This is a genomic window from Dactylosporangium sp. NPDC049742, assembly GCF_040674675.1.
In the GTDB taxonomy this organism is placed as follows: Bacteria; Actinomycetota; Actinomycetes; order Mycobacteriales; family Micromonosporaceae; genus Dactylosporangium; species Dactylosporangium maewongense.
Genome location: NZ_JBFANF010000043.1, coordinates 55,462 through 106,855 on the forward strand (window position 1 = coordinate 55,462; position 51,394 = coordinate 106,855).

Here is a 51,394-nt window from a genome sequence, read left to right on the forward strand (position 1 = left end):
ACGGCGACGTCCACCGCCAGCCTCAGCACAGCCCGAGCCGCCACGCCGGTCACGGCAGCGCCCGACGCCAGCCTCAGCACAGCCCGAGCCGCCACGCCGGTCACGGCAGCGCCCGACGCCAGCCTCAACACAGGCCGAACCATCACGCCGGTCAGGGCAGCGTCCGACGCCAGCCTCAGCACAGGCCGAGCCGGCGCGCCGGTCAGGGCAGCCGTGGGAGCGACGCCCGGCGCCGGTGGGCTGGGCGGTGGTCGTCGCACCGTGCGGAGTGTCGGCGGCGTGGGGATCGGGGGGCGGGGATGAGGTCGATGCTCGTCACCAACATCGGTGAGCTGGTCACGTGCGTGCCGGGGCAGGGTGAGGGGCCGCTCGGGATCAGGCGGCAGGCGGCGCTCGTGGTCGACGATCGCAAGGTGGCGTGGATCGGCCGGGCGGCCGACGCGCCGCCGGCTGACGGGCGGGTGGACGCGGGCGGGGGTGCGGTCGTGCCCGGGTTCGTCGACAGCCACGCGCACCTGGTGTTCGCCGGTGACCGGGCCGGGGAGTTCGCCGCCAGGATGGCGGGTGAGCCGTACACGGGCGGCGGCATCCGCACGACGGTCGGGGCGACCAGGGCGGCCGGTGACGAGCAGCTGCGGACCAACGTGGCGCGGCTGCGGCAGGAGGCGCTGCGGCAGGGCACCACCACGATGGAGATCAAGTCTGGGTACGGGTTGACGGTCGCCGACGAGGCGCGGTCGTTGCGGATCGCGCGGGAGTTCAGCGCCGAGACGACGTTCCTGGGGGCGCACGTGGTGCCGGCCGAGTACGCGGGGCGGACCGACGACTACGTGAGCCTCGTGTGCGGTCCGATGCTGAGCGCCGCCAGGGGCGCCGGGGCGCGGTGGGTCGACGTGTTCTGCGAGCGGGGGGCGTTCGACGCTGATCACTCCCGCGCGATCCTGACCGTCGGCGCCGCCGCGGGGCTCGGCACCAGGATCCACGCCAACCAGCTGACCGCCGGGCCGGGGGTGCGGCTGGCCGTCGAGCTCGGGGCCGCGTCCGCCGACCACTGCACGCACCTCGCGCCCGAGGACATCGACGCGCTCGCCGGGTCCGCGACGGTGGCGACGCTGCTGCCGGGGGCGGAGTTCTCGACCCGGTCGCCGTACCCGCCGGCGCGGGCGCTGCTCGACGCCGGCGCGACGGTCGCGCTCGCCACGGACTGCAACCCGGGCTCGTCGTACACGACGTCGATGCCGTTCTGCGTGGCGCTGGCCGTGCGGGAGATGGCGATGACGCCGGCCGAAGCGCTGTTCGCGGCCACCGCCGGCGGTGCCGCCGCACTGCGCCGCGACGACGTCGGGCAGCTGCGGGTCGGCGCGCGCGGCGACCTCGCGATCCTCGACGCACCGTCGTTCCTGCACCTGGCGTACCGGCCGGGTGTGCCCCTCGTATCCACCGTCATGCTCAATGGGGAGCTGGTTTGATCACCGTCACCGCTTCAGGCATCACCCCCGCCGACCTCATCGCGGTCGCCCGGGGCAACGCGCGGGTGACCCTCGCGCAGGACGCGCTCGACGCGATGCGCACCAGCCGGTCGATCGTCGACGCCATCGAGCGTGACGGCCGGCCGGTGTACGGCGTCTCGACCGGCTTCGGCGCGCTCGCCAACACGTTCATCGCGCCGGAGCGGCGCGCCGAGCTGCAGCACGCCCTGATCCGCTCCCACGCCGCCGGCATCGGCGCGCCCATGCCGCGGGAGGTGGTGCGGGCGATGATGCTGCTGCGCATCAGGTCCCTTGCCATGGGGCGTTCCGGGGTACGGCCGGAAGTCGCGTCCGCCCTGGTCGGCCTGCTGAACGCGGACATCACGCCATGGGTGCCGGAGCACGGCTCGCTGGGCGCGTCCGGGGACCTCGCGCCCCTGGCGCACTGCGCCCTCGTGCTCATCGGCGAGGGTTGGGTGCTCGCCAAGGACGGTGCCAGGATCAGCGCCACCGACGCGGGGGTCAGCCCGATCGCCCTGTCGTCGAAGGAGGGCCTGGCGCTGATCAACGGTACCGACGGCATGCTCGGCATGCTGTTGATGGCGATCGCCGACGCGGCCCACCTGTTCACGATGGCCGACGTCACCGCCGCGCTGTCGATCGAGGCGATGCTGGGGTCGGACCGGCCGTTCATGCCCGAGCTGCACACGATCCGCCCGCACCCCGGGCAGGCCGCCTCCGCCGCCAACCTGCACCGCCTGCTGCAGGACTCGCCGATCATGGACTCGCACCGCGACGACCATGAGCACGCCGTGCAGGACGCGTACTCGATGCGGTGCGCGCCCCAGGTCGCCGGCGCCGCCCGCGACACGCTCGAGTTCGCGACGACGGTCGCCGCCCGCGAACTGCGCTCGATCGTCGACAACCCCGTCGTCCTCACCGACGGCCGGGTCGAGTCGACGGGCAACTTCCACGGGGCGCCGCTCGGGTTCGCCGCCGACTTCCTCGCGATCGCCGCCGCCGAGGTGGGCGCGATCGCCGAACGCCGCGTCGACCGCATGCTCGACGTCTGCCGGTCGCGTGACCTGCCGCCGTTCCTCACGCCCGACGCGGGGGTCAACTCGGGGCTGATGATCGCGCAGTACACGGCGGCGGGCATCGTCGCGGAGAACCGGCGCCTCGCGTCCCCGGCCAGCGTCGACTCCCTGCCCACGTCGGGCATGCAGGAGGACCACGTCTCGATGGGCTGGGCCGCGACCCGCAAGCTCCGCACCGTCCTGGACAACCTGTGCAGCATCCTCGCGGTCGAGCTGCTGTCCGCGGTACGGGGGCTGCAGCTGCGCGCTCCGCTCACCCCGTCGGTGGCGGGCAGGATCGCGATGGCCGCGGTCGAGGAGCACGCCGGCGGGCCGGGCCCTGACGTGTTCCTCGCCCCGGTCCTGGAGGCGGTGCGGGCGACCGTCTCTGGCCCCGCCCTGCGCACCGCCATCGAGCAGGAGGTCGGCACCCTGGCCTGACGTGTGAGCACCTTCCGGCCGTCGCCGGCGCTGTCTGCGGCGCGGTCGGGCACGGGTCGGGGCGGCGCACGATGCGATGTGCCCGCTCCGACCAACGCGCGCGGCAGGACCTTCCGACGCATGAGGGAGGCGTGTGCGGCCGGAGCGGCGAAGGCGTGCGGAACCAGGCCGCGGAACCGCCATGCCGGCGATCAGACGGCGCGCCGACCCGAGAATGGCGGCCAGGCGCAGAACCGCCGTGCCGGCGATCAGACGGCGCACCGACCCGAGAATGGCGGCCAGGCGCAGAACCGCCGTGCCGGCGATCAGACGGCGCACCGACCCAAGGATGGCGGCCGGGCGCAGAACCGCCGTGCCGGCGATCAGTCGGCGCCGACCTGAGTGGTGGCGCAGCCGCCAGGACGTCCGCCGCATGCTGCGAGCAGCCCCTGACCGTCCAGCGCCAGGCACCGGCGCGCGACAGACCCGCCTCGGGCGGAGCGGCAGGAAGCGCCGGGGTGCCGGGGTGCCGGGGTGCCGGAGCATCCGGGGGTTCCTGCCGCTCACGCGGGTGAGGACGGGTGGGTCAGAGGGTGGCGGCCAGGGCGCGGAAGGCCTTGCCGCGGTGGCTGATGGCGTCCTTCTCGGCGGGGGGAAGCTCGGCGGTGGTCAGCTCGTAGCCGGCGGCGACGAAGATCGGGTCGTAGCCGAAGCCGCCGTCGCCGCGGGGGGACCTGATCAGGTGGCCGGGCATCTCGCCGCGGAAGACCTGCTCGCGGCCGTCGGGCCAGACGAGGGCGGCGGCGCAGACGAAGGCGCCGCCCAGGTGCTCGTCGGGGACGTCGGCGACCTGGGCCAGGACGAGGCGGAGGTTGGCGCCGTCGCGGTCGGGCGTGCCGCTGGGCAGGCCGGACCAGCGGGCGCTGAAGACGCCGGGCATGCCGTTGAGGGCGTCGACCGCCAGGCCGGAGTCGTCGCCGACGCTGGGCAGGCCGGTGATGGTGGCCGCCTCGCGGGCCTTGAGCAGGGCGTTCTCCTCGAAGGTGAGGCCGGTCTCCGGGGACTCCGGATACGGGGGCACGTCGTCGAGGCCGACCAGCGAGACGTGCGGCGCGGCCTCGGCGAGGACGCGGCGCAGCTCGACGAGCTTCTTCTGGTTGCGGGTCGCGAGCAGCAGCTTCATCCGGCGATCGCCTTCTGCTGGAGGGTGGTGAGCTCGGCGCAGCCGAGGGCGCCCAGGTCGACGAGGAGGTCGAGCTCGGCGCGCGAGAACACGGCCTGCTCGCCGGTGCCCTGGACCTCGACGAAGTCGCCGGCGCCGGTGCAGACGACGTTCATGTCGACGTCGGCGATGACGTCCTCTTCATAGCAGAGGTCGAGGCGCGGCTCGCCGGCGATGATGCCGACGCTGACGGCGGCCACGGAGCGGTGCAGGACCTGCGCGGGCTTACCGGCGAGCTTCTTGTTGGCGGCCAGGTAGGCGACGGCGTCGGCGAGGGCGACGTAGGCCCCGGTGATGGCGGCGGTGCGGGTGCCGCCGTCGGCCTGCAGGACGTCGCAGTCGAGGACGATCGAGTTCTCGCCGAGGGCCTTGAGGTCGATGCAGGCGCGGAGGCTGCGGCCGATGAGGCGGGAGATCTCGTGGGTACGGCCGCCGATCTTGCCCTTGACGCTCTCGCGGTCGTTGCGGGTCGTGGTGGCGCGGGGCAGCATCGCGTACTCGGCGGTGAGCCAGCCCAGTCCGGAACCCTTCCGCCAGCGGGGCACCCCTTCGGTGACGCTGGCCGTGCACAGCACCCGGGTGTTGCCGAACTCGATGAGCACCGACCCTTCCGGGTGCATGCTCCACTGGCGGGTGATCGATACGGGCCGAAGTTGATCTGCTGCGCGAGCATCCGGACGAGCCATGCGTCCAGCCTAGTCAAACCACCCGGTCGGGCAGCGACAGCCCCGGGGGGAGCTCGGGCGCGAGGTCGGCGGACAGGTTGCCGGCGTCGCGGCGCAACAGCTCCGTGACGGCCAGGCCGAACAGGCCCGGCAGCAGGTCCGTCGAGCGGCGGATCATCCAGCGGGTGCCCTGAGTCGCCATCCACCACGCCTGCGCGGTGCGGGTCGGTGGCGGGCTGCTCGGCGCCGGGTCGGGGCGGGTGCCGATGCCGCCGCCGAGGCGGGCCGCGAGCAGGTCGTAGAACGAGCAGGCGAGGAAGCGGTGCCCCCGCTCGCTCGGATGGAGGCGGTCGACGCTCCACATGCGGCGGTCGTACGAGTCGGCGTTGCTCGCGGCGTCGAAGTGTACGGTGGCGTGCCGGGCGGCGACGAGGTCCGCGGCGGCGTTCAGGTCGCGCATCCGCCGGGCGAGCGGGCGGGCCAGGGGGCCGGGCAGCCCGAACATGCGGCCCGGGTCCGGCAGCCGGATGGTGAGGACCTCGGCGCCAGTCGCGCGGAGGGCGGCGACGGTGCGCTCCAGGTTGCGGGCGACCCGGGCGGCGTCGAACGGGCTGCGCAGCGTGTCGTTGGTGCCGACGAGGACGGCGGCGACGTCGGGGCGCAGGTCGAGGGCGCGGGGCAGCTGTTCGGTGACGACGTCGGCGCTCTGGGCGCCGCTGCGGGCGATGTTGTGCAGCCGGGCGCCGAGCGCGGCGGCGAGGATCGGTGCCCAGCCGCGCCAGGAGCCGTCGGGCATCCGGTCCCCGAAGCCGACGGTGGTGGAGTCGCCGAGCGCGACGAAGACGCTCACGGCACACTCGCCGAGACGGGGACGTCGTGCACGGCGAGGAATCCGGCGACGGCCGCCGGCCAGGAGTACCGCTCGGCGCGGTCCCGGGCGGCCCGCCGGCGCTCGTCCGCGGGTCGGGCCAGCACCTCCAGTACACCGGCCGAAAAATCCGACAGGACGGCCGCTCCGGCGCCGCCGATGACTTCGGGCAGGGCCGATGCCGAGGACACGACGACGGGTGTCCCGCAGGCGAGGGCTTCCAGCGCGGCGAGGCCGAACGTCTCGATCGGGCCGGGGGCGAGGACCACGTCGGCGGTGGCGAGGAGCGAGGCGACGGCGGTGCGGTCGGCGACGAACTGCATGAAGTGCACCGCGTGTCCCTGGGCCAGCTCCTGCAGCCGGGGACGCAGCGGCCCGTCGCCGGCGACGACCAGGACCGCGTCGACGCCCTGGGCGCGCAGGGCGATGAGGGCTTCGACGGAGCGTTCGGGGCGCTTCTCGGTCGAGAGCCGGCCGCAGTGCACCAGCAGCACCTGGCCGGGGGCCGCGAACTGTGCGCGCAGCGCCGGCGACGCCCGCGAGGGGTGGAACAGGCCGAGGTCGACGCCGAGCGGGACGCGGACGAGGTTGCCGGCGCCGATCCGGTCGAACTCGGCCGCGGCCCAGGCGGTGGTGCACAGGATCTGGTCGTAGGCGCGGTGGCTGCGGGCGTTGAGCAGGTCCGCGCAGGCCGCCCCGACCGGCCCGGCGAAGCTGAGCAGCCCGGCGAGGCTCTCGTGCGACACCATGACGGCGGGGATGCCCCGGTCGCGGGCCCAGCGGCCGGTCCAGCGCAGCGTGAACCGGTCGGAGACCTCCAGCCGGTCGGGCTGGAGACGGTCGAGGAGCTTGGCGAGGCGGCGCCGGTGGATGAGCACCCGGTAGCCGCCGGTGCCGGGCACGACCGGGCCGGGCAGCGTGATCACCCGGCCCTGCGCGTCGGACACGTCGGAGTGCTCCTCGCCGGGCACGATCAAAATCGACTCGTGACCCGCGGCGACGTAGCCCTCGCCGAGGGCGCGCAGGGCGGTGCGGAGACCGCCGGACCGGGGCATGACGAAGTTCGCCAGGCGGACGATCCTCACGCGGACACCGCCGGCACGGTCACCGGGACGACGGAGGTGTAGTGCCGGATCAGCTCGTCGCCGACCGCCGACCAGCTGCGGGCCGCGACCGCGACGCGGGCGGCGAGGCCCATCGCCTGCCGGCGCTCGGGGTCGGCGACCAGGTCGGTGACCGCGTCGCGCAGCGCCAGCGCGTCGCAGGGCGGCACGAGCAGCCCGGTGCGGCCGTCGTCCACGAGGTCGAGCGGGCCGCCCTGGGCGGGGGCGACCACCGGTACACCCGACGCGAGGGCTTCCTGGACCGTCTGGCCGAACGTCTCGAAGGGCCCGGTGTGGGCGAACACGTCGAGGCTGGCGTAGAGCCGGGCGAGCTGGTCGCCGCGGCGCTCGCCGAGGAAGGCGGCGCCGGGCATGGCGCGCTCCAGGGCGGCGCGGGCCGGGCCGTCGCCGACGACCACGACGCGGACGCCGGGGATGCGGCTCAGCGGCGCGAGCAGGTCGACGCGCTTCTCCACGGCGAGCCGGCCGACGTAGCCGACGAGCACGGACCGATCGTTGCCCAGCAGCGCCCGGCGGAGGGCGGCGCTGCGGCGGCCGGGGTCGAAGCGGGCGGCGTCGACGCCGCGGCGCCACAGCCAGACCCGCTCGATGCCGTGGCTGTGCAGGGCCGTGGCGGCGGCGGTGGACGGCGCGAGGGTCCGGTCGGCGGCGTTGTGGATGCGGCGCAGCCACCGCCACGCGGCCTGCTCGCCGAGGCCGGAGTGGTAGTACAGGCGGGCGTAGGCGGGGACGTCCGTCTGGTACACGGCGACGGTCGGCAGGCCGAGCGACGCGGCGACCGTCATGCCGCGGGCGCCGAGCACGAACGGGCTGGCCAGGTGGACCAGGTCGGTGCGGTGGGCCCGCAGGGCGGCGGCGAGCCGCCGGCTGGGCAGGCCGAGCCGGAAGGTCCCGTAGCCGGGGGTGGCGACCGAGGGGACCCGGATGATCTCGTACGGGAAGGCGCCGGTGACCGACCGCGCCCCGGAGGAGGGCTGAGGGGCGATCACGAGGGGCTCGTGGCCTCGCGCGACGAGGTGTTCGGCGACCCGTACGACGGAGTGGGCGACGCCGTTCACATCGGGCGGGAACGATTCGGTGACGATCGCGATCCGCATGCCGTCACCATGAGGTCGGCGACCGTGCATGCGGCCACCATCGACTGACCAAACGGCGAACGCTGCCTAAATGTCGTACCTCGCGCCAGGCCGGACGATGTCGATCGGCCCGTCGAACGCGGCCTTCGCCGCCTCCAGGGTCAGCGCCTCGCTCCCCCACGCCGGCACCAGGTGCGTCAGCAGCAGCCGGCCGACCTCGGCCTTGGTGGCGTGCTCGGCCGCCTCGCGCCCGGTGAGGTGCAGGTCCGGCGGGTTGTCGGCGCCGTCGAGGTAGCTCGCCTCGCACAGGAACAGGTCCGCGCCCTGGGCGAGGCGGATCAGCTGGTCGCAGGCGGCGGTGTCGGCGGAGTACGTGATGACCCGGCCTCCGTGCTCGATGCGCACGCCGTAGGTCTCTATCGGGTGGTTGACCCGGTCGACGGTGACGTGGAGCGGGCCGATCGGGAAGCTGCCCGGCTGCAGCGAGTAGAACGTGTAGACGTCGCTGATCGCCATGGGCTCGTTCTCCCCGCCGTACGCGGCGGAGATGCGCTCGGGCGCGGCGACCGGCGCGTAGACGGGCAGCGGCGGCAGCGGGCCGGACGGTGCGTAGCGCCTGGCCACTATGTAGGAGCACGCGTCGAGCATGTGGTCGCAGTGCAGGTGCGTGAGCAGGATGGCGTCGACGTTGTAGAGGCCGGAGAACCGTTGCAGCGTCGACATCGACCCGGGGCCGAAGTCCACCAGCAGCCGGAACCCGTCCGCCTCGACGAGATACGCCGAGCAGGGCGCCTCGGGTCCCGGGAAGCTGCCGGCGCAGCCGAGAACGGTGAGCCTCATGCTTCCCCTAAGAACAACGCGGGCGCGCCACTGTGGATCACGCCGGTCAGGTGAGGATAGTTCGTCAACCCGGGGTGCCGGATGACGGCACCGGCACAGCAACCGGGCGCGGACGGACTGCACCGGCGGGGGTTGCCCGGCCGGTTGCTGCCGATGGGCAAGTCCGTCACGTGGCGCAGCCTACGCCGGACTGGCAGGCAAGGCTGAACGATCGGACGGCAGATGTCGCCAACGTGACAGGGTCGCGTGACGCCGGACGCCCGGGCTCGTTGGGATTCGTAAGCCACCAAACGACCCCGGGCAACAGGAGTGGACGTGACCGTCGAGGTGTCCAGGACCAAGCGGCTGCGGCAGCAGCTTCCCGACGCCTTCCGGCTGCCGACGGACCGCGACCCCGCGCCGGAGCCGCGCCACCTCGCCGCCGTCTGCGGCTGGGCGGCGCTGCTCGGCCTCGGCGGCATGGCGGTGGCGCTGCGGGCGTTCGTGGGACTCGTCAGCGCGTCCCGCGGCTGGTACGCGCCGACGGTCATCGTCATCGGGCTGGTCGGCCTGGCGTGCACGATCGCCGCGTTCGCCAGCGTGCACAAACGGCGCCTGCCGTTCGCCCTGCTCGGCGCCGCTTCGGTGAGCCTGCTGCTCGGGTGGATCGTGACGGGCCTCTAGGGCGCTCTAAGCCCACAGCTGGCCGTCGAGGGCCGACTCGGCGTCGGCGAGGGTGCCGCCATACGCGCCGGTCGACAGGTACTTCCAGCCGCCGTCGGCGACCAGGAACACCACGTCGGCCCGCTTGCCGGCCTTGAGCGCCTGGTGGGCGACCGCGAGGGCGGCGTGCAGCACCGCGCCGGCGGAGAAGCCCACGAACATGCCCTCGACCTCGACGAGCTGGCGGGTCCGCAGCACCGAGTCGCGGGTGCCGACGGAGAAGCGCCTGGTGAGGACGGTCGCGTCGTACAGCTCCGGGACGTAGCCCTCGTCGAGGTTGCGCAGCCCGTAGACCAGCTCGCCGTAGCGGGGCTCGGCGGCGATGATCTCGATGTCCTCGACCTTCTCGCGAAGGTAGCGCCCGATGCCCATCAGCGTGCCCGTGGTGCCGAGACCGGCCACGAAGTGCGTGATGGTCGGCATGTCCCGGAGGATCTCCGGACCGGTCGACTCGTAGTGCGCCCGGGCGTTGGCCTCGTTGCCGTACTGGTAGAGCATCACCCAGTCGGGATGCTCCGCGGCGATCTCCTTCGCGACCGCGACGGCCCGGTTGGACCCGCCGGCGGCCTCGGAGAAGATGATCTCCGCGCCGTACATCCGCAGCAGCGCGGTGCGCTCCGACGAGACGTTCTCGGGCATGACGCAGACCAGGCGGTAGCCGCGCAGCTTCGCCACCATCGCCAGGGCGATGCCGGTGTTGCCGCTGGTCGGCTCGATGATCGTGTCACCGGGGCGGAGGCGGCCCGCTTCCTCGGCCGCCTTCACCATCCACAACGCGACCCGATCCTTCACGCTGCCCGTCGGGTTGCGGTCCTCGAGCTTGGCCCAGAGGCGGACCTCCGGGCTCGGCGACAGCCTGGGCAACCCGATGAGCGGCGTGTTTCCGCACGCCTCGAGCACCGACTCGTAGCGCGCCACGGAGATCAGCCCCGCAGGGCGTGGGCGGCCGCGAACGCGAACGCGCCACCCGCCACGGCGGGCAGGATCGTCACCGAGTCGCCGTCGTTGAGCTTCGCGTCGAGCGCGCCCAGGAAGCGGACGTCCTCGTCGTTGACGTAGACGTTGACGAAGCGGTGCAGGCCGCCCTCCGGGGTCAGCAGGCGGGCCTTGATGCCCGAGTGCCGGCTGTCCAGGTCGGCGAGCAGGTCGGCGATGGTGTCACCGGCGCCCTCGACGGTCTTGGCACCGCCGGTGTAGCTGCGCAGGATGGTCGGGATGCGAACCTCGATAGCCATGATCATTTCCTCTTGTGTACGAGCGGTGAACTGGACGACTGGACATGGTGCGACGACAGGCGGCGATCAGCTGCCTGCGCGACACTCGTAGTCGACGGTCGTCGGGCTCTGCCCGAAGAGATATGACTGGACGGCGTGTGAGTCCACGACTGCATTAACTACCTGAACCGGCTCTTCGGTGACGGCTCCGTCCACGATGCGGAACGACCTGATCTCGGTCTGCTCCGGGTCGCGGGTCGAAACCAGCAGATAATGCGCATTCGGCTCACCCGCGAACGACACGTCCGTCCGCGACGGGTAGGCCTCGGTGGCGGTGTGCGAGTGGTAGACGACCACCGGCTCCTCGTCCGCGTCGTCCATCTCGCGCCACAGCCGCAGCTGCTCCTTCGAGTCGAACTCGTAGAACGTCATGGAACGGGCGGCATTCTCCATCGGCACGTGCCGGACCGGAGTGTCCGAGCCGGCCGGACCCGCGACGATCCCGCACGCCTCGTCGGGGTGGTCCCGGCGGGCGTGCGCAACGATCGCGTCGAGGATCGCGGCGTCGATGGTCAGCACGCCCCACAGCCTACCGAAACCTGAAGGCAACTCGCTCGTGACCGCGCTCACGCCGCCTGCGCCGCGCTCCGCCGGGGCCGCTACGCCATCAGCGCGCCGACGAGGCTCTCCTGCAGGTAGGTCAGGTACTGGTACACCGACAGCTGCCCGACCCTCGTGGAGGTGGGATCCTTCAGGATCGCCTCGTCGAGCTCCGCCTCGATGTCGACGTCGTCGTCGTCGATCCCGAGCCGGGAGCCCAGCGTCAGGCGGACGTCGGTCAGCGCGCGCAGCCACGCCTCGGCCTGCTCCTCGTCGAGTGCGACCTCGCCGCCCTCCACCGGCAGCACGTCCAGCAGCAGCGCCGCCTGCTCCAGCTTCGCCGAGCGGAGGTCGTCCTCCAGGTAACGGCGCAGCTCCTCCGAGGCGGCGGCGTCGTCGCGGTACATGTCGGGGAAGAGCCGCGCGATCACCGGGTCGCCGCGGTCGAACCCCTCCGACAGCAGCGTGATGACCTCGAGCATGACCTCGTTGAGCACCGCCGCCTCGGCAGGGCCGAACCGGGCGATGCACACGGTCCCGTTGCGAACGAACATCGTCATGCCGCCACCTCCGCTGCGCTCCGGCGGCGGCCTGACCGGACGCTGTGCCCCCGGTGCCCGGCTCCAGCGCTGTGCTCCGGACCCGTCACGACTTGTCCACCGTCGCCCACAGCCCGTAGGCCTGCAGCCTGGAAGCGTCGTACTCCATCTTCTCGCGTGGCCCGCTGGACACGATCGCCTTGCCCTTTTGGTGCACGTCGAGCATCAGGCGCTCGGCCTTCTCCCGGCTGAACCCGAACAGTTTCTGCAGGACCCATGTCACGTAGCTCATGAGGTTGACCGGATCGTTCCAGACCACGGTCACCCACGGACGGTCGGTCTCGGGCACCTCATCAGCCTCGAGACGGGTCTCTTCGATCGGTACGACCTGCGGCGCCGCCATACCAACATGGTGCCATCAAGCGAGCAGCACGCCATGGTCGACCGCATCCCCACCGATGACGGCCAGTGCCTGACGCAGTGCCGTGTAGCGCTCGCCCAGCTCGTGACCCACCTCGACCTCGATCTCCCGCAGCGCGTGCTGCAGCCAGCGCCGGCAATCCTTCTTGTCCGCGTGCTTCGGCGGCCCGCCCGGCGCGCTCTTCGGCTGCCACAGCGCGTAGCAGCTGGCGTTAAGCGCGACGCCCAGCGACGGCAGCACCTGGCCGGCCGGCTCGCCGCCGCCGACGGCGCAGAGGTTGTCCACCGCGGCCGCGCCGGCCATCGAGGCCACCGCCGAGGTGGCGGTGAGCAGCAGCGCGTGGTCGCGGTCGCGTCCGTCGTCCCGCAGGGAGTCGACCGCCCGGCGGGCCGCGGCGGCGATCCTGGCCAGGACGACCTCGTCGGGCGCGGTGTCCAGCAGCTCGGTGAAGACCGCGGCGATCACCTCGCGCGTGTCGTCGCGCAGCTTGCGGGTGGTGCGCACGGACAGCGCGTGCAGCTCACGGTCGAGCACGTACGGCAGCTCCGGGCAGCCCTTGCCGGAGCCGAGCTCCTGCACGCACCGCACGTGGATGGTCGCCAGGTCGATGGAGACGCGCTGCACGGCGGCGACCCGCCGGTTGGCGATCTCGCGGTCGAGCAGCTCCTGCCACTCGTCGCCGGCACGGGAGACCGTCGCGGCGGCGACCCCGACCGGCGCGGGCCGCACCTCGCCCCAGGTCTCCAGCTCGTGGCGCAGCTCGGCGACGCCGAAGACGGCCTCCGGGTCCAGCGACACCGGGAACCAGGGCGCGGACGCCAGGCGCTGGCCGCGGGAGGCGAGCAGCGCCCGGTCGGCGACCAGCATCTCGGGCCAGGCGTCGTGCTGGTCGATGCGGGTGAGCACGAACGCGATCCGGGCGGCCCGGTCCGCGGCGGCGGCGAGCAGGTCCAGGTCGGCGCGGGCGAGCGGGGCCGCGGCGTCGACGACGAACAGCAGCCCGAGGCCCCGCTCGGCGGCGTCGAGCACGATCTCGGCGTTCGCGGCGTCCAGGCCCCCGCTGCCGGGCGTGTCGACCAGCGCGACGCGCTTGAGCAGGCTCGAGGAGTGGTTGATCTCGATGCGGCGGGCGGGCCGCGTCGGGCCGGGCCGCGGGTCCCGCTGGCCGGGGACCAGGGCGGCCCGCGCCTCGCGGTGACCCGGGACGAACGCGCGGGTCTCGGCCTTGTCGCCGTGCCGGAAGACCAGCCAGGTGTCGCCCGCCGGAGCCGGCTCGACGCGCCGGATCAAGGCATTGAGCAGGGCGGTCTTGCCGCTGCGGGGCGAGCCGGCGATCACTGCGAAGCTGCCGGTGCCCGCCGCCTGACGGGGCTCGGACTGCCGATGACTTCTGCTGCCGCGGACCGGCATGGTGGACACCGGCCCCCCGGGCGTCGTGACTGTCAGATCGATCAGCGGCGCCTGCATGATCCCAGACCCCATGTGCGACCTCCTCGTGCACGGCCGGTAAGCACCGGAACGCTACGTGAACAGCCACTTACGGAGGCAGTACTCGAGCTACTCAACTGAGACCAAACGCACTACTCAAGTTCGAACATCGGCGGGTACGCGCAGTAATCGACCTATCGATATGCTGCGACGGTGCCCCCCTGGAGCTTTGTCGGTCGAAACGCTGAACTGGTCCGCCTCGCCGAGGCAGCCACCGGCTCAACCGGTCGCGGATTAATTCTGGGCGGCCCTCCAGGCATCGGCAAGAGCCGATTGCTTCGCGAGGGTGTCAACGCCCTCGACCAGGACAGACTCGCCGTCTGGACGGCGACCGCCAACGCGGCGACGGCGGGCCTACCGCTGGGCGGCCTGGCCCAGGTGCTGCCGCCGGACCAGCCCTCGGGCGGCTCGCCGGCCGGCCTGCTCCGCTGGGCCGTCGACGCGCTGCACCGGCAGGCGGCCGGCCGGCCGATCGTCGTCGCCATCGACGACGCCCACCTGCTCGACCCGTTGTCGGCCGCGCTCGTGTACTACGTCGCCAGGTCCGAGAACGCGACCGTGATCGGCACCGTGCGCACCGGCGAACCCGTGCACGACCCGATCAGCGCCCTGTGGAAGGACGACCTGGTCGAGCGGATCGAACTCACCCCGCTGACCCTGCAGGAGACCTCCGACCTGCTCCAGCAGGTGCTCGGCGGCCCGGTCGACTCGGCCTCCGTCGACCGGCTCCAGCAGCTGTCGCAGGGCAACGCGCTGCTGCTGCGCGAGCTGGTCATCGCCGCGCACGCCAGCGGCGAGATCATCGAGAGCTACGGGATGCAGCGCTGGACGGGCAAGGTCGACCTCGCCCCCACGCTGACCGAGGTGGTGGACGCCCGCATCGGCAAGCTCACCCCGCAGGAGCGGGCCGTGCTGGAGCTGGTCGCGTTCGGCGAGCCGATCGGGCTGCCGCTGCTGGTCAACGCCACCGACCTGAACACCGTGGAGACCGCCGAGGAGCGGCAGCTGATCCGCGTCGTCGTCGAGGACCGCCGCACCACGGTCCGCCTCGCGCATCCCCTGTACGGCGAGGTCGTGCGCCGCCGCTGCCCCGTGACCCGGGTCCGCCGGCTGCTCGCCGACCTGGCCGGCCTGGTGGAGGGCAGTGGCGCCCGGCGCCGCGACGACCTGCTCCGCGTCGCCGTCTGGCGGCTGGACAGCGACACCGCCCGCGACCCGCAGCAACTGCTCATGGCGTGCCGGCTCGCGTTCGCCACCTATGACATGGCCCTGGCGATGCGGCTGGGCAAGGCCGCCCTCGCGGCCGGCGGCGGGTTCGACGCCGCGGAGACCCTCGCGACGATCCTCATGTTCGTCAACATGCCCGAGGAGGCCGTCGCGATCCTCGACGCCAACCAGGACCAGACCGTCGAGGAGTCCCAGCGCAGCCGGTGGCTCGCCATCCGGCACATCACCGCCCAGTGGGGTCTCGGCGACCCGGACACCGTCGACGACATCGACCGCAAGGCACACGAGCTGAGCGACCTGCGCGAACGCTCCCTGGTGCTGGCCGTGGAGTCGACGATGCGGCTGCACCGGGGCGACAACGCCCAGGCGCTCACCCTCGCCCGCCAGGTCCTCGACAGCGCGGCCAGCGCCCCCGGCCCGCGGGCCCTCGCCCGCAGCAACATGGCCCAGCTGCAGGCCATGCGCGGCACACCGGTGCAGACCGTCAAGGCCCTCGCGGCGGTCGACGCCGAGGCGGCGCAGTGGCGGGTCGAGCTGCCGTACTTCCAGCTCGGCATCGAGCTCTCCCGCGGCACCGCCATGATCCTCGCCGCCGACCTGGAGGCCGTCGACGCGATCGTCGCCGCCGAGTTCGCCGGCATGGCCGACGCCGGCAACTTCAACATGGGCTCCGGCTACCTGCAGATCGTCCGCGCCCAGGCGGCCCGCCTGCGCGGCCGGCTCACCGAGGCGGCCCGGGCCGCGTCGCAGGCCTGCGCGGCCCTGGCCACCGGCAAGGTCTTCGTCGCGCTCGCCCACGCCGAGCGGGCGCACGTCGCCGCCCTCACCGGGGACGCGGCCGGCGCCGCGGAGGCGTTCGCGATCGCCGAGGCGTCGCACTACCGCTCGATGGAGGTGCTGTACCCGTGGCTCGAGGAGGCCAGGGCGTGGGTCGCGGTCGCCTCCGGTGACGTGCCGACCGCCGCCGAGGTCCTCCGGCTGCTCGCGGCCCGCACCCGCGGCGACGGGTTCGCCGCGCACGAGATGTCCGCGCTGTACCACCTGGGCCGGCTCGGCTTCGCCCGCGAGGTCACCGACCGGCTCGACGCGCTGTCGCACACCGTCGAGGGCCGCATCGCCCCCGCGATGGCCTGGCACGTGCGGGCGATGGCCGGCGAGGACGGCGGCAGCCTCCTCTCGGTCGCCGAGGAGTTCGCCGACCAGGAGCTCAACCTGTACGCCGCGGAGGCCGCCGCCGGTGCGGTCACCCTGCTGCGGGGCATCCGGTCGCCGCAGACGCCGCGGGCCGCGCAGCGCCTCGCCGAGCTGCGGGTCCTCTGCCCGGCCGCGGCCACGCCGGCGCTGGTCGTGCCGCAGCCCATGCTCACCGGCCGCGAGCGGCAGATCGCCCGGCTCGCCGCCGCCGGTGTGCCGTCGAAGGAGATCGCGGACCAGCTGTACCTGTCCTCCCGCACCGTCGACAACCACCTCATGCGCGTCTACGCCAAGCTCGGTGTGACGGGTCGCGCAGAACTGGCCGCCGCCCTGCGCTCGCTGCCACCGGAGGAATGAATAGTCTTGGTGGCGTGACGACAAGCGCGCTGCTGACCGACCACTACGAGCTGACGATGCTGTCGGCGGCGCTGCGCGACGGGACCGCGTCGCGCCGCTGCGTCTTCGAGGTGTTCGCCCGCCGCCTCCCGACCGGGCGGCGGTACGGTGTCGTGGCCGGCATCGGGCGCCTTCTCGCCCACGTGGAGGACTTCCGCTTCGACCCCGCCGACGTCGAGTTCCTGCTGTCCCGCGGGATCGTCTCCGCCGACACCGCCGAGTGGCTGGCGGCCTACCGGTTCACCGGCGACATCGACGGCTACGCCGAGGGCGAGCTGTTCTTCCCCGGCTCGCCGATCCTCACGGTCAGCGGCACGTTCGCCGAGTGCGTCGTGCTGGAGACGCTGATCCTGTCGGTCCTCAACCACGACAGCGCGATCGCGGCCGGCGCCGCCCGCATGGTCACCGCCGCCCGCGGCCGCTCCGTGATCGAGATGGGCTCCCGGCGCACGCACGAGGAGGCCGCGGTGGCCGCGGCGCGGGCCGCTTACCTGGCCGGGTTCGCGTACACCTCCAACCTCGAGGCCGGCCGGCGCTACGGCATCCCGACGACCGGCACCGCCGCGCACGCCTTCACGCTGCTGCACGACACCGAGCAGGCCGCGTTCGCCTCCCAGGTCGCGACGCTCGGCAAGCAGACGACGCTGCTCGTCGACACGTACGACATCGCCCAGGGCATCCGCAACGCCATCGAGGTCGCGGGCCCGGACCTGCGGGCCGTGCGCATCGACTCCGGCGACCTGTCCGTCCTCGCCGCGCACTCCCGCGCGCTCCTGGACTCCCTCGGCGCGACCGAGACCCAGATCATCGTCTCCGGCGACCTCGACGAGTATGCGATCGCGGCCCTCGCGGCCGAGCCCGTCGACGCGTACGGCGCGGGCACGGCCGTCGTGGTCGGCTCCGGCGCCCCGACCGCCGGCCTGGTCTACAAGCTGGTCGAGGTCGACGGCCGTCCGGTGGTCAAGCGCTCGGAGAACAAGGGCACGGTCGGCGGCCGCAAGACCGCCGTCCGCCGGCACAAGCCGACCGGCACCGCGACCGAGGAGGTCGTCGTGTCGATGGGCATGCCCGCCGCCGAACCCAACGACCGGCTCCTGCAGCGGGCCTTCGTCCGCGGCGGCGAGCTGGTGCCCGACCTGCCCGACCTGGCCGCCTCCCGCGAGCACCTGCGCCAGTGCCTCATCTCGATCCCCTGGGAGGGGCTGAAGCTGTCCGCCGGCGACCCGGCGGTTCCCGTCCAGATGCTTGGGGGCTCCCTGTGACTCGCGCCTTGATCATCGTTGACGTGCAGAACGACTTCTGCGAGGGCGGCTCGCTCGCCGTCGGCGGCGGCGCCGGCGTCGCGGCCGCGATCTCCGCCGCCGTGGCCGGCGGCTCCTGGGACCACGTGGTGGCCACCCAGGACCATCACATCAACCCCGCGGGGCACTTCGGCGACCCGCCGGACTACGTGTCGACCTGGCCCGTGCACTGCGTGGTCGGCACCGGCGGCGTCGACCTCCACCCGTCACTGGACGTGTCCCACGTGGAGGCCGTGTTCACCAAGGGCGAGTACTCGGCGGCGTACTCCGGCTTCCAGGGATCATCGTCCGGCGTCGACCTCGCGTCCTGGCTCCGCGCCAGATCGGTCTCCGAGGTCGACGTGGTCGGCATCGCCACCGACCACTGCGTGCGAGCGACTGCAATCGATGCGCAACGCGAAGGCTTTGTTACATCTGTGCTGCTGGACCTCACCGCGGGCGTCGCCCGGCCAACGGTGGACGCCGCCCTTGCTGAGCTGCGCGCCGCTGGGGTGACCCTTGTGGGTGAACCGGTCGTATCGGCAAGCTGACCATCCGGTGGATGGCACACGACTGGACTTGCCGTGTAACAACCGACGTGTACCGTCATCCCGGCAAGCGGTTCCGCACCCGATGTGAGGAATTCTCACATCACAACGTAAGGACCACCTACACGGAGCGTGGCGAAATGGGGAAGACTTCGCTACGCTTGCGGGACCTCGAAGGGTCGTCCATGGTGGACGACTCAGCACCAGGAGGGTCACGTGAAGTTGTCGATCGAAACTCGCCCCTCGGATCAGCGCGAAGCATTGCTGACCCTGAGCGGCGAAATCGACTATGAGACCGCTCAGGAGCTTCGCACAGCGGTGAGTTCAGTGCTCGACGGCAACATCGACACGCTCGTCATCGACCTCGCCGGCGTCACGTTCCTCGACTCCACCGGCATCGGCACCCTCGTGGTCGCCAAGCGCATCTGCCACAGCATGGGCGTCAAGCTGCACATTCGCCGACCAAACCCGTTCATCGCGCGGCTGTTCGCGGTGGTCGGGGTCAGCGACATCCTCGGGGTCCCGATCCCGCCGGGCACCGTCTCCGGCCGGCTTCCCCAACCCCGCGAGCGCGGCGTCACCCAGCCCGCCTGACACCATCAGGGCGACACGACCCGGACCTTGGACCCCGCACGTCCAAGGTCCGCGCTGTCTCCTCCCTCACCCCTGCGGTTGCCGGTTTACGCCCCGCAGCGGCCTGCTGAGCGCTCCGCAGCCCCCTTCCCACAGCGCCTCACCCCGCCTACCCCTTCGCTACACCCCGTCACCCACCCACGGCAACCGCCCCACTACGGAATGGTAGGACGACTCCCCACCGCCCCGTGATCGACTGACACATCCGGTCACCACGACACCGGAACCACCCCTCGATCACCGCGGAAGATCACGTCCCCCCGAGTGCTCGACACTTGCCCGGGTCCTGCCAAGACCCGAACCACCCTGCGCGACGCCGACCCCCACGCGGCCGTCCCGCCACCCCCGCACTCGAGCGGCCCCCTTCTCCGCCGCCCCACCGATCGACCCCACGACGCCGCTGTGATCGAGAGCTGGCGCTGGTCGGAACCACCCGTCGCCCGCACCCCCCAGCGGCACCGGACGACACAGCCCGAGGACCCAGCCATCCAACAACCGGCACAGCGAGCCCCCAGCGCGATCGCATGTGGAGCTCTCGGACACCACTACCCAGACACGCCACGAAGCGGCCGCCCCTGCATAGCGGCGCGAAGCCGAAGCACTACGAAGCGTGGGCCAGAACGAAGCGGGCACCACACAGTGCCCAAGCCGCCCCCGAAGCAGAAGCCGGCGCAGCGCGGAAGCCAAAGTCAGCGCGAGCAGGCACCGAAGCGGATCGAACACCACTGCAAAGCGCACGCTGGCTCGGGGAGCTGGCATGGCTCGGAGGTCAGCGCAGGAGCAGGCGCCGCCACGCAGCAGAAGTCGGCACGCAGCAGGAGCCTGCGCGGAAGCCGGTGCCTGTCGTCAACGCGCGAGCTGCCCCTTGCCCTGGAACCCGCCCGCCACCAGGGAGCACACGCAACCGCCGATGACAGCGCGAAGCATGGGCCGCCACAGCGCAGGAGCCAGGCTGCACGAAGCCGAAGCCGGCACGAGCGAACACCACCGTGGCGGAGCGGACACCACCACAGAGCGCACGCCGGCTCAGGAGCTGGCGCGACTCGGAAGCCAACGCCGGAGCAGGAACCAGCACACAGCGGCGCGGCGGCCAGTTTGCGTCATCGATGCGCGCACCTGGCCCCTGGCACTGGAGCCCGCCCACCGCCAGGAGACACATGCAACCGCCGATGACAGCGCGGCGCGGGAGCCAGGACGCGCGGGAGCCAGGACGGCGCAGGGGCTGGAGGTGGCGTGAGCGAACGGCCATCAAGGCGGAGCGGGCACCGCCCACAGCGCGCAAGCTGGCGCGGGAACCGGCCCAAGTGGAGCGGAGCTGGTTTGGCGCGGAAGCAGACACCACCGCGAAGCGGAGCGGACATCACGCGAAGTGCAAGCAGGCACGACGCGGACCAGCAACCCGCATGGCACGGCCCCGGGGACCGGCACAGGCCGAGCAAAGCGGAGCGGAACAGCCCCGAGCAGCAACCGACACCACCGCAAAGCGCAAGCTGGTGCGCCGCGGCCCGGGAACCAGCACGGCGCAAGGAACCAGCGCAGGCCAAGCGGAATGGAAGCCGGTCCGGAACGGGAGCAGGCGAAGCGCAAACCCGGTGCGACGCGGCACGGCCCGGGAGCCAGGACGGTGCGGGAGCCAGGAGTTGGCGTGAGCGAACGGCCATCAAGGCGGAGCGGGCACCGCCCACAACGCGCAAGCCCGGCTCGGGAACCGGCCCAAGTGGCGCGGAGCCGGCCTGACGCGGAAGCCGACACCACCGCGAAGCGGAGCGGACATCATGCGAAGTGCAAGCAGGCACGAGGCGGACCAGGGACCCGCACGGCACGGCCCGGGGACCGGCACAGGGCCGAGCGGAGCGGAACCAGCCCGGAGCAGCAACCGACACCACCCCGAAGCGCAAGCGGCACGATGCGAACCAGGAACCAGTGCGGCGCAAGGAACCAGCGCAAGCCAAGCGGAGTGGAAGCCGGTCCGGAGCGGAAGCGGGCGAAGCGCAAACCCGGTGCGACGCGACGCGGGCGGATCGGGGCGGAAGCTGGAGCGGGGCGGGAGCCAGGGCATGTCAGAAGCCAGCGCGGCTCAGGAACCCGCGCGGGCGGAGCGGGCGGAAGCCGGCGCGGCGCAGGCACCAGCGGGCGGAGCGGGGTCGGGTGGAAGTCGGCGGGCGCAGGAATCGCGCGGGCGGAACAGGGTGGGAGCCAGCGCGGCGCAGGCACCGGGGCGGGAAGCTGCGCGAGGCGGGAAGCTGCACGAGGCGGGAAGCGGCGCGGCGCGGGCGGACTGGGGCGGAAGCCCGGAGCGGGGCCGAAGCCCGGAGCGGGGCCGAAGCCCGGAGCGGGGCGGAAGCCCGGAGCGGGGCGGAAGCCCGGAGCGGGGCGGAAGCCCGGAGCGGGGCGGAAGCCCGGAGCGGGGCGGAAGCCCGGGCATGTCAGGAGCCAGCGCGGCTCAGGAACCAGCGCGGGCGGGCGGGGCGGGAGCCAGCGCGGCGCAGGCACTGGCGGGCGGTGCGGGGGCGAGGTGCGAGCCGGCGCGGGCCGGAGGAACCAGTGCGGCGAAACAGGGTGGGAGCCGGCGCGGCGCGAGGCGAGAAGCGGCGCGAGGCGAGAAGCGGCGCGAGGCGAGAAGCGGCGCGAGGCGGGCTGGCTGGAGGGTGGAAAGGGAGCAGCCCCGGCCGCGGGCCTCCGGGAGGAGGCGGGGCGGCCGGGGCTGCGTCCTGGTGGAGCTAAGGAGGAAAGCGTGTCAGTGCTGTTCCTCATAGGTGGCGCCGCCGTCGGCCTCGTGGCTGAGGGGGCGGGCGCCGCCGGTGGGTGGGGCGTCCAGGGAGTGGCCTGGGGCGTGGGCCGGGAAGCGGGCGTCGAAGGCCGGGCGCTCCGAGCGGATGCGCGGCATGCTGTCGAAGTTGCGCAGCGGGGGCGGGCAGGAGGTGGCCCACTCCAGGGACATGCCGTGGCCCCACGGGTCGTTGACCTCGACGACGCGGCCGGTCTTGTAGGACTTCCACACGTTCCAGAGGAAGGGCAGCGTGGAGAGGCCGGTGATGAAGGAGCCGATGGTCGAGACCGTGTTGAGGGTGGTGAAGCCGTCGGTCTCGAGGTAGTCGGCGTAGCGGCGGGGCATGCCCTGCGTGCCGAGCCAGTGCTGCACCAGGAACGTGGTGTGGAAGCCGATCGTGGTGAGCCAGAAGTGCACCTTGCCGAGGCGGTCGTCGAGCATCCGGCCGGTCATCTTCGGGAACCAGAAGTAGACGCCGGAGTAGACGGCGAACACGATGGTGCCGAAGAGCACGTAGTGGAAGTGGGCGACCACGAAGTACGTGTCGGAGACGTGGAAGTCGATCGGCGGGCTCGCGAGCAGGACGCCGGAGAGGCCACCGAAGAGGAAGGTCACCAGGAAGCCGATGGCGAAGAGCATCGGTGTCTCGAAGGTGATCTGGCCCCGCCACATGGTGCCGATCCAGTTGAAGAACTTCATGCCGGTCGGGACGGCGATGACGAAGCTCAGGAACGAGAAGAACGGCATGAGCACCTGGCCGGTCGCGAACATGTGGTGGGCCCACACGCTCATCGACAGGGCACCGATCGAGATGGTCGCGCCGACGAGGCCCTTGTAGCCGAAGACGGGCTTGCGGCTGAAGACCGGGATGACCTCCGTGATGATGCCGAAGAACGGCAGCGCCACGATGTAGACCTCGGGGTGGCCGAAGAACCAGAACAGGTGCTGCCAGAGCATCGCGCCGCCGGTCTCCGCGTCGTAGACGTGGGCACCGAGGCGGCGGTCGGCCTCCAGGGCGAGCAGCGCGGCGGCCAGGATCGGGAAGACCATGATGACCAGGACGCTGGTGACCAGGATGTTCCACGTGAACATCGGCATGCGGAACATCGTCATGCCGGGCGCGCGCAGCGTCAGGATCGTCGTGATCATGTTGACGGCGCCGAGGATGGTGCCGAGGCCGGAGAGGACCAGGCCGACGATCCACAGGTCGGCGCCGACGCCGGGCGAGTGGATGATGCTGTTGAGCGGCGCGTAGGCGAACCAGCCGAAGTCCGCGGCGCCGCCCGGCGTGATGAAGCCGATCAGCGTGATCGACCCACCGAACGCGTAGAGCCAGTAGGCGAACGAGTTGAGCCGCGGGAACGAGACGTCGGGCGCGCCGATCTGCAGCGGCGTGATGTAGTTCGCGAAGGCGAACACGATCGGCGTCGCGAAGAACAGCAGCATGATCGTGCCGTGCATCGTGAACAGCTGGTTGTACTGCTCCGGGGAGAGGAACTGCAGCCCCGGCCGGGCCAGCTCGGCGCGCATCAGCAGCGCCATGAACCCGCCGATCATGAAGAACACGAACGACGTGGTCAGGTACATCAAGCCGATCTGCTTGGCGTCCGTCGTGCGCAACAGCCGAGCGAACGCCGAGCCCTTGACCGGCTTGTGCACCGGCCAAGGCCTGGTGACGATCGGCTTTGGTGCAACGGTGGTCACGAAAGGCCTCCTGAGGCTGTTGAACCCGCTGGCGAGCCAGCTCCGTGAGGTGGCCGGACGATCGACGGCGCGATCAACACGTCACCTCGGAGGCAGAATAGTCTCCCGGTCCGACACAAAATCGCTGGGGGCACAAGACCTAGCGGGTGGCAGGCGTGGCGCCTCCCGCCGCGCCGAGGTTGAACGTGATCGCGCCGGCCGCGATGGCCGCGAGCACCAGCAGGATGACGCCCCAGAAGATCAGCCGGTCCGCCGCGGTCGGCTCCTTCCAGGCACTCGAGATCCGGGCACCGACCGGCACCGCGGGCGACAAATCCGAAGTGTCCGATTCATCCAAAGACGGACCAGCAGCGGGAGCGGGACGAGCGGGCAGCGCCCGGAGCAGAATCAGGGTCGCGCCCGCAAGGACCAGCAGGACGCCCAGGACGGCAATGATGACGGCGATCCAGTCACGCATCGCAGATCTCCTGACTGAGGGGGGGTCGATGCCAAGCAGGCTAGGAGATCCACGCAGGTCACGCCAGAACCCCGCGCGACGCCCCGAGGAGCCCCCGGCCGCCCGCGCGTGAAAACCCGGTGAAATTTACAGTCGAAACCCCGGTAGTGAAACCTGGCGGCAATCTCGTGTTGACAGTGCGGAAACCGTGTACGACGCTCGGCATGGAAGCGCTCCCAAAATCGACGCCTTGCTATCCGAGGAGGTCGCGATGTCGATTACCGCCGCTGCCGAACACCCCACCCTCGCCCATGTCGCCGCGCTTGCCGGTGTTTCTTCCGCCACCGCCTCCCGCGTGCTCAACGGCTCCGCCCGAGTCAGCCCCACCGCCCGCCAGCAGGTCCGTGACGCCGTCGACCGGCTCGGCTACGTCAGGCAGCGCGCCGCCCGCGCCGTCGACCGCCGCCCCCGCTCGGTCGCCGCCGTGGTCTGCGAGCCCAACGCCCGGTTGTTCGCCGATCCGTTCTACTCCCGCGTGCTCGCGGGCGCCAGTGCCGCGTTCGCCGAGCGCGACATGCCCATGCTGCTCGCCGCGGGCGAACGACCGGCGTCGCTGCAGCGGTACCTCAGCAGCGGCCACATCGACGGGGTCCTGCTGATCTACTGCCGCAGCAGCCACCCCCTGGTCGTGACGCTGCCGGCGCTCGGTGTGCCGGTCACGCTCATCGGCCGCCCGCTGCAGACCAGCACGCTGCCGTACGTCGACGCCGACAACAAGGGCGGCGCCCGGCAGGCCGTGGAGCACCTGGCGCGCACCGGGCGGAAGCGGATCGTCACGATCGCCGGGCCGCCGGACGTGTCCGCCGGCGTCGACCGGCTCGCCGGCTTCCGCGAAGGGCTGGAACGGGCCGGCCTGGAGCCGGGGCCGATCGCGTACGGCGACTTCACCAGGCCGGCCGGCGTCCACGCCATGACCAGGCTGCTCGACCACCGGCCCACCCTCGACGCGGTGTTCGCCGCGTCGGACCTGATGGCCGTCGGGGCGCTGCACGCGCTGCGCCAGGCCGGCCGCCGGGTGCCGGAGGACGTCGCCGTCATCGGCTTCGACGACCTGCCCCTCGCGGCGTTCACGCAGCCGCCGCTCACCACGATCAAGCAGCCGGTCGAGGAGATCGGCGCGGCCGCGGCGCGGCAGCTGCTGGCGCTGATGAACGCCGACAACCCGGAGCCGTCGCCGGTGCTGCCGACCACGCTCGTGCGCAGGCAATCCGCGTGAGGGCGCATCCAAGCGGGGCCGCCGCGACGAACAGAAGGGTATGCAACGGCTACTGGAGGCGGCCCGGTCGCTCGACACCGGCACGGTCGCGCGCACCGTCCGGGAGCTGATGGACGACCACGGCGTGGCCGAGGTCTGGACCAGCGTGTGCGTCCCGGCACTGCACCACGTGACCGGCGACGTCGCCGTCGAGCACGCCCTCAGCCAGGGCGTCGCGCACGGTCTGGACCTGGTCAGCGCGCCGCGGCACGACGACATCAGGACCAACCACGTCCTGCTGGCGTGCGCGCCCCGCGAGGCGCACTCGCTGCCGCTGCGCGCGCTGGCCGCGGCGTTGTTCGAGCGCCGGATCGGCACGTTCCTGCTGGGCGCGGAGGTGCCGTGGAGCGCGCTGCGGGCCGCGGTCCACCGCGCGGTGCCCGGCACCGCGATCGTCTGGTCGCAGCAGCCGGGCACCGCCGACCCGGCCATGCTGCTCGCCCTCGCGGCGAGGTTCCCGGGCACCCGGTTCGCGGTGGCCGGGCCGGGCTGGGACCCCGCGCCGGCCGGTCTGCCGCACCTGACATCCATCGACGATGCCGTTTCCGCGTGTGTACCGGTCGCCGCCGGCCGCCCCCCGGACGCCGACTGGTAGCGCCGCACCTGACATCCATCGAAGACGCGTGCGGTCGCCCATCTGACGCCCATCGCGGATGCGTGCGGTCGGCCTCCCGACGCCGACTGGTAGCGCCGCGGCCGAACCGATAGCGTGCCGGGCATGATCGAGCTGGGGCCGCCGGCGTACACGGGACGGCGCCGGGCAGGCATCGGCGGTCAGCCACGGTTCGTGTTCGCGGCGGTGCTCGTGCTGCTCGCGCTGGTCGCGCTGCTGCTGCGGGTCATGGCCGGCGGCGGCGACCGGCCGGAGGCACAGGCGACGATCGAGCCGCCCGGCCCGGTCGTGCCCGTCGAGCCGGGCAGCGCCGCCGCACAGACGACGGCCGCCGCCGCCTCCCCCAGCGCGAAGGCGAGCCACAGCGCGTCACCGTCCTCGTCGCCGAAACCGTCGGTGACCTCGTCGGCCTCCGTCCAGCCGCCGGCGCCGAGCGCGAGCGGGAGCCCGAGCGCCGCCGGTACAGCAGCGAAGACGATCGAAGCGGAGGCCGCCGCGAACCGCAGGCCCAGCCAGATGACGGTGCGCGAGGTGTCCTCTGCGTCCGGCGGGCGGGCGGTCACCGGGGTCGGCAACAACCGGGTGCTCACGTTCACCGCGGTCACCGCCGAACGGCCCGGCGAGGCCACCGTCACCGTCGCCTACCTGTCGACCGAGGACCGCTCCTGCTGGCTGCGCACCGGCCGCGGCAACTGGCAGCAGGTCCGGTTCCCCGCCAGCGGCGGCTGGGACCGGGTAGCGACCGTCACGCTGACCGTCCGGCTCGAAACGGGCCAGAACACGATCGAGGCCGGAAACACCACCGGCAGATGGTGCCCCGACCTCGATCGCATCACCGTTGCCCCCCGCTGACCACCCCAGCCGCGGCAACATGATGTGGAACGTTTGGCGTGACCGTGCGCCGGGTGGACCATCCAGGGAGGCTTCCGGTTTTGTCCGGCGCCGGTCACATGAACAAATATGCGGGCCGGACCTGAGTCGCACCCGTAATCGCGCTGGGAAGTTCCTGGTAATAGGGTCCCGGACATGGCGCTCTTCGACCTTCCCCTCGCCGAGCTGCGGCAGTACCGCGCAGCGACCCCCGAGCCCGCCGGCTTCGACGCGTTCTGGGCCGAGACCCTCGACGAGGCGCGCCAGCTGGCCGCCCCCGCGGTGCTCACGCCGGCCGACACGGGCCTGCGGGCGCTCGACACCACCGATGTGACGTTCACGGGATTCGGCGGTCAACCGGTCAAGGCCTGGCTGAGCCGCCCCGCCGGAGCGACCGGACCCCTTCCGGTGGTCGTGGAGTTCGTGGGGTACGGCGGAGGCCGGGGCTTCCCCCACGACTGGCTGCTCTGGTCCGCCGCCGGCTACGCGCACCTGGTGATGGACACCCGCGGGCAGGGCGGCGGCTGGCGGTCCGGCGACACCCCCGACCCGGACGGGTCCGGCCCGCAGGCGCCCGGCTTCCTCACCCGCGGCGTCCTCGACCCGCGCACGTACTACTACCGGCGCCTGATCACCGACGCGGTCCGGGCCGTCGAGACCGCCAGGGCGCTGCCCTTCGCGTCCGGCGTGCTGGTCAGCGGGATCAGCCAGGGCGGCGGGCTGGCGCTCGCCGCGGCCGGCCTGAGCGACGTCGCGGGCGTCATCGCCGGCGTGCCCTTCCTGTGTGACATCCGCCGCGCCGTGACGATCACCGACCGGGCGCCGTACGCGGAGTTCGCCGCCTTCTGCCGGCTCAACCCCGCCCGCGCCGCGCAGGCCCTCGCCACCGTCGACCACGTGGACGGCGTGCACTTCGCCGCGCGGATCACCGCACCGGCCCTCGTGTCGGCGGCGCTGATGGACCTGACGTGCCCGCCGTCGACGGTGTTCGCGGCGTACAACGCGCTCACCGGCCCCAAGGAGCTGGAGCTCTACGAGTGGGACGGCCACGACGGCGGCCAGGGCCACTTCGCCGCCCGCGCGGTCGCCTTCGCCAACGCGCTGTTCGGGCGCTAGGCGACCCGGTACGACTCGCCGAGGGTGCGCACGACGTCGCCGCGGTGCAGCTGGCGGCCGCGCCGGGTGTCGACCTCGCCGTTGACGGTGACCTCGCCGTAGGCGATGAGGTCCTTGCCCTCCCCGCCGGTCTCCAGCACGTCGGCGAGCTTCAGGAACTGACCCAGCCGGATCATGTCGCCACGGATCTGGACATCTCTCATCGGGCACGCTCCAGCAGCGTCAGCATCTCGGGCAGGTCGAAGAACCGGGCCGTGTCCAGCGCCGACGGCCCGCCCGCGGCCGGGTCCGCGCCGGCGTCCAGCAGCGCCCGCACGGACTCCTCGGACCGGCGGAACACGGCGGCGGCGAGCGCGGTCTGCCCGCGGTCGTTGGCCCGGCCGGTGTCGGCGCCGCGGGCCAGCAGGGCCGCGACCGTCGCCGGGTGGTTGTGGTAGGCGGCCAGCATCAGCAGCGTGTCGCCCTTGTCGTTGGTCAGGTTCACCGGCAGGCCGGCGTCGACGTTCGCCGCGAGCTCGTCCGCCGCACCCGCACGGGCCAGGTCGAACATCTGATGCGCGAAGTCGATCACCGCAGGGTCGATCGGTTCACTCACGTCGTCACCTCCGCTGCGCTCCGGCGCCGCCGCGAGCCAACCTGCAATCCCGGTGAGCGGCCCGAGACGCTTCGCTGGCCGCTCACGTCGTCACCTCCGCTGCGCTCCGGCGCCGCCGCGAGCCAACCTGCAATCCCGGTGAGCGGCCCGAGACGCTTCGCTGGCCGCTCACGTCGTCACCTCCGCTGCGCTCCGGCGCCGCCGCGAGCCAACCCCCCGAACCCCCGAAGCGTAGCTGTCGGGCAGCCGACCGCCGGACTCCGAACCCGCCGCGCGCCGCCCCCGTGTCACTGGGCAACGCTGCGAACAAGGAGACGCCGACATGCGCAAGATGATCCTCACCCTCGCGGTGGCCGCCGCGGCCGCCCTGTCGCTCACCGCCTGCGACTCGATCGACCTGACCAAGCAGGACCAGGCCGCCACCGGCGCCGAGGCCCCCGCCGCCACCGAGGCGCCGGCCGCCGCCGCACCCTCGTCCGCGGCCGCCACCGTCGCCGGTGTGAAGGTCCGCGACGACGCCACGCTCGGCAAGGTGGTGACCGACTGGAAGGGCTGGACGCTGTACCGCTTCGAGAAGGACACCCCGAAGCCGCCGAAGTCCACCTGCGAGGCGGACTGCCTGGCCAAGTGGCCGTACGTGCCGTACGCCGAGAACATGAAGATCGAGGGCGTCGACCAGAAGCTGATCGGCAGGGTCACCCGCGCCGACGGCGCGCTGCAGCTCACCATCAACGGCTGGCCCGCGTACCGGTTCGCCGGTGACGCGAAGGTCGGCGAGACCAAGGGCCAGGGCGTGGGCGGCGTGTGGTTCGCCTTCACGCCCGAGGGGAAGAAGGCCCAGGCCGTCACCGGGGACAGCGGCAACGGCGGGTACTGAACCCCTCCGGGCACGCCGGCTCCCGCCCCCCGTCGGGAGCCGGCGTGACCGTGTTGTGCAGATCTCGTGACGGGGGCTCCCCGGCCGCGGAGGAGCGCCCTACGCTGCGGCCATGACCACCCGGCGGAAGATCCGCATCTGGCTCGTGCTGTTCCTGGTCGGCCTGATCGCCAGCGGGGTGACCGCCTTCCCGCTCGAGCACGAGGTGCACTGGCTGCGGTCGGTGCTCGACCGGTTCGACGCCGCGCCCGACGCCCTCGTCGCCTGGATCCAGCGGGTGGATCAGGGCATCACCGAGACCAACGACCGCTATCCGTTCATCATGTACGGCACGGACTGGCTGGCCTTCGCGCACCTGGTGATCGCGGTCGCCTTCTGGGGCCCGCTGCGCGACCCGGTCCGCAACATCTGGGTCATCGAGTTCGGCATGATCGCCTGCGTCGGCGTGGTGCCCCTCGCCCTGTTCGCCGGCCCGGTCCGCGGCATCCCCGGCTGGTGGACCGTGATCGACATCTCGTTCGGCGTGTTCGGCATCGTGCCCCTGATCATCGTCCGGCGCCTGATCAAGCGGCTCGAGGCCGAAGGCACCCACCTTGCTCCCGAAAAACCGTTGCAGCCCCTCGGCGGCCGTGGCTAGGTTGGTCGTACACGGGAAAGGAGGTGGTCCAACGTTGTGTAGCAATGGGACTCGTGAGGTGACTGTCCGCTAGCCGCCGTCCTCTGGACTCGCATTTCGTGCGGTCGCCCGGATGGCGGCACGGCGAATACGAGACAGTTTCCCAGCCCCCGAGGCTTTCCGGTGTCAGTCCAGCCGGCCCGCGCGCAGTCAGCGCAGGAACCTCGGGGGCTGTTCCATATCCTGATGCACATGATCTCCGCCGACCGTCTCCGCGACCACGTCGCCGCGCTCGTCGCCCACGGGCCGCGCTGCGGCGACCTGCCCGGGGTGCCCGCTGCGCTGCGGTACATCACCGACGAGCTGAGCGGGCTCGGCCTCGTCGTGCGGGTCGAGCGGTACGGCGGCGAACTGCACGACGTGAACCTCGTCGCCGAGATCGAGGGCGGCACCTCCGACGACGCCGTCGAGCTCGCCGCGCACTGGGACACCGTCGACACCACCCCGGGCGCCGACGACAACGCCAGCGGCGTCGCCGGGGTCCTGGAGGCGGCCCGCGCCCTGCGCGACCTGGACCTGCCGGCGCGCACGATCCGCTTCTGCCTCTTCGGCGGCGAGGAGGACGGCTTCAAGGGCAGCACCGCCCACGTCCGCCAGATCACCCCCGACACCGAGTCGATCGTCTTCGAGATGATCGGCCGCACGTCGCCGACCCAGTCCTCGCCGTCGTTCCTGCTCGACCCGCCGACGGTCGGCGACTTCATCGCCCTCATCGCCAACCCCGCCTCGGCCGGCCTCGCCGACGCGTTCGCCTCCGCCGCCGCGCCGCACCTGCCGACGTTTCCCCTGGTCATGCCCACCGAGGCGATGGAGGTCGTGCTGCGCAGCGACCACGTGCCGTACTGGAACTCGGGCCGCCGCTCGCTGCTGGTCACCGACACCGCCGAATACCGCAACCCCGACTACCACGCGGCCACCGACACCCTGGACCGCCTCGACCTGGACTTCGCCGCGAAGGTCACCACCGCCGCCGTCCGCACCATCACCCGCCTCGCCGGCTGACCCGCCCGGGACATGATTGTGATCTAGATCACTCTGTCCGCTAGTCCGGCGCCGTCCCTCCACCGGCCCGGCGCCCGCGATCTGGCAGCATCCCTGCCGTGAGTCCGACGCCGATACGGCTGCTGATCGCCGACGACCAGGCGCTCGTCCGCGGGGCGCTCGCCGCGCTGCTCGACCTCGAGCCCGACCTCTCCGTCGTGGCGGAGGTCGGGCGCGGCGACGAGGTGGTCGCGGCGGCCCGGGAGCACCGGCCCGACGTGGCGCTGCTCGACGTGGAGATGCCGGGCATCGACGGGATAGCGGCCGCCGCCGCGCTGCGCAAGGCGATGCCCGGCTGCAAGGTGCTGATGGTGACGACGTTCGGGCGGCCGGGGTACCTGCGGCGGGCGATGGCCGCGGGGGCGTCCGGGTTCGTCGTCAAGGACACGCCGGCCAGGCAGCTCGCCGACGCCGTGCGGCGCATCGCCTCGGGGCTGCGGGTGGTGGACCCGGCGCTGGCGGCGGAGACCCTCGCCAGCGGCGACAGCCCGCTGACCCCGCGCGAGGCCGACGTGCTCCGGGCGGCCCGCGAGGGCGGCACGGCCGCGGACGTCGCCGGGCAGCTCGGGCTCTCGGAGGGCACCGTGCGCAACCATCTGTCGGCGGCGATCGGCAAGACCGGCGCCCGCACGCGCGCCGAGGCCGTCCGGCTCGCCGAGGAGAACGGCTGGTTGTGAACAGGCACGGAAACCCCGATGTAAGGAGCAACCAGTAGGGTGGGTGCATGACGGCACTCCTGGCGAGCGGTCGCGACGCGGACGTCTACGCCATCGACGAGCGGCGGGTGCTGCGGCGCTACCGGCAGGGTGGCGACGTGACCGCCGAGGCCGCCGTCATGGAATATGTCAAGGATCACGGCTTTCCGGTTCCTCGCGTGTACGAGGCGACCGGCGCCGACCTGATCCTGGAGCGGCTCGACGGCCCGACGATGCTGCAGGCGCTCGCCGACGGGTCCCTCGACCTCCGCGACGGCGGCACGGTGCTCGCCGACCTGCTCGACCGGCTGCACAAGGTGCGCGTGCGGACCGCGAAGGACCCGGGCACCCGGATCCTGCACCTCGACCTCCACCCGGAGAACGTGGTGATGACCGAGGGCGGGCCGGTCGTCATCGACTGGCGCAACAGCACCGAGGGCCCGCCGGAGCTCGACGTGGCGATGAGCGCCCTGATCCTCGCCCAGGTGGCGATCGAGCCGGGGCACGAGTTCGCGGAGCGGGCCGAGGTGTTCCTCGACGTGTTCCTGTCGTGCACGAAGGACAACCCGCTGTCGCAGCTGGAGGCCGCCGTCCGCCGCCGCGGCGCCGACCCGGGCGTGACCGCCGCCGAGCAGTCCCACCTGCACGAGGCCGCCATCCTGGTCACCACCCTCGCCCGGGCCCACCACTGAGCGGCGACCGGCCAGCCTGACCGAAGCCCGCCTGGAAGCCACCGAGAACGGCAGCCGGACCGCCTGATCGAAGCCCGCCTCGAAGCCTGCCTCGAAGGCCGCCGGGCGGCGGCCCGCCCAACGGCTTGATCGAAGCTCGTCGAGCGGCTCCACAGACTCACCTCCCACAGGCGACGCCCGGCCCGCGCCGGCGACGGCACGCTTCATGCCATGGAGGAACTCTTCGTCCGGCAGGTCGACATCGGCATCGCCGAGATGGACGTCGCCGACGGCGACCAGCTGACCACCGCCCGCGTCGTGGTGGAGCACGCCACCGCCACCGACGGCCGCGGCGGCCCCGAGCGGCAGCTGCTGCTCGTGTACGGCGCCGAGGAGACCCCAGCGGTCGCCGAGGCCCTACTGAGAGCAGCGGAGACCGCCATCACACCCTGACGCACATCTTGTTGAGCGCTCAACTACTCGCTACATTGAATGCATGAGTACGCTGCCCGAGCTGGACCGGCATCTTGCCACCGCGATCCCGGCCAGCCGGGACCAGCGCGCCTGGACACCCGACGACGGCGCGCTGCCGAGCATCTACCTGAGCCACGGCGCCCCGCCGCTGCTGGAGGACGGCCCGTGGATGCGGGAGCTGTTCGACTGGGCCGCCGGCATGCCCAAGCCGAAGGCCATCCTGATCGTCAGCGCCCACTGGGAGTCCGCCCCGCTGAGCGTGTCCGGCACCGCCGCAGGCACGCCGCTGGTCTACGACTTCGGCGGGTTCGCCCCGCACTTCTACCAGCTGCAGTACGCGACCCCCGACGCGTCCGACCTCGCCCGGCGGGTCGCCGCCGCGATGCCCGACTCGGAGCCGGTGCACGAGCACCGCAGCCGCGGCCTCGACCACGGCGCCTGGGTGCCGCTGATGGTGATGTACCCGCTGGGCGACGTCCCCGTGCTCCAGCTCAGCCTGCCGACGCACGACCCGGACCGGCTCCTGGAGCTCGGCCGCCGGCTGCGGCCGCTGCGCGAGGAGGGCGTGCTGATCGTCGGGTCCGGGTTCATGACGCACGGCCTGCCGTTCCTGCGCCGCGAGCACTGGCTCGGCACCGGCGGGACGCCCGGCTGGTCCGCCGACTTCGACGCCTGGGCCGCCGAGGCCCTCGCCAAGGGCGACCTCGACACGCTGACCAGGTATGCGAGCCTCGCGCCCGGCATGCCGTTCGCCCACCCGACGGTCGAGCACTACACGCCGCTGTTCGTGACGCTGGGCGCCGCCGACCGGCCCGACGCGCCGTCCACCACCGTGATCGACGGCTACTTCATGGGGCTGTCGAAGCGATCCGTGCGGGCGGGCGCTAGCGTCTGACCGTGGCCTACCTGCTCTCCGTCAACGCCGGCACCCCCACCCCGACCGACCACTCGACCGAGCCGATGACCGGCATCGACAAGCGCCCCGTCGAGGGTCCGGTCCTCGTGCTGGTGCCCGGCCCGGAAGGCACCGCGCCGACCGGGATCGCCGGTGACGTGGTGTGCGACCTGCGCGTGCACGGCGGACCGGACAAGGCGGTCTACGCGTACGCGCGGGAAGACCTCGACCGGTGGGAGCGGGAGCTCGGCCGGAAGCTGACCGGCGGGGTCTTCGGGGAGAACCTGACGACGACCGGCCTGGACGTCACCGGCGCGCGGATCGGCGAGCGCTGGCGGATCGGCGGCGAGGTGCTGCTGGAGGTGGCGTCGCCGCGCATCCCGTGCCGCACGTTCGCCGGCTGGCTCGACGAGAAGGGCTGGATCAAGCGCTTCACCGACCAGGCCGAGCCCGGCGCGTACCTGCGCGTGCTGCGGCCCGGCACGATCCGCGCCGGCGACCCGATCGAGGTTGTGCACTCCCCCAGGCACGACGTGACGATCGGGCTGGCGTTCCGGGCGCTGACCGCCGAGCCCGCGCTGCTGCCCCGGCTGCTCGCCGCGGACGAGCTGCCGGAGCGCACCAAGGAGAAGGTGCGGGCCAGACTCGGCCAGCAGCTCAGCCAGTAGGCAGGACCAGCGCGTACGCCCGCGGGAAACCCAGCCGCGGGATCCTGTGCTGCTGGATCTCCTCCAGCGTCACCTCGCGGACCTGGCCGGAGCCCGGCTCGAAGCAGTGCAGCACCGCCTCCTGCGGGTGGGCGGTGATGAGCACCCAGTGCCGGGGCACGCCCTTGCCGACCAGCATGGCGACCGGCCAGCCGGTGTCGACGGCGGCGGTCACGTCGCTCAGGCGGTCGTTGCGGCCGCGGAAGAGCCGCCACCCGTACCGCGTGCCGAGCTCCGCGGTGTGCCTGGAGATCGTCGCGGCGACGCCCCACGGGGTCGTCCCCAGCTTGCGGGGCCAGATCCGGTTGGCGGCCTCGTGGATGCGGTGCTGTTCGGCGCCGTAGTCGGCGACGCCGTCCGCGTACTGGGGGTCCAGCAGCGCCGACGCCACCATGGCGACGGTGGGTCCACACGTGAACCCGTCGGTCTGCCGGACCCCGGTCCGTAACTCAGCGGTCGTGAAATCGACGCCCCAGGCAAGCATGCCCGGTTTGTATCAGACGGCGCGGGCCACCGCTATCTTCGTGCCGGAGCGCTGGCCCGCCTCGTAGAACATGTACTGCACGCCGCCGTCGGTGCCGAACGACGGCGCCGCGGAGCGGTTGTTGTCCGGCGCGCCGGACAGCGCGGCATGGAAGACGCCGAGGTGGACCTCCTTGTCGAAGTTGTTGCCGACCTCGGTGAGGAACATGTCGCCCGACGAGCCGTGGTAGACGACGTACGTGGTGTTGTTGCGGTACAGCAGGTGCGGGCCGCTCAGGTCGGTCTGCCCGTCGGCGGCGGGCGACACGAGCGGGTTGGGGTCGAACTGCCACGACTTGCCGTCGGCCGACCAGCCCCAGAAGATCCGCCGGCCGCTCTTGAGGCCCATGAAGACCATGACGTACTTGTTGCCGAGCGCGGCGATGCGGTGCTCGAAGACCCGCGCGTAGGTGGTCTCCGTGGTGCCCGGCACCATCGCGGTGGTCAGCACGGTGCCGTAGTAGGTGAAGTTGATCCCGTCGCTGGAGATGGCGAGCCGGGTCGTGGTGTTCTCGCCGTGGTAGTACATGAAGAACTGCCTGGTCGAGGCGTTCCACACGACGTGCGGCGACGACACGTGACTGACCGAGTAGTGCGGCGACCAGGTCCGGCTGATGATCGGGTTCGCCGGGTGCTCGGTGAACGGGCCCGCGAGCGAGTTGCCGTAGGCGAGGCAGATCCCGCCGGGCGCGTCGTGCGGGGCGTAGTAGAGGTAGTAGCGGCCGCGGGCGCCGCTGATCTTGTCGTACATCCCGCGGATGCAGGGGAAGATGAGCTCCCTGGTGGGGTTGTAGGCCAGGTTCGCCGGAAGCGGCTGGCCGAGGTACTTGTAGGTGGGGAATCCGGCCGGGGCGGCGGCGGACGCGATGCTGGGGATGGCGAGTGCTCCGGCGAATCCGGCGGCACCGGCCAGCACCTGGCGGCGGTTAACAGGTGACATGCGACCGAGTCTGGGGAACGTCCGGCGCCCGGCACAAGAGGGTAATACGTATTATCTGCCAGAGGCCTCAACCGCCGCGGCGACCCTGCCGATAACCAACGCGTGGAGACTCGGGCGGCCAGGCCGCTCTGGCTTGCCTGGCTGCTGATCGGCGGCCTGGCCGCGGTCGCCTGCCCGCTGCTGCCCGACGGCACCTACGCCGCCGATTTCGGTTTCGAGGTCGTCGGGCTCTGCTCGGTCACCATGGTGCTGCTCGGCGTGCGGCGCAACCGGCCGCCCCGGCGGGCGCTGTGGTACTGGTTCGCCGGCGGCCTCGCCACCTGGGTCCTCGGCGACGTCACCTGGGCCATCTACCAGCACGTGCTGCACCGCAGCCCGTTCCCGTCGCTCGCCGACGTGTTCTACCTCGGCGCGTACCCGCCGCTCGCCGCCGGCCTGTGGCTGCTGCTGCGCCGGCACGGCCGCGACGTCGCCGGGCTGATCGACGCGTGCATCGCCGCCGCCGGCACCGGCCTGCTCTTCTGGGTCTTCGTGATGCGGCCGGTCGCCGAGCTCGCCGGCGTGTCGCTCCTGCAGCGGCTGATCTCCCTCGCGTACCCGGCCGCCGACGTGCTGCTGCTCGTGCTGCTGGCCAGGATGCTCGCCGGCCGCGCCGCGAAGACGGCGAGCTTCTGGCTGCTGGCGGCCAGCATGGCAGTGATGTTCTGCACCGACGTCGCCTACTCGCTGGTGTCGACCTACGACATCCTGGCCGGCGGGGTCCTCGTGGTCGGCTGGCTGGTGTCGTACGTCTGCCTCGGCGCCGCCGCGCTGCACCCGTCGATGCGGGTCATGGACGAGCCGTCCGACGCCGTCGACACCGCCCTGTCCCGGCGCCGGCTCACCGTGCTCGCGATCAGCTCGCTCGTCGCACCCGCCCTGCTGCTGGGGCAGGGCGTGGCGGGCGGCGGGCGGATCGACTGGCTCGCCATCGGCACGGTCGCGGTCGTGGTGTTCCTGCTGGTGCTGGTGCGCATCGCGGGCCTCGTCGGCAAGGTGCAGGACCAGGCCGACCAGCTCAGCGAGCTGGTCATGCGCGACGACCTGACCGGGCTGCCCAACCGGCGGTTCCTGGAGGAGCTGATCCGCGACGAGCTCGACGCGGGCACCGTGCCGCAGGTCGCGTTCATCGACCTCGACGACTTCAAGCGCATCAACGACGGCCTCGGCCACGCCATCGGCGACCAGCTGCTCGTGGCCGTCGGCAAGCGGCTCGGCACGGTCCTGCGCCCCGGCGACGTGGTGGCCCGGCTCGGCGGCGACGAGTTCGCGGTCCTCATGCCCGACACCGGCCCCGTGGCCGCCGACGCGATGGTCACCGAGCTCGCCACCGCGCTGCAGGAGCCGGTGTTCGCCGGCGACCAGCACCTGCTCGTGCAGGCCAGCATCGGCGTCGCCGACGCCGCGGGCACCCGAGACCCCTTCGAGCTGCTGCGCCGTGCCGACGTCGCGATGTACGCCGCGAAGGAGGACAAGACCCGACAGCAGCGCTTCCGGCCCGAGCTCGACCAGCGGGCCTCGGCGCACGCGCAGCTCGGCGCGCAGCTGCGCGAGGCGCTCGACCAGGGGCAGTTCCAGCTGGTGTACCAGCCGATCGTGGCGCTGCCGCACGGGCAGATCGTCGGCGTGGAGGCGCTCATCCGCTGGCATCACCCGACGCTCGGCTTCATGAGCCCCGCCGACTTCATCCCCGTCGCCGAGCGCAACGGCCAGATCGTCGAGCTCGGCGCCTGGATCCTGCTCGAGGCCTGCTCGCAGGGGGCGGCGTGGATGGCCACCCTCGGCGACGCCGCGCCCGGCAAGGTGTCGGTCAACGTCTCCGCCCGGCAGCTCGCCGAGCCCGACTTCCCGGAGGTGGTCGCGGCGGTGCTGGCGGCGACCGGCTTCCCCGCGGACCGGCTGGCGATCGAGGTCACGGAGACGGCCGTCTTCGGTGGCGGGCGCGCGATCGAGGCCCTGGACGCCGTCCACGAGCTGGGCGTGCGGATCGCCCTCGACGACTTCGGCACCGGGCACTCGTCGCTGGGCCTGCTGCAGACCTGCCCGGTCGACATCCTCAAGGTCGACAAGTCCTTCGTCGACGACATCACGATGGCGGGCCGGCACTCGGTGATCGCGACCGCGCTCATCAACGTCAGCAACGGGCTCAACCTCGACGCCATCGCCGAGGGCGTCGAGACGGCGGAGCAGGCGCAGGAGCTGTACCGGCTCGGCTACCGCTTCGCGCAGGGCTACCACTTCGGCCGCCCGGTCGCGCAGCCGTCCTTCGCCCTGGCCTCCGCCGCGGCCTGACCCCCGGGGCGCCGGCCGCCGTGCCGACCTCCCGGCGCCCACGGCGGCCGGTGCGCTACGCGGTGACGCCCGCGGTCTCCTGCTGGCGGGGCAGGGTCCGCGCCACGGTGGCCGGCAGGACGACGCAGGTCCTGCAGCGGGCCTCGTACGTGTACGTGCCGTCGTCGGGCAGCGCGGTCGACGGGGCCAGCTCGCGCAGCATCGGCTCGCCGTGCTCGAGGACCTGCGTGTAGACGGCGCTGAAGCCGCGGCACACGTCGCACACGGCGCGCCGGTAGGTCACCGACGCGGGCCCCAGCTCCAGCAGCGCCCGCACCGGCGCGAACAGCTCACCCCGGTGATCCAGGTCGATCCCGGCGGCGACGACCCTGGTGCCGCGCTCCAGCAGCGTCCGGACGACCGCCATGTCCGACATGGCAAACATGTGCACCTCGTCGATGCCGACCACGTCCACGTCCCCGTCCAGCGCCGAGGCGAGCGAGCTCGCCTTCACGGTCGCCAGGGCGGCCCCGCTGCGAGACACGACCCCGGCGTCACGGACGTGCCGCGCGCTCTGGAACACCCGGTGCCGCACGTCGGTGAACTGCAGCGGCGACAGCAGGCTCACCAGCTCGAGGGACTTGCCACTCTTCATCGGCCCGAGGATGACGGTCAGATCCACGGCGGCCAGGCTACCGCCCCGACCGCCCCCGCTCACGTGTTACGGCTCACCCAGTGTCGCTCAGCTGGGGGTCAGTAGGTGCTGGCGAGGGTGACCAGCGCCGGGTCGACGAACCCGTCCAGGGCGGTGAAGAGCAGCAGGCCGGTGAGGATGCCGCAGGCGTTGGGGGCGATCGAGCCGGTGCCGAAGCTGAACCACAGGCCGTTGGGGACGACGATCACGGCGGCGCCGGGCTTGTCCTGGAGGGCGTCGGCGATGCCGTCACGGATGGACTCGTCGCCGTACGTGGGGTTGCCGTCGCACTGGAAGGTGTTGCGCAGCGCGACCGCCAGGGCCTTCACGCCGGTCCCGTCCTTGGCGGCCGGGGTGAACATGGCGGACGCCGCGATCGGGTCGCCGGTGTCGAGGCGGAGCGTGACCGCGGTGACGCCACCGTTGACCGAGCGGGCGCCGGGGAACCTGATGCTGGTGTCGAAGCGGACCGACAGCAGCTTGCCGGTGGCGGCGACGTGGTTGGTGACGTTGGCGAAGCCGCCGCGCCGGCCGGTGAAGAGCCGGCGAGTGAGAGGCTGGCGGCCGCCGCCCGCGGAGCGGACGACGACGTCCGGTTCAGCACGACAACGGTGATCGCAATGAGCAATGCGGTGATGATCGCCGCCTGAGAGATGAGCATGATTCGTGCACGTCGACTCATGACCATCCTCGCCGCCCATCGCCGGAAACGCCGTCCAGCACCGCAGGCGGCCTCGGACTACATCGAGAACGGCACGAACGGCCAGGACTACTTCGGGTCGCACACGGTGTCGCTGAAGCTCGGTGAGCCGTTCACGTTCAACATCTCCGCGTCGGCGCGCACCAGGTACTGCGAGTTCACCATCGACGTGACCGTGCAGGACCGCGACAAGGTGCTCGTCGTGCACGTGACCGACAAGGGGCAGAAGTTCAAGGTCACGGGCCTGACCGGCCCGTACAAGGCGCTGTACGTGGGCGGGCTGAAGAGCATCGCGCTCGGCGGCCCGGACGCCGGGAAGTGGCGGCAGGTGGACCCGGTGACGGGCAAGTAGGTCAGGCGCCGGTCAGGGCCAGGTCGGCGCCGGCGCGGATGCCGGGGCCGGCGACGGTGGTCAGGTGGCCGTCGGCGTCGGCGTGCACGACGCGGGTGCTGGCGTGGTAGCGGATGTTGAGGTTCTCCGCGAAGTGCCGGCCGTTGAGCAGGCCGCCGGCGGCCATGACGGTGGCGATGTCCAGGGCCCAGTACCGGTGGCCCTGGTGCCCGTCGCGGTAGTGGACGGCGACCTCGCCGGACAGGTAGGCGTCGTAGACGACGCGGACGCCGAGGTCCATGTGCAGCGCGACCAGCTCGTCGCCCGCGGCGCCCGAGGGCAGGTCGACGCTCGCGGACTCGGCGGTGCCGGTGCCCCAGTCGTGGGTGTAGTCGAGGCCGGCGCCGCCGGCGGGGAACGTGATCGCGTAGCGGACCGGCGTCGTCGGGCTGACCCCGCCGACCGGGGACCACCGGTGCGTGGCGGTGCAGGTCAGGCGGGTGCCGGCGCCGGCCAGGGGGACGCTGACCGGCATGGAGCCGACGCCGGTGACGGAGGCGCTCTGCACGACCAGGGTCGTGGTGACCGGCGACCAGTCGTGCGAGCGGTGCAGGAACCCGTCGAGCTGCGCCAGGTCGGGCCGCTCGCCGAGGCACGCCGTGACGGCCTCCGTGAGCGCCTCGCCGGACAGGCCGAAGAGCTCCGTCTCCTCGCCGGTGACCGGATGGTGGTCTGCGCCGGTCGCGTTGACGCTGGACGAGGCGTAGCAGAGCCCCGCGATGATCGACAGCTCGATGCCCATGACCGCCCCCTGGGTTGTAACGCCGCTGTTACGAAGCGTCCCACCCGTGCCGGAGGCCAAGGTCACGAATGCTGAAACCGCACCGAAGAGGAGCGCAGCGATGCCTGGCGCGGTGCGGAGCGGACCTGCAGCGTCGCGCTGAACGCCTCGTCGTCGAGGCTGCGCTTGGATGACGCCGCCAGGTCGGCGGCCGCGGCGGCCTCCCGCTCGAGAATCGAGGCCTGCTGGTACGCGCGGAACAGCCGGTCCCGGATGATCCGGCGCATCCGCAACTGCTGCGCGAACGGGTGCTCCGTCGGGTCCCAGCCGTTGCGGTGCATGAGGGCGTCGGCGAGGTGCGCGGCGGACAGCTCGCCCCGCTGGTGCGCCGCGTTGACCATGCGGACCATGTGCTGCCGCCGGGTGTCCGGGTCGTCCTCGGTGAGCGGGAACGCCTGCGCCCGCTCCAGCCGCCGGACCCCCTTCTCGGCCTCCTCGTACGCCCGCCACGCCGCCTCCTGCGTGCGCTGCGCGGCCTCCCACTCCTCCCGCCGGCGCCCGGCCATCACCGAGGTCCGGGACGCCGCGACGGCGACCTCGTCGCTGTACCGCTGCAGCTCCTGAAGCTCGGCGTTCTTGCGCTCCATGGCGAGCTGCCGCTCCCGGGCGACCTCCGGGTCCCGGATCGCCTTGCGCAGCCGGGCCCACCAGGACGGCCGCCCGGGCCGCCCGGCCCTGGCCTCCTGCCACTTGGACAGCAGGGTCAGAACGATGAACGTGACGAAGACGGCGGCGAGCAGCGCGGCCCAGATCGCGAGCGCTTCACGCATCCCGTGGGCAAGGTCCTGCTGAGCGGCGTCCATGAATGCACCTCGAGGGGGGATCGAGCGGCGAGAGGGGGACGTCTCAAACCCAGGCGCGGGGCGGCGCCCGCCCAGCGACGGCCCCCACGGTGACCCCGTCGGAAACAACCGCGAAGACAGCAGATGTACCAGTAGCCGGCGCGCCCTCGGCCGGAAATTCGGGCGCCGAGCTGACGGCTACGGGCAACGCCACAGACGATGCACGCACGACATTCTCCGAGGCGACCCGCACAGCCCCCGCAACGGGCGGCGCCCCCCGATCCACAGTGGACACCGGCAGCGCGGGCGTGAACCCCGCGCCGAGAATCACCGCACACAGCGCCAACGCCAACCGCCGCACGCCACGCCGCAGGCGGCTCGCAGGCGCAACGACGTACATGACTCAAACATGCCCTGCGAAGATGAAGGTCGCAACATGGGAACGCGCACCGTGACCTGTCCCACGCGCCGGTCCACGCCGCCACCCGTACACCACCCGACAGCCGAACCGGAGCACCGACGACACAAACGTCTCCCCCGAACCGGTCTTGTGGGGGTGTTGGGTGGAGCGAAGCTCCCCCACCGGGGAGCACCGGCTTCGCCGGTGCGCGGGGAATCATCGAGCACTGATGCGAAACGTCTCCCCCGAACCGGTCTTGTGGGGGTGTTGGGTGGAGCGAAGCTCCCCCACCGGGGAGCACCGGCTTCGCCGGTGCGCGGGGAATGACGACATCACCAACGCGAATCGGCGCCCCCGCCGATGAGCAGGAGGCGCCGATTGATGGAGTGGAGACGAGGGGACTCGAACCCCTGACCCCCACACTGCCAGTGTGGTGCGCTACCAGCTGCGCCACGTCCCCATCTTCGTGCCCCGGTCTTGCGGGCACTCACGGAATAGTACACAACCTTGGAGGGGGTCTCACACCGGGTATCTAGTTCTGCGTCGGGTCGGCCGGGTAGTGGGCGACGGCGGCCATGAGCCCGCCCTGGCGGCGCAGGACCATGTGCCAGAGGTCGTCCGGGCGGGGGGCGAAGGCGTCGCTGGGGAGGGCGTCGAAGACGAACCAGGAGCCGCTCTCGATCTCGCGCTCGAGTTGCCCCGGGGACCAGCCCGCGTAGCCGGCGAACACGCGGACGCCGACGACGCCGGCGACGAGGAGGTCGGGGTCGCCGGAGAGGTCGACGGTGCCGACGGCGCCCGAGACGCGGTTGAAGCCCGCCAGGTCCTCGACGCCGGGGCGGGTGCGGGCGAGGCAGATCGCGGCCTCGGGCTGCACGGGGCCACCCTCGAAGACGACGGGTGGCTCGCCGGCCAGGGCGCCCCAGCCGCCGAGGACGTCGGCGACCTGGACCTCGGTGGCACGGTTGAGGACGACGCCGAGGGCGCCGCCTTCCTCGTGGGCGACGACGAGGACGACGGTGCGTTCGAAGTTGGGGTCGCGGAGCGCGGGCGTCGCCACCAGCAGCCGGCCGGTCAACGACTCCATCGCCCTCCCTCGACGCTGTTTCGACGTGCCCCGCCCGCCGCTGGAGCTCCCCCTCCGGGGTGATCCCCGGCCGGTCGGCGCTCCGAACATCCCACCGGCCTGGTCAGCACCACCCGAAGAACCGGACGAACCGCCACCCGGCGAACCGGACGAACCGGAGTCGCCGGACGAGTCTGACGGACGGAACTGTTCCATCCCACCGAGATCCCCGTATGAAGACATCAGCTCCACCAGCAGACATGACGGGCCGCGCGGTTGAGGACGAGCCGGGGTGCGAGCGTCATGTCTCGCACATTAGCCTGACCCGCCGCTCGCGGTTAGGGTCTGTTGCGTGACCTCACTCGCGGACGTGGCCGTCATCGGTGGATCAGGGCTCTATGCGCTGCTCGACGACGCCGAGGAACATGTGCTCGACACCCCGTTCGGCGCGCCGTCGGATCCGGTCACGGTGGCGACGGTCGGCGGGCGGCGCACGGCGTTCCTGCCCCGGCACGGCAAGGACCACCGGTTCCCGCCGCACAGGATTCCCTACCGGGCGAACCTGTGGGCGCTGCGGGAGATCGGGGTGCGGCAGATCCTGGCCCCGTGCGCGGTCGGCGGGCTGCGGCCTGAGCTGGGGCCGGGCACGTTCGTGGTGCCGGACCAGCTGATCGACAGGACGTCGGGGCGGGTTCAGACGTTCTACGACACGGGCGCCGTGCACGTGAACTTTGCCGATCCGTACTGCACCAACGGGCGGGTCGCCGTGAAGAAAGTTGCAGCGGAGCACGGGATCGACACGCACGACGGCACGATGGTGGTCGTCGAGGGGCCTCGGTTCTCCACCCGGGCGGAGTCGCGGTGGTACACCGCGATGGGCGGCGCTGTCGTGAACATGACCGGCCACCCGGAGGCCGTCCTGGCCCGGGAGCTGGCGCTGTGCTACACGTCGATCGCGCTCGTCACCGACCTCGACGCGGGGGTCGAGGGTGACCACGGGGTGACGATGGACGAGGTGTTCGCGGTGTTCGCGGCCAACACCGAGCGGCTGCGGAAGGTGCTGCTGGACGTGGTCCCGACCCTGCCCGAGCTGCCCGACGACCCGTGCCAGCACGCGCTGGACGGCATGCCGGTCTAGCGGCCCGGCGGGCCGCTCTCAAAGGCCGGTCTAGCGGCCCGGCGGGCCGATCTCAAAGGCTGGTCTAGCGGCCCGGCGGGCCGATCTCAAAGGCTGGTCTAGCGGCCCGGCAGTCCGATCTCAAAGGCCGGTCTAGGGGAACCGCACCACGAAGCGGCAGCCGTCGCCCTCGTTGGCGACGGCGACGTCGCCGTGGTGGGCCTCCACGAGGCCGCGGACGATGGCGAGGCCCAGCCCGCCGCCGGCCTCCCGGGTCGGGGTCCTCGCCGCGGTGCCGCGGAAGGCCACGTCGAACACGCGCGGCAGGTCCGACTCGGGGATGCCGCCGCACGTGTCGCTGACGGCGAGCCAGCCGCCCTTCGGGTCCTGACCGCCGGTGACGGCCACGGTGCCGTCGGGCGGCGTGTACCGGATGGCGTTGCGGATGAGGTTGTCGACCACGCGGGACAGCTCCGGGACGGACCCCTGGACGGTCGGCCAACCGCTCGACGACGCGGTGAGATGGATGCCGGCGGCCGCCGCGAGCGGCGTCGCGGTGGCGATCGCGTCGGAGACCACGTCGCCGAGGGGCACCTCGGACAGGGTCAGCTGCAGCGCGCCGGCGTTGATCCGGGACAGCTCGAAGAGGTCGTCGACGAGCGCGGCCATCCGGTCGGTCTCGGCGCTGATGCGACGGTGGTAGTCGGCGACGGTCGACGGGTCGGAGACGACGCCGTCCTCCAGGGCCTCGGCCATGGCGCGCAGCCCCGCGAGGGGCGTCCGCAGGTCGTGCGAGACCCAGGCGACCAGCTCGCGGCGCCGGGCCTCGGCCGCCCGCTCCCGCTCCCGCGCCTCGGCGGCCCACATGCTGGCCCTGGCGAGCCGCCCGCCGGCCCAGAGCCCGGCGGCGAGGCTGACGGTGGCGGCGGTGCCGACGACGATGAGCAGCACGTGCAGGTCGTGGTCGGAGATGAACATCTCCATGGAGGCCCCGACGATGCCGGCGAGCACGCTCAGGACGGTGACGAGCAGCAGCACCACGATGTGCACGGTCACGGAGCGCCCCCGCAGCGGGCCGCGCAGGACGAGCAGCCCGGCGACGGCGACGGCCAGCGAGCAGCCGAGGGCCATCAGGAACGTGAGGAGGACGTCACGCATGTTCGTACCGGTAACCGACGCCCCACACGGTGAGGATGCGCCGCGGCTGGGCCGGGTCGTCCTCGACCTTCTCCCGGAGGCGTCGCATGTGGACGGTGACGGTCGACTGGTCGCCGAAGGTCCAGCCCCACACCTGCTGGAGCAGCTCGGCGCGGCGCAGGACCCGGCCGGGGTTGCGCATCAGGAACACCAGCAGGTCGAACTCGCGCACGGTCAGCGCCAGCGCCTCGCCGCGCAGCGTGGCGGTCCGCCGCGCGGCGTCGACGCGCAGCTCCCCGTCGACGAGCGTCTCCTCGACCGGGGCCGGGACCGCCCGGCGCAGCACGGACTGGACCCGCAGGACCAGCTCGCGGGGGGAGAACGGCTTGGTGACGTAGTCGTCGGCGCCCAGCTCGAGGCCGAGGACGCGGTCGGACTCCTCGCCGAGGGCGGTCAGCATGACGACCGGCAGCGTGCGGTCCTGCGCGCGCAGCCGCCGGCAGACCTCGAGCCCGTCGATGCCGGGCAGCATGAGGTCGAGCACGACGAGGTCCGGTCGTTCGGCGTCGTACGAGTCGAGCGCCTGCTGGCCGTCACCGGCGAGCGCGACGGTGAACCCTTCGCGCTCCAGGTACCGCCGCACCACGTCGCTGACGGTCGGGTCGTCGTCGACGACCAGCACACGTTGCCCCATCACCCGAGCCTAGAGCGCCCGGAAGCGCCTTCGGCATCACCGGGCGAGCCGTAAGCGAACCGTCAGGTCTCGCCGCCCAGGTCGGTCTCGTACGCCTCGTGCAGCAGGTCGGCGCCGCGCTGCCGGTGCTGCCACACCTCCCGGATCAGCCGGGCCGCGTCCTCGCAGACCACCTCCGGGCGGACGCCGCCCGCACCGAGGTGCCCTTCCAGGTCGTCCAGGGCCTCCCAGACGATCTCGTGGTCGTCGACCAGCCCGTAGAGTCCCCGCGCGAGCCGGGGCGCGTCGCCGAGGACACCGGCGTAGAGCCCGGACGGGCCCTCGGTCTCCCGGACGTGGGCGGCGAACGCCGCCTTGAGCTGAGCGACGGCCTGACTGACCGCCGGGCGCCAGGCCGGGTCACCGGCCGGCGTCTGTATCGCGTGCTCCACCCGTTGTATGCCACCGAGCAGTTCCATGGGACGCACCTCCGCCGCGGTTACGTCAGTCCCTCTATGGTGTGACCTGGAGCACAATTTGTCTAGGCTAAAGCGTCGAAATCTCCTCATTCACCCCGGCCGAGGCGGCGGCCATCCGGTGCAGCCACGTGGAGACCACCGCCAGATCCGCCTCGCTGAACCCGGCCGAGAGGCGGGCCTCGACGGCCTGCACGGTCGGCAGCGCGGCCTCCAGCCGCTCCAGCCCGAGCGGGGTCAGCATGATCTGCTGCGAGCGCCGGTCGGTGGGGTGCTGGCGCCGCTCGACCAGGCCCGCGCGCTCCAGCCCGCCGAGCATCTCGTTGGCCGACTGGCGGGCGGTGGACACCTTGCGGGCGACGTCGGCGACCGACATGCCCGGCGACTCCCGCAGCAGGAGCAGGGAGGCGAACTGCGCGACCGAGAGGTCGTGCTCTACGAGCGCCTCGGCGACCACGCCGCGCAGGCTCAGCCACGCGTGCCGGACGAGAAACGTGGAGCAGGCTTCGTCGGTACTCACGGGACCATTGTGCGCCGCGGCAGTATTGACAGGAACCTGACGTTATTGCCACAGTGAGGTCATGACCGTCAGGGACCTGTCAATAACCGTACCCCAGCAGCGTCGCGTGCTGTCGGTGCTCGTCTTCGCCGCGGTGCTGATCTGGATCGACACGACCATCCTCGGCATCGCCCTCGAACGCATCGCCGACCCGCGGACCGGTCTCGGCGCGACCCCCGGCGAGCTGCAGTGGGCCGTCGGCTCGTACGCGCTGCTCTTCGCCACCGCACTGTTCGCCGCCGGCGCGCTCGGCGACCGCTACGGGCACCGCACGGTCCTCGCCGCCGGCCTGGCGATCTTCGGGGTCGCCTCGGTCTGGGCCGCCTGGGCGGGCGACGCGACCGGCCTGATCCTGGCCCGCGGCCTGATGGGGCTCGGCGGGGCGATGATGATGCCGACCTCGATGGCGATCATCGGCGCGACGTTCCCGGCCGAGCGGCGCGCCGGCGCGATCGCGGCCTGGTCGGCGTCCAGCGGCGTCGGCGTCGCGCTCGGCCCGCTGCTCGGCGGCGTGCTCGTCGACCACTTCTGGTGGGGGTCGGTGTTCCTGGTCAACCTGCCCGTCGTCGCCGTCGCCCTCGCCGGCGTCCTGCTGGTCGTGCCCAACCCGAAGCTCGTGCAGCGGCGCCGCCCCGACCCGCTCGGTCTGGTGCTGTCCACCGGTGGCCTGGCGCTGCTGGCGTACGGGCTGATCGAGGCCGGCCAGAACACCGACTGGACCCGCTGGCAGGTGTGGGCGACCACGCTCGCCGGTCTCGTGGTGCTCGCGCTGTTCACGGTCGTGGAGTGGCGCTCGGCGGAGCCGTCGTTCGACCCGCGCCTGTTCCGCAACGGCCGATTCAGCGCCGGCAACGTCGCCCTCGCCACGCTGTTCTTCGGCATCACCGGCCAGATGTTCTACGGCAACTTCTACCTGCAGGGCGCCCGCGGCATGTCGGCCCTGGAGACCGGCCTGGCGTTCCTGCCGGGCGCGATCGGGGTCGCCGCCGGCTCCGGCATCGGCGCGCGGCTGGCGAAGCGCTTCGGCGTCGGCCCCGTCAGCGGCGTGTCGCTGCTGGTGGTGGCCGCGGGCTTCCTGGCCAACCTCACGTTCGACCTGGACACGCCGCTGCTGTGGTTCTGCACCGTCGGGTTCGTCAGCGGGATCGCGATGGGCATGGCCATCGCGCCGACCGTCGCGGCGGTCATCGCGGTGCTGCCGCTGGACCGCATGGGCGCCGGCTCGGCGGTCAACAACACCGTCCGGCAGGTCGGCAGCGTCCTGGGCATCGCGCTGCTCGGCACGATCCTCGCGAGCACCTACCGGGACCGGATCGCGCCCGCCCTCGCCGGCCTGCCGCCGTCCGCCCGCGACGCCGCCGCGCCGTCGGCCGAGCACACCCGCGCGGTCGCGGAGCAGCTGCACCGGGCCGACCTGGCCGCCGCGGCCGACGGCGCGTTCGTGACCGCGATGCACGTCACGGCCGCCACCGGCGCTCTCGTCGCCTTCGCGGGTGGCGTACTGCTGCTGGCGGCGTTCCGCAGCAGGAAGTCCACTGTGGAAGATCAGCGGGTCTTGTCACCGACGGGTTGAGGCCCGACGATGACCACATGCCGGCAAACCGGGGGGTTGCGGCCGCACTTGTGCTGGCCGGGGGCTTGGCGATCGCATCGGCGGCCCTCGCCGGCCAGGGCCCGTGGCGGTTCGTCGCGCTGATTCCGCTCGAACGACCCTCCAGGGCGATCGCGGTGCTGGTCACCGGGGTCGCCCTGGTCGCTGCCGGCCTCCTGCCCCGCTTCTTGCGGCCTTTCTTGCCGGTGGCCGTTGTGGCCGTTGTGGCCTTGTCGGCCTTGTCGGCCTTATCGGTTGCCTTCGTCATCGCCGGCTTGGACGCGGGGCCGGCCACGGTCGCCGAGTCGGGCGACGGCCGGTTCACGCTGGTGGCGTACGACCGCGACCACCGCCACTACGTCCTGCGCACCACCGGCCCGTTCGGCCGCGAGGGCCGCACCGACGTGGCATGCACCGCTCCCGGCGGCGTCCAGGTGCGGGCCGTGCGGTTCCCGGACGGCCGGCAGGTCGCGTTCGACACCTCCGACGGCCTCACCTGGCAGGTCGGCTTCTCCCCCGGCAGCCTCCGGCCGACCAGGGTCCTGGACTGGTGCACCCGATGACGCGCCACTGGGCCGCCGGTCCCGGCCTGGTGCACCCGACGGTGCGCCGCTGGTGCGCTGTCGCCCTCACCACCCTCAGCGTCGCGACGCTCGTGACCATCTCGGCCGGCCTGCTGACCGCGTCGGTCGCACCATGGCGCTTCGTGCGGTTCATCCCCTTCGAACGCCCCGCCGGCTGGATCCCGGTGGCCGTGACCGCCGTCGCCGGCCTCGTGGCGGCCGGCTGGCTCGGCCTGCGCACCCCCGCCGTCCGGAGGGCTGTCACCGGCTTCGGCACGGTCGCGGTGCTCCTCACGCTGTGCGCCGGCGCCGCCGCCAACGTCGGCAGCGTCCTGGCCGGCGACCCGGCACAGGCCCCGGCGAAGCTGGTCGCGACGACCGGCGGCCTGGAGCTCGTCGCACACCTGGCGGACCAGCGCCACTACCGGCTGCGCACCACCGGCCCGTTCGCCCGCGAGGGCACCACCGACGTCGCCTGCACCGCCCACCAGTCGGAGCAGGAACGGGCCGACGTCGAGGCCCCACCGGACGGCACCCACCCACCGATGATGCCGGCGGTCCGCGTGGAGTCGGCCAGGTTCCCCGACCCCACACACCTGGAACTGACCACCACCGACGGCCGCACGTGGACGGTCCGCATCAACGGCGTCAACCCCGACCGCACCCTCGACTGGTGCGGCCGGCGCTCCGACGAACCCCGCTGACCCCTCACCACGCCCGGCATTATGATAGGTGGCACCACCGACAAGAAATTTGGTCGGTGGTGCCAGGCTGAGGGAGAAGAACGCGGCGGCACGCTGCGCGAGGGCGACCTGCCGGTCCCGGTCACCGGCCGGGTCGTGACGTACCCCAACGGCTGGTTCGACCTGGCCACACCGCTGCTCGGGCTGCGCCGCCCGGACGGCACGGTCACCGTGGCGCGCAGCCTCGACCGGCAGGTGCGGGGCAAGCGCTTCGCCGTGGTGCCGCACTTCGCCGACCCGTCGGTGTGCGACTTCGAGCTCATCGCCGACGCCGACGCGACCCGGCCGTCCGCCGAGTTCGACGTGCCGCCGTGGCATCTGTCGCGCCCCGGGGAGCTGGCTCCTGTACTGGCCGCGCACACCGCGCACGTGCGCGACGCCTACGAGCTGCCCACCTGGGAGGCGCGCACGGACGTGCCGGCGTGGCTGCGGCGGACCGCGCTCGTCGTGTCGCTCAACGGCATGCACTTCACCGGACGGGTCTTCCTCGACTACGACGGCATGCTCGCGACCCTGCGCCGGCTGGCGGAGCAGATCGAGCCGGAGCGGATCCTCGCGTACCTGCCGGGCTGGGAGGGCCGCTACTACCGCTGGTACGGCCGCTTCGACGTCGACGAGCGGCTCGGCGGCGAGGCGGGCTTCCGGCGGCTCGTCGACGGCGCCCACGAGCTGGGCGCCCGGGTCATGCCGATGTTCGGCGCCAACGTGGCCGCCCGGGACCTGCCCGGTTTCGAGACCTGGGCGGCGCCGGGGCAGCTGCTCAACCCGAGCGGGCACATGCCGATCGGGTCCGTCGACTGGGACGCGTCGCGGCACTTCGACCACAGCTGGGCCGCGCTGATCAACCCGTCCTACGAGCCGTGGCGGCGGCATCTCGCGCAGCAGATCGTCCGGCTGTACCGGCGGTACGGCTTCGACGGCGCGTTCCTGGACATCTCCGCCATGTACAACAACGACCCGCGCGGCAGCACCACCGAAGGGCTGCGGGCGCTGGTCGAGCTGATCCGGGCCGACTGCCCCGACCTGCTGATCGCCGGCGAGGCCTGGTTCGACGCGATCGGCGGCATCATCCCCCTCGTCCAGGCCGGTCACCGCGACACCGTGCCGACGCTGCACGACCAGCCGGACCCGGCGCTGTTCACCGGCACCAACCGGTCGTTCGGCCACGTCTGCCTCGGCGACCCGGCGCACGGCTCGACCGGCGTGCACGAGGCCGGATACAACCCGCACTGGCGGCTGCCGGTCCGCGAGGGCGTCCTGCCGACGCTGACCGTCGTCGACGACACGCTGGACGCCGCACCCGAGCGGGTGGCGCTGGTCGTCCAGGACGCCCGGGAGTACGCCGCGAAGTACCTGACCTGACAACCCGAGGACTCCCGGTGGCGGCCGGGATCTCGCGGCGGCGGCGCGGCCGTTCTCGACGTGGCAGGCGTACAACCGCGCGGGCGTGCCGGGCGAAGGTCTCTACTACGCGGAGGAGCCGACCCGCGCG

Annotated in this window: 54 protein-coding genes and 1 tRNA gene (1 of these 55 cut by a window edge); 26 read left to right on the forward strand and 29 right to left on the reverse strand. The window is 72.5% G+C overall.

What is annotated here, in order from left to right; translation table 11 throughout:
• Nucleotides 1-131, reverse strand: partial view of a hypothetical protein gene (locus AB0J72_RS39095; RefSeq protein WP_363408424.1) — the beginning only. 379 nt of this gene lie to the left of the window's left edge; 131 of the gene's 510 nt are visible here — the first part of the coding sequence; it begins with the start codon at nucleotides 129-131; its stop codon lies beyond the left edge, outside the window.
• 168 nt (nucleotides 132-299) lie between these two features.
• Between AB0J72_RS39095 and hutI the strand changes: the two genes are divergently transcribed.
• Nucleotides 300-1,469, forward strand: coding sequence for an imidazolonepropionase (gene hutI, locus AB0J72_RS39100; protein WP_363408427.1), 1,170 nt, complete (start codon nucleotides 300-302; stop codon nucleotides 1,467-1,469).
• Nucleotides 1,466-2,986, forward strand: coding sequence for a histidine ammonia-lyase (gene hutH, locus AB0J72_RS39105; protein ID WP_363408430.1), 1,521 nt, complete (start codon nucleotides 1,466-1,468; stop codon nucleotides 2,984-2,986). The genes hutI and hutH overlap by 4 nt, the downstream gene beginning before the upstream one ends.
• Before the next feature lie 565 nt (nucleotides 2,987-3,551).
• On the opposite strand, the gene rdgB is transcribed toward hutH, so the two are convergent.
• The 6 genes from rdgB to AB0J72_RS39135 form a co-directional block, all read right to left on the reverse strand.
• Nucleotides 3,552-4,148 (reverse strand): RdgB/HAM1 family non-canonical purine NTP pyrophosphatase, encoded by a 597-nt coding sequence (gene rdgB / locus AB0J72_RS39110; protein ID WP_344501521.1) that lies wholly within the window; start codon nucleotides 4,146-4,148, stop codon nucleotides 3,552-3,554.
• Nucleotides 4,145-4,873 carry a ribonuclease PH gene (gene rph, locus AB0J72_RS39115; protein WP_344501522.1) on the reverse strand — a complete coding sequence of 243 codons (729 nt, stop codon included), beginning with the start codon at nucleotides 4,871-4,873 and terminating at the stop codon, nucleotides 4,145-4,147. The genes rdgB and rph overlap by 4 nt, the downstream gene beginning before the upstream one ends.
• A gap of 13 nt (nucleotides 4,874-4,886) precedes the next feature.
• Nucleotides 4,887-5,702: an SGNH/GDSL hydrolase family protein gene (locus AB0J72_RS39120; RefSeq protein ID WP_363408435.1), complete on the reverse strand. Its 816-nt coding sequence runs from the start codon at nucleotides 5,700-5,702 to the stop codon at nucleotides 4,887-4,889.
• The gene (locus AB0J72_RS39125; RefSeq protein WP_363408438.1) at nucleotides 5,699-6,805 is read right to left on the reverse strand and encodes a glycosyltransferase; all 1,107 of its coding nucleotides are present in this window, start codon (nucleotides 6,803-6,805) and stop codon (nucleotides 5,699-5,701) included. Before AB0J72_RS39125 ends, AB0J72_RS39120 begins: the two co-directional genes overlap by 4 nt.
• Complete coding sequence (locus AB0J72_RS39130) at nucleotides 6,802-7,941, reverse strand: glycosyltransferase family 1 protein (protein ID WP_363408441.1); 1,140 nt, start codon at nucleotides 7,939-7,941, stop codon at nucleotides 6,802-6,804. The genes AB0J72_RS39125 and AB0J72_RS39130 overlap by 4 nt, the downstream gene beginning before the upstream one ends.
• 66 nt (nucleotides 7,942-8,007) lie before the next feature.
• Nucleotides 8,008-8,760: an MBL fold metallo-hydrolase gene (locus AB0J72_RS39135; protein WP_360559478.1), complete on the reverse strand. Its 753-nt coding sequence runs from the start codon at nucleotides 8,758-8,760 to the stop codon at nucleotides 8,008-8,010.
• A 315-nt stretch (nucleotides 8,761-9,075) separates the two neighbouring features.
• Between AB0J72_RS39135 and AB0J72_RS39140 the strand changes: the two genes are divergently transcribed.
• Nucleotides 9,076-9,423 (forward strand): hypothetical protein, encoded by a 348-nt coding sequence (locus tag AB0J72_RS39140; RefSeq protein WP_363408445.1) that lies wholly within the window; start codon nucleotides 9,076-9,078, stop codon nucleotides 9,421-9,423.
• Nucleotides 9,424-9,429: 6 nt separating this feature from the next.
• Here the strand turns inward: AB0J72_RS39140 and AB0J72_RS39145 are convergent, their stop codons facing one another.
• The 6 genes from AB0J72_RS39145 to AB0J72_RS39170 all read right to left on the reverse strand — a co-directional run bounded on the left by AB0J72_RS39145 (nucleotide 9,430) and on the right by AB0J72_RS39170 (nucleotide 13,718).
• Entirely contained in the window at nucleotides 9,430-10,380 is a 951-nt protein-coding gene (locus AB0J72_RS39145; RefSeq protein ID WP_363408448.1) for a cysteine synthase, read from the reverse strand.
• 5 nt (nucleotides 10,381-10,385) lie between these two features.
• On the reverse strand, nucleotides 10,386-10,697 hold the full coding sequence (locus AB0J72_RS39150; RefSeq protein WP_344501529.1) for a MoaD family protein: 312 nt from the start codon (nucleotides 10,695-10,697) through the stop codon (nucleotides 10,386-10,388).
• Nucleotides 10,698-10,763: 66 nt separating this feature from the next.
• Nucleotides 10,764-11,255, reverse strand: coding sequence for a M67 family metallopeptidase (locus AB0J72_RS39155; RefSeq protein ID WP_344501530.1), 492 nt, complete (start codon nucleotides 11,253-11,255; stop codon nucleotides 10,764-10,766).
• A gap of 80 nt (nucleotides 11,256-11,335) precedes the next feature.
• Complete coding sequence (locus tag AB0J72_RS39160) at nucleotides 11,336-11,836, reverse strand: DUF2017 domain-containing protein (RefSeq protein ID WP_363408451.1); 501 nt, start codon at nucleotides 11,834-11,836, stop codon at nucleotides 11,336-11,338.
• A gap of 85 nt (nucleotides 11,837-11,921) precedes the next feature.
• Nucleotides 11,922-12,218, reverse strand: a complete 297-nt coding sequence (gene clpS, locus AB0J72_RS39165) for an ATP-dependent Clp protease adapter ClpS (protein ID WP_344501532.1) — start codon at nucleotides 12,216-12,218, stop codon at nucleotides 11,922-11,924.
• 15 nt (nucleotides 12,219-12,233) lie between these two features.
• Nucleotides 12,234-13,718, reverse strand: a complete 1,485-nt coding sequence (locus AB0J72_RS39170) for a GTPase domain-containing protein (RefSeq protein ID WP_363408455.1) — start codon at nucleotides 13,716-13,718, stop codon at nucleotides 12,234-12,236.
• Between the two features lie 159 nt (nucleotides 13,719-13,877).
• Between AB0J72_RS39170 and AB0J72_RS39175 the strand changes: the two genes are divergently transcribed.
• The 4 genes from AB0J72_RS39175 (at nucleotide 13,878) to AB0J72_RS39190 (ending at nucleotide 18,963) form a co-directional block, all read left to right on the forward strand.
• Nucleotides 13,878-16,502: a LuxR C-terminal-related transcriptional regulator gene (locus AB0J72_RS39175; RefSeq protein ID WP_363408458.1), complete on the forward strand. Its 2,625-nt coding sequence runs from the start codon at nucleotides 13,878-13,880 to the stop codon at nucleotides 16,500-16,502.
• A complete protein-coding gene (locus AB0J72_RS39180) occupies nucleotides 16,499-17,803 on the forward strand; it encodes a nicotinate phosphoribosyltransferase (protein ID WP_363408461.1) in 1,305 nt (434 codons plus the stop codon). Before AB0J72_RS39175 ends, AB0J72_RS39180 begins: the two co-directional genes overlap by 4 nt.
• On the forward strand, nucleotides 17,800-18,372 hold the full coding sequence (locus AB0J72_RS39185) for an isochorismatase family protein (protein ID WP_363408464.1): 573 nt from the start codon (nucleotides 17,800-17,802) through the stop codon (nucleotides 18,370-18,372). Before AB0J72_RS39180 ends, AB0J72_RS39185 begins: the two co-directional genes overlap by 4 nt.
• Nucleotides 18,373-18,585: 213 nt before the next feature.
• Complete coding sequence (locus AB0J72_RS39190; protein ID WP_344501537.1) at nucleotides 18,586-18,963, forward strand: STAS domain-containing protein; 378 nt, start codon at nucleotides 18,586-18,588, stop codon at nucleotides 18,961-18,963.
• Between the two features lie 2,776 nt (nucleotides 18,964-21,739).
• Here AB0J72_RS39190 and ctaD read toward each other — a convergent pair.
• Nucleotides 21,740-23,476: a cytochrome c oxidase subunit I gene (gene ctaD, locus AB0J72_RS39195; protein WP_363408467.1), complete on the reverse strand. Its 1,737-nt coding sequence runs from the start codon at nucleotides 23,474-23,476 to the stop codon at nucleotides 21,740-21,742.
• Nucleotides 23,477-23,615: 139 nt separating this feature from the next.
• Nucleotides 23,616-23,933 carry a hypothetical protein gene (locus AB0J72_RS39200; protein WP_363408470.1) on the reverse strand — a complete coding sequence of 106 codons (318 nt, stop codon included), beginning with the start codon at nucleotides 23,931-23,933 and terminating at the stop codon, nucleotides 23,616-23,618.
• Between the two features lie 250 nt (nucleotides 23,934-24,183).
• Here AB0J72_RS39200 and AB0J72_RS39205 point away from each other — a divergent pair, with 250 nt between their 5' ends.
• From AB0J72_RS39205 to AB0J72_RS39220, 4 genes are all read left to right on the forward strand, one after another.
• Nucleotides 24,184-25,188: a LacI family DNA-binding transcriptional regulator gene (locus AB0J72_RS39205; protein WP_344501540.1), complete on the forward strand. Its 1,005-nt coding sequence runs from the start codon at nucleotides 24,184-24,186 to the stop codon at nucleotides 25,186-25,188.
• Between the two features lie 40 nt (nucleotides 25,189-25,228).
• Nucleotides 25,229-25,822, forward strand: a complete 594-nt coding sequence (locus AB0J72_RS39210; RefSeq protein WP_363408474.1) for a transcriptional regulator — start codon at nucleotides 25,229-25,231, stop codon at nucleotides 25,820-25,822.
• Between the two features lie 123 nt (nucleotides 25,823-25,945).
• The gene (locus tag AB0J72_RS39215) at nucleotides 25,946-26,692 is read left to right on the forward strand and encodes a hypothetical protein (protein WP_363408477.1); all 747 of its coding nucleotides are present in this window, start codon (nucleotides 25,946-25,948) and stop codon (nucleotides 26,690-26,692) included.
• A 174-nt stretch (nucleotides 26,693-26,866) separates the two neighbouring features.
• Complete coding sequence (locus tag AB0J72_RS39220) at nucleotides 26,867-27,826, forward strand: acetylxylan esterase (protein WP_363408480.1); 960 nt, start codon at nucleotides 26,867-26,869, stop codon at nucleotides 27,824-27,826.
• Here the strand turns inward: AB0J72_RS39220 and AB0J72_RS39225 are convergent.
• Together AB0J72_RS39225 and AB0J72_RS39230 are read right to left on the reverse strand one after the other, a co-directional pair.
• Nucleotides 27,823-28,029: an RNA-binding S4 domain-containing protein gene (locus AB0J72_RS39225; protein WP_363408483.1), complete on the reverse strand. Its 207-nt coding sequence runs from the start codon at nucleotides 28,027-28,029 to the stop codon at nucleotides 27,823-27,825. The two genes, AB0J72_RS39220 and AB0J72_RS39225, sit on opposite strands and share 4 nt — an antisense overlap.
• Nucleotides 28,026-28,376: an ankyrin repeat domain-containing protein gene (locus AB0J72_RS39230; RefSeq protein WP_344501903.1), complete on the reverse strand. Its 351-nt coding sequence runs from the start codon at nucleotides 28,374-28,376 to the stop codon at nucleotides 28,026-28,028. The genes AB0J72_RS39225 and AB0J72_RS39230 overlap by 4 nt, the downstream gene beginning before the upstream one ends.
• Before the next feature lie 367 nt (nucleotides 28,377-28,743).
• Between AB0J72_RS39230 and AB0J72_RS39235 the strand changes: the two genes are divergently transcribed.
• From AB0J72_RS39235 to AB0J72_RS39270, 8 genes are all read left to right on the forward strand, one after another.
• Nucleotides 28,744-29,298, forward strand: coding sequence for a hypothetical protein (locus tag AB0J72_RS39235; protein ID WP_363408486.1), 555 nt, complete (start codon nucleotides 28,744-28,746; stop codon nucleotides 29,296-29,298).
• A gap of 112 nt (nucleotides 29,299-29,410) precedes the next feature.
• The gene (locus tag AB0J72_RS39240; protein WP_363408489.1) at nucleotides 29,411-29,935 is read left to right on the forward strand and encodes a hypothetical protein; all 525 of its coding nucleotides are present in this window, start codon (nucleotides 29,411-29,413) and stop codon (nucleotides 29,933-29,935) included.
• Nucleotides 29,936-30,166: 231 nt separating this feature from the next.
• Nucleotides 30,167-30,976 carry a M20/M25/M40 family metallo-hydrolase gene (locus AB0J72_RS39245; RefSeq protein ID WP_363408492.1) on the forward strand — a complete coding sequence of 270 codons (810 nt, stop codon included), beginning with the start codon at nucleotides 30,167-30,169 and terminating at the stop codon, nucleotides 30,974-30,976.
• 98 nt (nucleotides 30,977-31,074) lie between these two features.
• Entirely contained in the window at nucleotides 31,075-31,692 is a 618-nt protein-coding gene (locus tag AB0J72_RS39250) for a response regulator transcription factor (protein WP_344501548.1), read from the forward strand.
• A gap of 47 nt (nucleotides 31,693-31,739) precedes the next feature.
• Nucleotides 31,740-32,402 carry a phosphotransferase gene (locus AB0J72_RS39255; RefSeq protein ID WP_344501549.1) on the forward strand — a complete coding sequence of 221 codons (663 nt, stop codon included), beginning with the start codon at nucleotides 31,740-31,742 and terminating at the stop codon, nucleotides 32,400-32,402.
• Between the two features lie 210 nt (nucleotides 32,403-32,612).
• A complete protein-coding gene (locus AB0J72_RS39260) occupies nucleotides 32,613-32,834 on the forward strand; it encodes a hypothetical protein (protein WP_344501550.1) in 222 nt (73 codons plus the stop codon).
• Nucleotides 32,835-32,877: 43 nt separating this feature from the next.
• Nucleotides 32,878-33,750, forward strand: coding sequence for a class III extradiol ring-cleavage dioxygenase (locus tag AB0J72_RS39265; RefSeq protein ID WP_363408496.1), 873 nt, complete (start codon nucleotides 32,878-32,880; stop codon nucleotides 33,748-33,750).
• Nucleotides 33,751-33,752: 2 nt separating this feature from the next.
• Entirely contained in the window at nucleotides 33,753-34,418 is a 666-nt protein-coding gene (locus tag AB0J72_RS39270) for an MOSC domain-containing protein (RefSeq protein WP_363408499.1), read from the forward strand.
• Here AB0J72_RS39270 and AB0J72_RS39275 read toward each other — a convergent pair.
• Together AB0J72_RS39275 and AB0J72_RS39280 are read right to left on the reverse strand one after the other, a co-directional pair.
• Nucleotides 34,408-34,941, reverse strand: a complete 534-nt coding sequence (locus tag AB0J72_RS39275) for a hypothetical protein (protein WP_363408502.1) — start codon at nucleotides 34,939-34,941, stop codon at nucleotides 34,408-34,410. The two genes, AB0J72_RS39270 and AB0J72_RS39275, sit on opposite strands and share 11 nt — an antisense overlap.
• Before the next feature lie 12 nt (nucleotides 34,942-34,953).
• Nucleotides 34,954-35,919: a hypothetical protein gene (locus AB0J72_RS39280; protein ID WP_363408505.1), complete on the reverse strand. Its 966-nt coding sequence runs from the start codon at nucleotides 35,917-35,919 to the stop codon at nucleotides 34,954-34,956.
• Nucleotides 35,920-36,021: 102 nt separating this feature from the next.
• On the opposite strand from AB0J72_RS39280, the gene AB0J72_RS39285 reads away from it, so the two are divergent.
• The gene (locus AB0J72_RS39285; protein WP_363408508.1) at nucleotides 36,022-38,250 is read left to right on the forward strand and encodes an EAL domain-containing protein; all 2,229 of its coding nucleotides are present in this window, start codon (nucleotides 36,022-36,024) and stop codon (nucleotides 38,248-38,250) included.
• A 55-nt stretch (nucleotides 38,251-38,305) separates the two neighbouring features.
• Here AB0J72_RS39285 and AB0J72_RS39290 read toward each other — a convergent pair whose 3' ends face one another.
• A complete protein-coding gene (locus AB0J72_RS39290; protein WP_363408511.1) occupies nucleotides 38,306-38,911 on the reverse strand; it encodes a thymidine kinase in 606 nt (201 codons plus the stop codon).
• 71 nt (nucleotides 38,912-38,982) lie between these two features.
• The gene (locus AB0J72_RS39295; RefSeq protein ID WP_363408514.1) at nucleotides 38,983-39,624 is read right to left on the reverse strand and encodes a hypothetical protein; all 642 of its coding nucleotides are present in this window, start codon (nucleotides 39,622-39,624) and stop codon (nucleotides 38,983-38,985) included.
• Here AB0J72_RS39295 and AB0J72_RS39300 point away from each other — a divergent pair.
• A complete protein-coding gene (locus AB0J72_RS39300) occupies nucleotides 39,604-39,975 on the forward strand; it encodes a hypothetical protein (RefSeq protein ID WP_363408517.1) in 372 nt (123 codons plus the stop codon). The genes AB0J72_RS39295 and AB0J72_RS39300 overlap by 21 nt on opposite strands.
• Nucleotide 39,976: 1 nt before the next feature.
• On the opposite strand, the gene AB0J72_RS39305 is transcribed toward AB0J72_RS39300, so the two are convergent.
• The 4 genes from AB0J72_RS39305 to AB0J72_RS39320 all read right to left on the reverse strand — a co-directional run bounded on the left by AB0J72_RS39305 (nucleotide 39,977) and on the right by AB0J72_RS39320 (nucleotide 43,064).
• Nucleotides 39,977-40,756, reverse strand: coding sequence for a hypothetical protein (locus tag AB0J72_RS39305; RefSeq protein ID WP_363408520.1), 780 nt, complete (start codon nucleotides 40,754-40,756; stop codon nucleotides 39,977-39,979).
• Nucleotides 40,757-40,818: 62 nt separating this feature from the next.
• Entirely contained in the window at nucleotides 40,819-41,598 is a 780-nt protein-coding gene (locus AB0J72_RS39310; RefSeq protein ID WP_363408523.1) for a hypothetical protein, read from the reverse strand.
• Between the two features lie 766 nt (nucleotides 41,599-42,364).
• Nucleotides 42,365-42,437: transfer RNA gene (locus tag AB0J72_RS39315), tRNA-Ala, on the reverse strand.
• A gap of 72 nt (nucleotides 42,438-42,509) precedes the next feature.
• Nucleotides 42,510-43,064 (reverse strand): YqgE/AlgH family protein, encoded by a 555-nt coding sequence (locus AB0J72_RS39320; protein WP_344501559.1) that lies wholly within the window; start codon nucleotides 43,062-43,064, stop codon nucleotides 42,510-42,512.
• A 331-nt stretch (nucleotides 43,065-43,395) separates the two neighbouring features.
• Between AB0J72_RS39320 and AB0J72_RS39325 the strand changes: the two genes are divergently transcribed.
• Entirely contained in the window at nucleotides 43,396-44,181 is a 786-nt protein-coding gene (locus tag AB0J72_RS39325; protein WP_363408526.1) for an S-methyl-5'-thioadenosine phosphorylase, read from the forward strand.
• Nucleotides 44,182-44,313: 132 nt separating this feature from the next.
• Here the strand turns inward: AB0J72_RS39325 and AB0J72_RS39330 are convergent, their stop codons facing one another.
• The 4 genes from AB0J72_RS39330 to AB0J72_RS39345 form a co-directional block, all read right to left on the reverse strand.
• A complete protein-coding gene (locus tag AB0J72_RS39330; protein WP_363408529.1) occupies nucleotides 44,314-45,318 on the reverse strand; it encodes a HAMP domain-containing sensor histidine kinase in 1,005 nt (334 codons plus the stop codon).
• Nucleotides 45,311-45,991 carry a response regulator transcription factor gene (locus AB0J72_RS39335; protein ID WP_363408531.1) on the reverse strand — a complete coding sequence of 227 codons (681 nt, stop codon included), beginning with the start codon at nucleotides 45,989-45,991 and terminating at the stop codon, nucleotides 45,311-45,313. The genes AB0J72_RS39330 and AB0J72_RS39335 overlap by 8 nt, the downstream gene beginning before the upstream one ends.
• Nucleotides 45,992-46,053: 62 nt before the next feature.
• Nucleotides 46,054-46,449: a hypothetical protein gene (locus AB0J72_RS39340; protein ID WP_363408534.1), complete on the reverse strand. Its 396-nt coding sequence runs from the start codon at nucleotides 46,447-46,449 to the stop codon at nucleotides 46,054-46,056.
• 67 nt (nucleotides 46,450-46,516) lie between these two features.
• Nucleotides 46,517-46,966 (reverse strand): MarR family transcriptional regulator, encoded by a 450-nt coding sequence (locus AB0J72_RS39345; RefSeq protein ID WP_363408537.1) that lies wholly within the window; start codon nucleotides 46,964-46,966, stop codon nucleotides 46,517-46,519.
• A gap of 61 nt (nucleotides 46,967-47,027) precedes the next feature.
• Between AB0J72_RS39345 and AB0J72_RS39350 the strand changes: the two genes are divergently transcribed.
• From AB0J72_RS39350 to AB0J72_RS39365, 4 genes are all read left to right on the forward strand, one after another.
• Complete coding sequence (locus AB0J72_RS39350; protein WP_363408540.1) at nucleotides 47,028-48,578, forward strand: MFS transporter; 1,551 nt, start codon at nucleotides 47,028-47,030, stop codon at nucleotides 48,576-48,578.
• A 293-nt stretch (nucleotides 48,579-48,871) separates the two neighbouring features.
• A complete protein-coding gene (locus AB0J72_RS39355; RefSeq protein ID WP_363408543.1) occupies nucleotides 48,872-49,159 on the forward strand; it encodes a hypothetical protein in 288 nt (95 codons plus the stop codon).
• Entirely contained in the window at nucleotides 49,156-49,863 is a 708-nt protein-coding gene (locus AB0J72_RS39360) for a hypothetical protein (RefSeq protein WP_363408546.1), read from the forward strand. The genes AB0J72_RS39355 and AB0J72_RS39360 overlap by 4 nt, the downstream gene beginning before the upstream one ends.
• 21 nt (nucleotides 49,864-49,884) lie before the next feature.
• Nucleotides 49,885-51,264, forward strand: a complete 1,380-nt coding sequence (locus tag AB0J72_RS39365) for a hypothetical protein (RefSeq protein ID WP_363408549.1) — start codon at nucleotides 49,885-49,887, stop codon at nucleotides 51,262-51,264.
• The last annotated feature ends 130 nt before the right edge of the window (nucleotides 51,265-51,394 follow it).

Bases quoted from the DNA above. Each gene is read 5' to 3' on its own strand.
- AB0J72_RS39255 (WP_344501549.1), top strand. From the start codon at position 31,740: ATGACGGCACTCCTGGCGAGCGGTCGCGACGCGGACGTCTACGCCATC.
- AB0J72_RS39230 (WP_344501903.1), bottom strand. From the start codon at position 28,376: ATGTTCGACCTGGCCCGTGCGGGTGCGGCGGACGAGCTCGCGGCGAAC.
- AB0J72_RS39205 (WP_344501540.1), top strand. From the start codon at position 24,184: ATGTCGATTACCGCCGCTGCCGAACACCCCACCCTCGCCCATGTCGCC.
- AB0J72_RS39215 (WP_363408477.1), top strand. From the start codon at position 25,946: ATGATCGAGCTGGGGCCGCCGGCGTACACGGGACGGCGCCGGGCAGGC.
- AB0J72_RS39245 (WP_363408492.1), top strand. From the start codon at position 30,167: ATGATCTCCGCCGACCGTCTCCGCGACCACGTCGCCGCGCTCGTCGCC.
- AB0J72_RS39210 (WP_363408474.1), top strand. From the start codon at position 25,229: ATGCAACGGCTACTGGAGGCGGCCCGGTCGCTCGACACCGGCACGGTC.
- AB0J72_RS39160 (WP_363408451.1), bottom strand. From the start codon at position 11,836: ATGACGATGTTCGTTCGCAACGGGACCGTGTGCATCGCCCGGTTCGGC.
- AB0J72_RS39365 (WP_363408549.1), top strand. From the start codon at position 49,885: ATGATAGGTGGCACCACCGACAAGAAATTTGGTCGGTGGTGCCAGGCT.
- AB0J72_RS39130 (WP_363408441.1), bottom strand. From the start codon at position 7,941: ATGCGGATCGCGATCGTCACCGAATCGTTCCCGCCCGATGTGAACGGC.
- AB0J72_RS39235 (WP_363408486.1), top strand. From the start codon at position 28,744: ATGCGCAAGATGATCCTCACCCTCGCGGTGGCCGCCGCGGCCGCCCTG.
- AB0J72_RS39305 (WP_363408520.1), bottom strand. From the start codon at position 40,756: ATGGGCATCGAGCTGTCGATCATCGCGGGGCTCTGCTACGCCTCGTCC.
- AB0J72_RS39310 (WP_363408523.1), bottom strand. From the start codon at position 41,598: ATGGACGCCGCTCAGCAGGACCTTGCCCACGGGATGCGTGAAGCGCTC.
- AB0J72_RS39180 (WP_363408461.1), top strand. From the start codon at position 16,499: ATGAATAGTCTTGGTGGCGTGACGACAAGCGCGCTGCTGACCGACCAC.
- AB0J72_RS39360 (WP_363408546.1), top strand. From the start codon at position 49,156: ATGACGCGCCACTGGGCCGCCGGTCCCGGCCTGGTGCACCCGACGGTG.
- AB0J72_RS39330 (WP_363408529.1), bottom strand. From the start codon at position 45,318: ATGCGTGACGTCCTCCTCACGTTCCTGATGGCCCTCGGCTGCTCGCTG.
- AB0J72_RS39265 (WP_363408496.1), top strand. From the start codon at position 32,878: ATGAGTACGCTGCCCGAGCTGGACCGGCATCTTGCCACCGCGATCCCG.
- rdgB (WP_344501521.1), bottom strand. From the start codon at position 4,148: ATGAAGCTGCTGCTCGCGACCCGCAACCAGAAGAAGCTCGTCGAGCTG.
- AB0J72_RS39260 (WP_344501550.1), top strand. From the start codon at position 32,613: ATGGAGGAACTCTTCGTCCGGCAGGTCGACATCGGCATCGCCGAGATG.
- hutI (WP_363408427.1), top strand. From the start codon at position 300: ATGAGGTCGATGCTCGTCACCAACATCGGTGAGCTGGTCACGTGCGTG.
- rph (WP_344501522.1), bottom strand. From the start codon at position 4,873: ATGGCTCGTCCGGATGCTCGCGCAGCAGATCAACTTCGGCCCGTATCG.
- AB0J72_RS39150 (WP_344501529.1), bottom strand. From the start codon at position 10,697: ATGGCTATCGAGGTTCGCATCCCGACCATCCTGCGCAGCTACACCGGC.
- AB0J72_RS39170 (WP_363408455.1), bottom strand. From the start codon at position 13,718: ATGGGGTCTGGGATCATGCAGGCGCCGCTGATCGATCTGACAGTCACG.
- AB0J72_RS39200 (WP_363408470.1), bottom strand. From the start codon at position 23,933: ATGCGTGACTGGATCGCCGTCATCATTGCCGTCCTGGGCGTCCTGCTG.
- AB0J72_RS39220 (WP_363408480.1), top strand. From the start codon at position 26,867: ATGGCGCTCTTCGACCTTCCCCTCGCCGAGCTGCGGCAGTACCGCGCA.
- AB0J72_RS39295 (WP_363408514.1), bottom strand. From the start codon at position 39,624: ATGGGCGGCGAGGATGGTCATGAGTCGACGTGCACGAATCATGCTCAT.
- AB0J72_RS39350 (WP_363408540.1), top strand. From the start codon at position 47,028: ATGACCGTCAGGGACCTGTCAATAACCGTACCCCAGCAGCGTCGCGTG.
- AB0J72_RS39135 (WP_360559478.1), bottom strand. From the start codon at position 8,760: ATGAGGCTCACCGTTCTCGGCTGCGCCGGCAGCTTCCCGGGACCCGAG.
- AB0J72_RS39225 (WP_363408483.1), bottom strand. From the start codon at position 28,029: ATGAGAGATGTCCAGATCCGTGGCGACATGATCCGGCTGGGTCAGTTC.
- clpS (WP_344501532.1), bottom strand. From the start codon at position 12,218: ATGGCGGCGCCGCAGGTCGTACCGATCGAAGAGACCCGTCTCGAGGCT.
- AB0J72_RS39300 (WP_363408517.1), top strand. From the start codon at position 39,604: ATGACCATCCTCGCCGCCCATCGCCGGAAACGCCGTCCAGCACCGCAG.
- AB0J72_RS39335 (WP_363408531.1), bottom strand. From the start codon at position 45,991: ATGGGGCAACGTGTGCTGGTCGTCGACGACGACCCGACCGTCAGCGAC.
- AB0J72_RS39240 (WP_363408489.1), top strand. From the start codon at position 29,411: ATGACCACCCGGCGGAAGATCCGCATCTGGCTCGTGCTGTTCCTGGTC.
- AB0J72_RS39340 (WP_363408534.1), bottom strand. From the start codon at position 46,449: ATGGAACTGCTCGGTGGCATACAACGGGTGGAGCACGCGATACAGACG.
- AB0J72_RS39275 (WP_363408502.1), bottom strand. From the start codon at position 34,941: ATGCTTGCCTGGGGCGTCGATTTCACGACCGCTGAGTTACGGACCGGG.
- AB0J72_RS39320 (WP_344501559.1), bottom strand. From the start codon at position 43,064: ATGGAGTCGTTGACCGGCCGGCTGCTGGTGGCGACGCCCGCGCTCCGC.
- AB0J72_RS39280 (WP_363408505.1), bottom strand. From the start codon at position 35,919: ATGTCACCTGTTAACCGCCGCCAGGTGCTGGCCGGTGCCGCCGGATTC.